Origin of the sequence: Candidatus Electronema sp. JM (assembly GCF_048287415.1) — a bacterium.
GTDB lineage: Bacteria > Desulfobacterota > Desulfobulbia > Desulfobulbales > Desulfobulbaceae > Electronema.
Map to the genome: position 1 here is coordinate 55248 of NZ_JBLWEN010000027.1, position 57671 is coordinate 112918.

Here is a 57671-nt window from a genome sequence, read left to right on the forward strand (position 1 = left end):
TTCTAAGAACCTTTAGTTTTATCACTCATAATTCACCATCACCAACGGGCTGTGTCCAAATCTGAGTTGAATTGAACAGCTCCGGCAGTATTGAGTTTGACAACCCGGACGATGTTGCTGCGATAAGTATTCAAAGGAGGATAAGTGACAGTTAGCTGGCTTGCTTCATTCACGCCGACTGCATAGTAGCGGTTGCCGGAAGCATCACTCGCCAAACCCATGATCCGGTCTAACATGGGGATGTTTGTGGCCGCTTGCGTGACCTTATAGCCGCTAACAGTCGGAGCAACATGCAGCAGTACGGCATTCCAAGCAGTTGCCGTGTCATAATCCTGCGCCAGCACATCCAACTCCATGCCATTTGAGACAGCGATGATCTCTGGCGTTTTCCCATACTTTGCAGAATGGCTTAACGGACCTGACAAATCGCTAATATTGGCATCAAATGGCTTTAGTACGGATGCGACAGGAATTTCAGGGGTGACAGGCGGCGGCTCGCTGCTTTGTCCTCCCAGCAGCAGCATGAGCCACGGCATTTGCGCTGTTTGAGCCGAGGCGGTGGAGGAAATAAGGAAAGTGGTGAAAGCGGCAAAGGAAAGCAGGCATTTTTTTATGGCAATGGCTCACTTGAAAGATAAACTTCTGCTGCGATCTTTCTTCGTTATATCAAAAAAATGCCGTTCAAGCAACTATCAGCTCTTCAGATTTTCGTTTTGATATTGAGCCACTGAATATTTTTTCGCATTAAGGACAACCTTATGCCGAGCCGCAGCCAGCAGGTCAATGTCCAGCCTGTCGGCCATGCGGACCAAGTAAATCAGCACGTCCGCCATTTCCAAGGCCACAGCCTCCCGCTGCGTTTCATCCAGCTCTAAACTCTGCCGCTCGGTCAGCCATTGAAAATGCTCTGTCAATTCGGCTGCCTCAACACTGAGGGCCATCGCCAGATTTTTCGGACTGTGAAACGGCTCCCAGCCGCGCTCGGCGGCAAAATTGCGGAGAAAAACAGCCAGCTCTTCAAGGGTATTGAATGACATGGGGAGGCGCAAAAAAATGGAAAAAGAAAGGGGCAGGCATCGGCCTGCCCCTGTGAGATCATGCAGGAAACCCGCGTTTATTCCTCGTACTTCAGCACCACATATCTGCTGAACTCACCTGCCCGCACCCGCAGCAACACCTGTTTGGAGCCGCCGCTTGTCTTCAGAGCATCTTTCAGTTCCGCCAAGGTGCGCACCCGGATTTTGTTCACCTCTTCAATGAGCTGGCCCGGCTCGATGCCGACGTTGTCCGCCGGGCTGCCCGCCTCCACTTCGCTGACAATCACGCCCTGCCCTTTGCTGTAGCCAAACTGAGCGGCCAGATCAGGCGTGAGTTCCTGCAAGGTCAGGCCGAGCTTGTCCAGCACTGAACCGCTTTGCAGCTTCATTTTCGCCTTCGCATTTTCACTGAAATCCGAAGGCTGCTCGGCGATCACCACGCTGACCTGCTGCCGGACACCGTCCCGGATGATGCTCAAGGCAACCGGCGTGCCGGGTGGAATCATTGCCACCCGGTTGCGCAGATCGCTCACGTCAGTCATCGTCGCGCCGTTGAGAGACAGGACGATATCGCCCTGTTTGAGGCCAGCTTTTTCCGCTGGCGAACCGGCAGTCACCTCAGAAACTAAAATGCCTTCCGCCTTGCTCAGGCCAAAGGACTGGGCAAGATTTTCATCAATATCCTGAATGATCAGCCCCAGCCAGCCGCGCACCACCTTGCCGTGGCTGCGGAGCTGCTCCTCCACCGATTTCGCCATATTGATCGGAATGGCGAAACCGATGCCCATTGAGCCGCCGCTGCGCGAAAAAATCGCGGTGTTAATGCCGACAGCCTGCCCTTTGATGTTCAGCAGCGGTCCGCCGGAGTTGCCGGGGTTGATGGCCGCGTCGGTCTGAATGAAGTTTTCGTAGTCATTGATGCCGATGCGGTTGCGGCCCATGGCCGAGACCACGCCCACGGTCACGCTCTGGCTCAGTTCAAAGGGGCTGCCGATAGCGATTACCCATTCGCCGACTTCAAGCTGGTTGGAGTCGCCAAGCGGCAGGGTGGGCAGATTCGTCGCCTCAATGCGGATCAGGGCTACGTCAGACTGCGGGTCCGTGCCCACAACTTTGGCGATGAACTCGCGCTTGTCCGCCAGCTTGACCGTGATCTTGTCCGCGTCCTCAACCACATGATTGTTGGTGAGAATCAGGCCGTCCGGGGCAATAATGAAGCCTGAACCTGCGCCCTCCTGTTTGGGCTGCCGCCGTTGCCGCTGCGGCTGCTGCTGCTCAAATTGGTCGCCAAAAAAACGCCGCAGGAATGGATTGTCAAATAATTCCTCCATCTGCCTGCCGCTCGATCCTTTCAGCGTCTTCTCAACACTGACATACACTACCGCAGGCCCGGCCTTTTTGACCACCGAGCTAAAGGCTTTGCCGGAACGCTCCAGCATGGCGATGTCGTTGTCCTGCGCGGCAGCGGGGATTGCCGACAGAACAAAACAGAACAAACAGGCGGCGATCGCTTGCAGCCGCGCCAACTTATGCTTCTGTCGCATCATTTTTTGCAGCTCCACGAAATAATAGATTAGTATTGCAGGGAATATGCACATTCCCTTTTCTGTCCTGCGGACAAGCTATACTCTTATACGCGCCGCTGGAATCGTCAAGCGGTATTGCGTCGGCCCGCGCCATTTTCTGGCAGGCTGCTTCAGCGACATTATTGTAGCCAATGCTTTTGAAAAATACATTTATGTTAAAAAAAGCGGGAGAGCTTGTTGAGTAGTTTTATTAATTATCCATTCAAACAAACAAGTTATTCGCGCAGAACCAAAACGGGCACATTCTTTGCATAAACGACGGCAAGAGCGGCAGACAATTTTCCCCTCGACAAGATGCTGCTTGTGGGCTGTCAGCAGTCTTGGTATGATGACAGCTTTTTCCGTTGCAATTCTGTAAATTCAGGCAAAGGCACGATGAGAGGCATCCTCTTCAGCGCAGCGCGGAGGCAGGCTGATGTCCGCTGACCTGCTTAAACGGCAGGAAATCTGCGGCAGCCTCTGGCAGGACGGTCTCAGCGGCAGCGAGCTGCTGGCCCGGCAGACTGATCTGGTGGACGCTTTTGTCATCGAACGCTTTCAAGCCTCGGAAGCGGTGCGGGCGGCGGGCGGCGGCATCGCCCTGATTGCGCTGGGCGGCTATGGCCGCCGCGAGCTGCATCCCTATTCCGACATTGACCTGCTCCTGCTGCACGACCGGGCGGCGGAAAAGAAGATGCGCGAGGCGGCGGAATCTATTCTTTATCCGCTTTGGGACGCGGGCTTTGAGGTTGGCCACAGCGTGCGCGGAGTAAAGGACGCAGTCAAATTCGCCGCTGAGGATTATCTGTTTCAGGTCGCGCTGCTCGACGCGCGGCTGCTGATCGGCTCTGAGAGCTTGTTTCAGGAGCTGATGGCACTGCACCGCAAGAAGAACATTGAAGGCCGCCGGGACAAGTTTGTCCGCACCATGCTGAACTTGCGGAATGAGCGCAGGCAGAAGCACGGCAGCCACGCCTATCTGCTGGAGCCGCAGATCAAGGAGGGCAGAGGCGGCCTGCGCGACATGCAGGCCATGCTCTGGACGACCAAAGCTGTTTTCGGCCTGAACGGGCTGGTGGACTTGGAAGATGCCGGGATATTCAGCCCGGACGAGCGGCTGGCTCTCGCCGCCGCGCAGGACATGCTCGTCCGCGTCCGCGTCCGTCTGCACTGCCTCAGCCGCCGCAAGAACGACCGTCTCTTTTTTGAATATCAGGAGGAGATGGCGGCGGATTTCGGCTGTCAGGACGGGGAGGGAATGCGGGCGGTCGAGCGTTTCATGCGCCAGATTTACAGCTCCCTGCATACCGTGGCCGCGACCACTGATCTTTTTTTCGAGCAGGCGCAGGAGAATCTCGGCCTGAGCAGCAGAGACAGCCGTGAACAGGAGCTGGAGCAGGGCATTGTGGCGCGGGCGGGCAGCCTCCGTCTCGCTGTGACCGATGCCGCGCTGGCCAAGCAGCCGCAGCTGCTCATGCGCCTTTTTTATCAGGCCGGGCGGACAGGCCTGCCGGCGCATCACCGGACACGGCAGCTGGTCAGCCGCAGCCTGCATTTGGTTGATGACGCATTCCGCAGCTCGAAACGCGCCGCCAAGAGCTTCATCGGCCTCCTGCTGACGGAGAATCCGCTGCCCGCGCTGGAGACCATGCTGGAGACCGGCCTGCTCACCGCCTGCATCCCGGAGTTTTTCACCGTCGAGTCGCTGGCCCAGCACGATCTGTATCACATCTACACCGTGGACCGCCATCAGCTCCAGACCGTGGCGGAATTAGCCAGGCTGCGCCGCACAGAGCCAGAGCTGACCGTGGCCGCGCCGCAGCTGCTCTGTCTCGCCGCCTTGCTGCATGACATCGGCAAGGGCCAGCATACCGATCATTCGCAGCGCGGCGCGGAACTCGTCAGCGGCATCGGCCAGCGCATGGGATTGAACAGCGCGGAGTGCCAGCGGTTGGCCTTCCTTGTCCGCTGGCATCTCTATCTGCCAGAGAACGCCCTGCGCCGCGACCTGAGCGACCACGCTTTCATCCGCGAGGCGGCCCGGCTGATCGGCGACACCGACATGCTGACCATGCTCTATCTGCTTTCCATCGCTGACTCCAAGGCCACCGGCCCTTCGGCGTGGTCGGATTGGAAAGCGGACTTGCTGGCCAAGCTCTTCCTCAAGGTGCGGGCCTGCTTGGATGCGGGCTGCACGGCGGCGGATGCGCTGTGCAGCAAAAAGAGCGAGGCCGAAGGCGCGGCATGGCTGCGGGAACAGATTGCCGCCCTGCTCAAGCCGGGCGAAGAGATCAGGATGCCGCTGGCCGAGCTGCCTGCCGATTATTTGACCAGCTTCAGCCCGGAGGAAGTGGCCCGGCACCTGCGCCTGCACCGCGATCAGGCCGCCTTGCTCCAGCAGAAAGTGTTGCTTTTCCCGGAAGAGCAGTCCGGCTCGTGGCCGCTGCTCATCCTCTGCCGCGACCGGCACGGCCTGCTGGCAAAGATCTGCGGCGTGCTGGCCCTGCACAACCTCTCCGTGCTGGCCGCGAGAATTTTTACCTGGCCGGACGGCACAGTGGCGGATGCGCTGCATGTCAAGCCGACAGCCCAAGTTGCCTTTGCCGAGCAGAACTGGCGGGCCGTGGAGGACGACCTCAACCGGGCGGTGAATTACCGCTTAGATGTAGGCCTTCAGCTCCACAGCAAGCTGGAGAGCCTGAGCCGCAAGCCCGCCATTCAGCGGTTGCGCACTGATGTGATTATTGATAACGCCGCTTCGGATCAATACACGGTGATTGAGGTTTATGGCGGCGATCATCTCGGCGCATTGTATCAGCTCACGCAGACTTTGTCCGATTTCCGCTTGAGCATCCATCACGCCAGAATCGCCACTGCGGTGGAACAGCTCATTGATGTGTTTTATGTGAGCAGCGAAGACCGCCGTAAGATTGAGGATGCGGCCTTGCTGGCGGAAATCCGCCATGCGCTGCTGCATATTTTGGGCAATTCGTAGGGGCGGTTCGCGAACCGCCCCTACATGAACGACGTTATTTCATCCGGCCCGCCGGATTTCATTCATCACGCATCAAGGAGACATCAGAGATGACCCGCGAAGAGATCATGCAAATTATCGAGGAGCAGAATGTCCACTTCTTCCGCCTCCAGTTCGTTGACATTCTCGGCTTCATGAAGAATGTCGCCGTGCCCCGGAGCCAGATTGAAAAGGCATTGGACGGCAAGATGATGTTCGACGGCTCCTCAATTGATGGTTTTGTCCGCATCAACGAGTCCGACATGTACCTGAAGCCGGACTACAACACCTTCACCATTCTGCCGTGGCGCAACCAGAACGGCACCAACGCCGCCCGCATCATCTGCGACGTGTACAACCCGGACGGCACCCCGTTTGTCGGCTGCCCGCGCAACAACCTGAAGCGCGTGCTGGCCGAGGCCAAGGCGATGGGCTACACCATGAACGTGGGCACCGAGGCTGAGTTCTTCTTGTTCGAGAAGGACGAGAATGGCCGCGCCACCACCAACACCAGCGACGTGGCAGGCTATTTCGATGTTGAGCCGGATGACTGCGGCATCAACTGCCGCCGCGAGATCATCGAGACCCTGGAGGCTATGGGCTTCGAGATCGAGGCTTCCCATCATGAGGTTGCCGAGGGCCAGCACGAGGTCAACTTCAAATACTCCGACGCGCTGACCGCAGCCGACAACACCATCACCTTCAAGTGGGTGGTCCGCTCCATCGCTGCTGAGTACGGCCTGCACGCCACCTTCATGCCGAAACCGGTCTTCGGCATCAACGGCTCCGGTATGCACACCAACCAGTCGCTGTTCAACGCTGACGGCACCAACGCCTTCTTTGACCCGAACGGCCCGCTGCAACTGTCTGAAGTCGCCTACAAGTACATCGCAGGCATCTGCAAGAACGCCTACGGCTTTGCGGCAGTGACCAACCCGCTGGTGAACTCCTACAAGCGGCTGGTGCCGGGCTACGAGGCTCCGGTGTATGTGGCATGGTCTGCATCCAACCGCTCGGCGATGATCCGCATTCCGGCTTCACGCGGCCTCGGCACCCGGACTGAGGTGCGCTGCCCGGATCCCGCCTGCAACCCGTACTTGGCCTTCGCCATGATGCTGACAGCAGGTCTGGACGGCGTGAAGAACAACCTCCAGGCACCGGCTGAGGTCAAGCACGACATCTTCGAGATGACCGCGCAGGAGAAGGCTGCTGCTGGCATCAAGAGCCTGCCCGCCAGCCTGAAGGAGGCCATCGAGGCCCTGAAGGTCAACCCGCTGGCCCGTCCGTCCCTCGGCGACCACATCTTCGACCGCTACATCGAGAACAAGGAGCAGGAGTGGGATGAGTACCGCCTCGCCATCACCGACTGGGAGCTGAAGAAGTATCTGAGCAACTATTAAGCAGTTCTCAGCAGCAGCAAGGGGCGGAAAATCTTTCGCCCCTATGCCCCCACCTTTACCACCAGCACATCTGCCAGCCTGCCGGAATCGCCTGTTATCTGCACTGCCAAATTTTTTTCAGTCGCCAATGCCCTTGATAGCGTTCAAGATCAATATGGAGGCAGTGAATGCGCAGATCATGTCCTCCTAGATTGAACGTGTCCTTGTCAGTCGGAAATACTGTAATTTGCCTCTCTTCGAGAAAAGCATGTTCCAAGGTTTCTGACTGCTCCACTTCGCAGAGTGCTTTGAAGGAGGATGCCTGACAGTAATCTCCTGTCTTAGTCTCTGAAAATTCAGAGCAGGCGGCATGGAGCTTCACCGGATTGTTCTCGTTGATACACTGCCGAATGAAGGACAGCACTTGCATTGGCGTGTCAAACAATGGTGCAGTCATCTCACGCCACCTTCATCACCAGCACATCTGCCAGCCTGCCGGAGTAATTCTCCCTGATCATCTTCACCAGATCGGCAAAGTTGTTCACAGTGAGATTCAAGCTGCTCAATGCGGAACCCGTGAAGCCCGCTAATGTGATCGGCCCGTTGCCTGTCACTTTCACCGCTGCGCCTGCCTTGCCGCCTTCCGTCATATCAAGCAAATTCAGCGACAAGCTGCCTTCATGCAGATCAAGCACCGCCTGAATGCGCACGGTCTCGTCCGCGCTCAATGCGCCTCCGGTGACAGTGACGTAGGCTGCGGCCGCATTGCCAGTAAGGATGCCGACATCAGGCGGATTGGGATGGCCGAAATTAGTCAGCGTCAATGGCGTGCGCAGCCTGCGCTCGTAGATACCGGTGCGCAGCGTGCCGTTCTCGGTGTACTGGGTGGTGACGGAGAGGATGTACTCGTTGTTCCAAGGGTCTTGCTGGGCGGGAATGTCCGGCAGGAGGGTGATTTCTGAATTGAAGACCGCAGTGCAGCGGGTCTGCCTCTGCCTGCCGCCGCGCGTTCCTTCGAGCACGCAGCCGCAGTTCCCGTTCTCCCTCTCAAAGAGGAGGGCATTGCCGCTCAGATGCAGCGCGCCGTTCGGATTGAGCACATCGTTCAGCTTCAGCACCATATCTTCAGCAGAGGTGATCACAGGCAGCTTCTTTGACACAGGCAGCCGCTCCAGCTGCGCCAGCCGCTGCACCTCCGACTGAAAGGCTTTGGCGATAATGACCCGTATATTCAGAATGTTATCTATAGGCGGCAGCGGATCGTCCGGCTCATCCAGACGGGCGTTCAAAGAAACGCGGAAAGTGAACGCATCCTCCAGCGCAGCCTGATTGCCGTTGATCAGATCCAGCTTGATTTCCTCCACCAAGGCCTTCAGCGTGGTCTTGACTATCTCCTCGTCCAGCGCGGAATGTTTCTGCGCGATCCTGGCGGCCAAGTCATTGCAGCCGCTTGTGCTGCGCGGCAGATGCAGGGGCCGCCAAGACTGAGGCGTGGTCAGGGGGTTAATTTCGGGCCGCCATTGCACGGTTGCCATAACTGTCCTCCAATTCAGTTAATTGCTCCGCATGAACATGAAAGTGTATGAACAGGTATGGTAAAGATCGTGGACTTTTCTGTCAACAGGAGAACATCATGCAGGCATGATTGCGAGCAGTATGAACTCATGGGTATGACAAATAGAAGATCACGAGCATGATATCGAGAAGATCATGAACGTGATAAACTGAACATTGTGAGCGTGAGTTCCAAGCAGTCATAATTATAATTGTATGAAACTCATAAGCTATAGGATTTATTACAGACAAATGAATTTTTCCATTGATTGAATGTTAATGCGTTGGTAAATTGCTGCTTATTGATCGTATCATGAATGATTCCGAAAGAAAAGAATAAGAATTATTCTCAGGACAGTTTTATCTTTTGCGCCATGACCACACACAATGACACTGCGGACATCCTTCCAGGCCTGAAGGAACTCTGGGCCGAAACTCTCGGCAGCCCGGAAGTTGTCGTTGCGGTGCTTGACGGCCCGGCAGACCTGTCTCATCCCTGCTTTGCCGGAGCGGCGTTGCGCAGCTTCAGCGCGGAAGACAGCAGCGCAGCGGGCGGCGGCACGGCGGCCCAGCACGGCACCCATGTCGCCAGCATCATCTTCGGCCAGCAGCAGAGCGAGGTGAAGGGCATTGCGCCCAAGTGCCGTGGGCTTCTGGTGCCGGTTTTCGCGGACGAGCCGAATGGGGGCTTGACTCCCTGTTCTCAGATTGACTTGGCGCGGGCAATCACACAGGCGGTTGAAGCCGGAGCGCATATCATCAACATCAGCGGCGGTCAGCTGGCTCCTTCTGGAGAAGCTGACCGGCTGCTGATGAACGCCATCCGCCTTTGTCAAGAACGTGATGTGCTGCTGGTTGCTGCGGCGGGCAATGACGGCTGCGACTGTCTGCATGTGCCAGCAGCCTTGAAGTCCGTGCTGGCAGTCGGGGCTATGGACAGCAATGGGCAGCCGGTTGCGATCAGCAATTGGGGCAAAGCGTATCAGTCGCAAGGCATTCTTGCGCCCGGAGAAAATATTCTCGGCGCATTGCCCGGCGGCGGAACAGTGCGCAGAAGCGGCACCAGCTTTGCCGCGCCGATAGTCACAGGAATTGCCGCCTTGCTGTTGAGCCTTCTGCGGCAGCAGGGCAGGCAGGCATCCCCTCATGCAGTCCGCGAGGTGCTTCTGCAAAATGTCTTGCCGTGCAATCTGCTCCAAGGGACGGAGCAGCAGCGGTGTTTGATGGGAAGGCTGAATGTTTCAGGCAGTTACAGTTCATTAACTAAGTCAGCACAAGGAGGAAGTGTTATGTCAGAAAACGAAGTGATGGTCACGCCGTCAGCTTGCGGCTGCGGCGGAGCCAAGGAAGAAGTGATTGAATTGGAAGAAAACGTTCAGCCGAGCATGGCAGCTTTCGCGAAGACAGCAGCGGCACCTATATCAGCATCATCGGTCAGACCCTCTGAGGGCTGCCCTTCATGCCCAGGAGGTGCGCAGTTAGTTTTTGCATTAGGTCAGCTTGATATTGATTATGGCAGCGAAGCGAGGAAGGATGCCATAAATCAAGAAACGTCAATGTATCGAAACAGAGTTGACGGCGAGAAATACAAAGATATAGCCAGTGAGGAAAAAAAGTTCTTGCTGGCCTATCTTGATGAAGCACCTTGGGCTGCTCAATCTTTAGTCTGGACTCTGAATCTGGATGCGACTCCGATTTATGCCATAGTGCCGCAAGGTCCCTATGCTGCGGAGATTTACAAAAGATTGGTTGAGTTCTTGCATGAAAGTGTCGCTCGTCTAAAAAAGACACGAGAGGGCATGAAAATAGAGCCAGGTGTCGAACGCATCTCTGTGCCTGGCTATATAGGGGGAACCATCAGGCTCATGTCAGGCCATACAGTACCGGTGATTGTCCCAGATATACGCCAAATGTATAGCTGGACTATTTCTGCATTGACTGACAAAGTCATGGACGAGCTAGTCATGCCTGTTCTGACCATACCTGACAATGCGACTGGACGGCCCGATAAGGAGCAGATAAGGGAATCCATTAAAAACTACCTGTATCGGGTTTATTACGAATACAGGAATCTTGGGATGACTTCACAGGAACGTGCATTGAATTTTTCAGCAACCAAGATGGTTAATTTGGTGCAGGCCTTTTTGTACAACTTGGAGGAAGCCGAAGAGGGGTCACCTCAAAAGGTGCTGAAAAGGGTTCTTGATCAAATTACGGTGAAAAAGAGTCCCGTTTGTCGTCCCGGCTCTGATTGTCAGGATGTTGAACTCAGCTTCTTTGACCCAGAGAATGCCCAGCGGGCCTGCTTGGTTGCCACGTTTACAGTGGATGTAAGCGAAGTGCTGCCGGTTGAAATTGGCCATGTCCGCACATGGCTGCGCCGCTGCAACTAAAAAATCTGCACACTAATAGGGGGAAATAATGCCAAATCTGCCATCTGCACTCACATTGAGCCGAACAGCTCTGAATGCAGTTTTGTCGTCAGAACATCCTGTTGAAAGAGCTGCAATGATTCGTGAAATGGAATCTGACAGCCTTGTGATCAGCTTTGGTTCTAATGAGATTAGATATAGTGCCAGAATGATCATGCCAAGTACAGCAGCAAGATCATTTATGCCAAGTACGGCTATGGACTGCGAGATATGCTGTCAAATGCAGAGACAAGGAAGTCCCGTTGACTGCGGAAAACTTGTTCGCGGGTGTATCTGTTGACTTTATTGCGAGGAATTGTGCTCGCAATATTTAATGCCTACTAAAGGCGAAATTATTAATCAGGAGGAATACCATGAGAATCCCAAATCAAGCGCAACCAGCTATGCGGAACACTGTAAAAGCAGCAATGGAAAGCAGCAATAGTGTTAATCCATCCTGGAGCTTCGGCAGTATCATTAATGACATTGGAAACGCGATAGGTGGCGTGATAAAACATGTCGATCCGATATGTGCGGTAGAATGCGCCGGTGCTCTTGCTTCGTGCGGTTTCTCGCCGACCTGCCTAATCCAGAATGGCATGAGTAAGTGTGTAAAATGTATCAAATGATTTATACCTACCAGTAAAAGATAATGTGTATGAGTGGTAGCATCTCTCATACTGCCTATGATTTTTTATTGGTAATATGACGGTTAGATAACTCAAGTTGAGTTTCAATGAAATCAACTTGAGTTATTTTTATTGCAAATAATACAGATTCTTCTGTGGAAGAAGAATGCTTGATCTCCTGTAATGGAAAACAAAAAATGAATAAAAAAATGGATTCTGCAATCTGGATAAAAAATTTCATGCTGCGGCCTGTTGCGCACTGCTCAACAGGCTGTTAGCTGCCCTGCGCAGCGCACATGCAAACCGCAATCTATCTCTCCTTCATCACCGCATCCATTTCCTTCACCGTCACTGAAACCAAGCTGTTCAAACGGCTGCGGGAATGGGTGAAGGAAAGGAACGCCTTCTTCGGCGAGCTGCTGCATTGCGGCTACTGCTTCGGCCATTGGGTTGCCTTTACATTGGTGGCTATCTACCAGCCAAAGGCCGTTTCCGCTTGGCCCCCGCTTGACTACTTCCTCACCGCCTTGCTCATCGCCTGGTTCAGCGGCATCCAGTGGGTGCTCATGTGCTGGGTGATGGCCAAGGCGGGGAAGTGAGCGATCGGCTATTTCGATGTTGAACCGGATGACTGCGGCATCAATTGCCGCCGCGAGATCATCGACTGGGAGCTGAAGAAGTACCTGAGCAACTATTAAGCAGATGTCGGCGTATCAGCCGACAATGAGAACAAAAGGCAGCTTTCAGAGAAGGAAGCTGCCTTTTGTTTTTTGCGGCGCACTTCGCGCATCGAAAAATTCTATAAAGCGGATATGTTCAGTGCAGGCAGTTCAGTCCAATCAGCGGGCAGTTCTTGCAGTCCTGCTTGGATTTTTTACAAAATTCTTTGCCGACGCGGATGATGAGGGCGTGGTATTCATTGAAAAGGGCCGCGTCCTCTTCCAGATGTGTCATGAACACGTCCTGCATCTGGAAATAGTCGCAATCCTCGCTTATCAGCCCGTGCCGGGAAAAAATACGGTGCGTGTAGGCATCAACGACAAAGACCGGTCGGCCTGCGGCATAAAGGACGATGGAGTCCGCTGTCTCCGGGCCGATGCCCTTCACCCCCAGCAGCAGCTCTCGCAGCGTCATAGTCGGCTGACTGAGCAGCGTCTCCACGCCGCCCTGCTCCTTAATCAGGGCCAGCAGGTTCTTCAGCCGGGCGGCTTTCAGGTTGTGATACCCGGCGGGGCGGATCAGCTCGGCCAGCTCTTCCGTCGGCAGAGCGGCAAGCTGCGCCGGATTGAGCCTGCCTGCCGCTTTCAGATTGGCGATTGCCTTTTCAACGTTCTGCCAGTTCGTGTTCTGCGTGAGCACAGCCCCGACCATGATTTCAAACGGGCTGTCGCCGGGCCACCAGTGCTGCGGCCCGAAATGCGCCAGCAGGCGGTCGTATATCTCGTTCAGGGCGACAGCAGAGTTCATTCTTTATCGCCAAGGCAGATGCCGATGGAGCGGGCGGTCAGCACCTTGTCGCTGGCCGGATCCACCTGCTTGCGGCGGCGGATCGCCTCTTCCAGCGGCACAGCGGACATGGTCGGCGGAGTCCATGCCACCATGTGGTCGAACTGGCCAGCCTCGGCCATACGCACCGCTGATGCCCCGAAGCGCAGGGCAAGGAGGCGGTCAAAAGTGGTCGGCGAGCCGCCGCGCTGCAAATGGCCGAGCACCAGCGAGCGGGTGTCCTTGCCGATCCGCTGCCGAATTTCCTCAGCCACCCATTCGCCGATGCCGCCGAGGACAGATTCAGCCCGCCCGGTCTCGCCCTTGCCCCGGCTGATCACCTGGCCGCCCTCAGCCTTGGCTCCTTCGGCGACCACGACGATGGAATAATGCTTGCCGTGCAGCTCGTTCTCCGTGATTTTACGGCAGACTGCCTCCATGTCAAAGGGGATTTCCGGCACCAAAATCACGTCCGCGCCGCCAGAAATGCCGGAGTAAAGCGCGATCCAGCCGGAGTCGCGGCCCATGACTTCAACCACCAGCACCCGGTCATGCGACTTGGCGGTGGAATGCAGCTTGTCCAAGGCTTCAGTGGCGGTGGCCACAGCGGTGTCAAAACCGAAGGTGCGGTCGGTGGCTTCCAAGTCGTTGTCGATGGTTTTCGGCACGCCGATCACCGGCATTCCTTTCAGGGCGAAACGATGGGCGATGTCCAAGCTGCCATCGCCGCCCACCGCGATATGGCAGTAAAAGCCCATCCGCTTGAAACAGGCCAGCACCCGCTCGGAGACATCAACAATCTGCACCTCCCCGGCCAGATTTGGCACTGGCATGGCAAAGGGATTGCCCTTGTTGGTGGTGCCGAGGATGGTGCCACCCATTGGAGTGATGCCCTCCACGTCCTCCGGGGTCAGGCGCACCAGCTCTTCGGGGTCAAGAAAACCCTTGTAGCCGTGCTTGCTGCCGTACACCTCCCAGCCAAGCCGCGTGGCTGACTTCACGACTGCGAAAATAACCGCGTTCAGGCCGGGCGCGTCGCCGCCGCCGGTGGAGATCACTATCTTGCGCATGGTTCGTCCTGTGGTCTTGCTGTTGAAAGAAGGTGCTGCCGCTTGCTGAAATAGTACGGGCAGCGCGGCGGTTTGGCAATATTTAGTACGGCAGGTTCGGGCAAAAAAATGCCCCGGACAGCGTCAGGCACTGTCCGGGGCGCAGCGGCATCCTTTTCTGCCGGAAGCCCGATGTGTCAGCTCACCTTCACCTCAATCTGCTTCGGCTTGGCCTTTTCTTGTTTGGGAATGGCCAAATTCAGGATGCCGTTTTTGTAGGCCGCCTCAACCTTCTCAATATCCACATCCTGCGGCAGGGTGAAGCTGCGGACAAAGGAGCCGTATGCGCATTCAACCCGATGGCGTTTGTCGTCCTTGCTCTCAATCTTTTTCTCGCCTTTGATGGTCAGCACGCCATTGTTGATATGCACCTTCACATCATCCTTCTCAACGCCAGGAAGTTCTGTTCTCACCACGAAACTGTGGTCATTTTCAAGAATGTCCACAGTCGGCATCCAGTCGCCAGCTTCCATTTCCCTGATCTCGCCAGAAGATCCAAGTTTTTTTGCCGATTTGCTGTATCTGTCCAGCAGTGCTTCCATCTCGCGGAACGGATCCCATACTGACAGGCTCATAATGTCCTCCTATCGCATTGTTGCAGAATTTGCTGCACTCAGCAGTGTCAGCAGCGTTCTTTCCTTTTGACTGAGACAGTAAACATCCTGCCGCTTCTGTCAAGCCCCTTCGACCGCATCTATCTATTTTTTGGTGATGGTGAATTATGAGTGATAAAGCTGAAGATTCTTAGAACGGCATTGAATTTATTAGGAGTTACGCAGTTGAATTTGCAACTCGTTGATTTTGTTCAACTGGCAGCTCGCGTAGCTGAAATGTAACTTACTGTAATTATTTAACTTCATATTTCAACTGCGTAACTCCTATTTATTATGAAAATAATTTAATATCTGAAAGGCTCAGTCTTGCTTTGATGTCCGGTGCCAGTTTTCCGCAAGGAGCGGATGCGGGCTGAAATCATTTTTATATTTTTTGAAATTATAGAAAAGAAAGCTGTTCAATGCCAAAAATGCCGCTCCTTGAATATTGTCAGAAACTTTTCCATGGCAAATGGAAAGAAGAAATTTTTATGCAAGGAACGCCCGCGTCAATTTGTTGAAAATCAAGAAAGAAGAAGAATTACTGATGCGGAATGGCTGACAGTTGACAGGCTTCTTCTTGAAAAATATCCATGGCAGGAATTGCAATAGCAGTCTCAATTTCAAAAAGATGGCTTCAGGAATATGTTGAAAAAACGCGATGAAGTCAAAAAGAAGACTTTTCATGTGTCAAGAGAAGGAAAAATATTCATAGAGGCCGACGAAATGTGGACGTTTGCCGGAAGCAGGGAGAACGGCACATGGATATGGCTTGCTACAGGGAGGAGAACAGGTCTTGCAGCCGGATGTCATGTCGGAAAAAGAGATGATGCGGGATCTGCCGCCCTGCGGGACTCCCTTTCTGAAGACTGCAAAAAGAACGGAATATTTTTTACGGACGGCCTGGCATCTTACGCAAAAGCATTTCCGGCTGACAGGCGCAGAATTGTCGGCAAAGGAAGCGGAAAAACAAGTCATGTCGAAAGGCTCAATTTAATATTCAGGCAACGATTGTCGGCATTATCCAGGAAGGAATTATCGTTCTCAAGAATCATGGAGAACTTAACTGCATCTATCTGGATATTTATTTGTAATCATAATGAGCGTATTTTATTTCATTGATCACTCACGGTTCACCATTACCCAAGATGGAGACTGCCATTTTTCAAACTATCTAAAAATTTAAATGCTATACGGGTCGAATTGATACCGAGTTACACATTAGGTAGCCAAAGCGATATTTTTGTCACCCCAGCACAGATTTTGCCGAATGATACCCCGACGGCGCGGTGGTGTTGGGCAGGAGCAGGCTGTCTGAGCCGAGCAGGGTGCCGGGGTTGGTGACGGAATTGCAGCCGGTTTGCACGCGGTCGCCGAGAATGGCCCCAAATTTGCGCAGGCCGCTGTCAATCGGGCCGTCCGGCGTTTTTATCTGCACGTTGCCGGGCAGAAAGCGGAGGTTGGCGAATTTGGTGCCTGCGCCGAGATTGGCCGCGCCGCCAAGGATGGAGTCGCCGAGATAAGCGAAATGCCCGGCCTTCGCGTCGTTGAAGAAAATCGAATGTTTGACCTCAGTGGCATGGCCGACCACGCAGCGGCTGCCGGTCAGACAGTAGCCGCGCACATAGGTGCCTTGCCGCACTTCGGTGCAGTCGCCGAAGACCGCTGGCTCCTTGATCAGCGCGCCGGATTCGATCAGCACGCCTTTGCCGAGCAGAATGCGGCTGCCCATGAACACCGCCCCAGCCATGAGCACCGAAGCTCCAGTCAGCTCCTGACCGGCGCGGCTGACCCGCAGCTTGCCCTTGTTGGTGTCGCCGTACACAATCTCGCAGCCTTCGGTGGTCTGCAATTTGCCCTCATGAAAAATCAGAGGGCAGGGCAGCGGCACGCCATCCTGAAGGCGTTCGTGGCGGAACTGGCTGTAGTTCAGCCCGTTCATGTAGCCTTTTAGCTGCTTCAGCGCGGCCCAGACCGGCTCATTTTCGGCAAACAGGGCGCGATGGGCGAAATCGCTCAGGTCAAAAAAAGAAGAGGCGGAAAACATGCGTCACATTGGGCTGAAAGGGACAGAAAAAAGCCATGCGGGGCACCGGATGCAGTTTTTTTGCGCCCGGAAGCGTCCCCCGCTTGACTTACTATAAGGTTATGTTTAAGTTCTTTCAACCATTGATGCGGCAGACCGCTGCGCTTCTGTTGGCCGCAGGCGGCAATTTGCCGACAAGTTCCTGATCTCAGGAGGAAAAATTGCAGAGCGACGATTCACTGTCCAGCAGCATGGACGATTTTGCGGACAGCGTTCAGGACACCGACATTCCCGAAGAGCTGCCGATGATGGCGGTGCGGGATGTGGTGGTCTTCAACTACATGATCCTGCCGCTCTTTGTCGGACGGCCCAGCTCCGTCTCAGCCGTGAACGAAGCCATGAGCGGCGGCAAACTGCTGATGCTCGTCACCCAGAAAGAGGTTTCCAGCGACAAGCCGGAGCCGGACGACCTCTACGAGGTGGGCATGGTGGTGCAGATCATGCGCACCCTCAAGCTGCCCGACGGCAGGCTGAAAGTGCTGGTGCAGGCTCTGTCCAAGGCCAAAATCACCGACTACAAGCAGAAGGAGCCGCATTTCCGCGTCGGCATCACCTTGGTTGAGGAGGATGAAGCCGACGGGACGGAGATCACGGTGGAGATTGAGGCCCTGATGCGCTTGGTGCGTGAGCAGACTGAGAAAATCATGTCGCTGCGCGGCGCGCTGTCTGCCGATTTGATGGGGGTCATCAACAGCATCGAGGAGCCGGGCCGTCTGGCTGATTTGGTTGGTTCCAATCTCCGCCTGAAGATCGCCGAGTCGCAGAAAATACTGGAGACGGTTGATCCGCTGGAGCGGCTGCGCCTGGTGGCCAATCTGCTCAATAAAGAGCTGGAAGTGGCGGCTGTGCAGGCCAAGATTCAGTCCGACGCGCGGGAGGAGATGTCGAAGTCGCAGCGGGAGTATTATCTGCGCGAGCAGATGCAGGCTCTGAAAAAAGAGCTGGGCGACGACGACTCCTACACCGAGGACATCGAGGAGCTGCAAAAGAAAATCTCCAAGAAAAAGCTGCCCAAGCACGCCCGCAAAGAGGCGTTGAAGGAGCTGAAACGCTTGGAGATGATGCACCCCGACGCTTCCGAGGCCAACATCATCCGCACCTACATCGAGTGGATTATTGATCTGCCGTGGAAGAAGTCTTCGACCGATCTGCTCGACTTGATCAAGGCAGCCAAAGTGCTGGATGAAGACCACTTCGGCTTGGAGAAAGTCAAGGAGCGCATTCTTGAGTTCCTCGCTGTGCGCAAGCTGAACACCGAGACCAAAGGACCGATCCTCTGCTTTGTCGGCCCGCCGGGCGTGGGCAAGACCTCTTTGGGCAAGGCTGTGGCGCGGGCGATGGGCCGCAAGTTCTACCGGCTTTCGCTCGGTGGAATGCGCGACGAGGCTGAAATTCGCGGCCACCGCCGCACCTACATCGGCGCAATGCCGGGCCGCATCTTGCAAGGACTGAAGAGCGCGGGCACCTGCAATCCAGTCTTCATGATGGACGAGATCGACAAGATCGGCTCCGACTACCGGGGCGATCCCTCCTCGGCCCTGCTCGAAGTCCTCGACCCGGAGCAGAACAACACGTTCTCCGATCATTACATGAACATGCCCTTTGATCTCTCCAAGGTCATGTTCATCACCACGGCCAACCGCACCGACACCATCCCCGGCCCGCTGATGGACCGGATGGAAGTGATTGAAATCGCGGGCTACACGCAGGAAGAGAAAAAGGCCATCGCCCGCACCTACCTCCTGCCGCGTCAGGCCAAGGAGAACGGCATCAAGCTCAGTCAGGTCAAGATGGACGACAGCATCATTGACCTGATCATCAGCAGCTACACCGAGGAAGCCGGTGTCCGCAATCTGGAGCGCGAGCTGGGACGCATCTGCCGCAAGCTGGCCCGCAAGATCGCTGAGGGCGGCAAAGGGCCGTACTCCATCTCCAAAAACACGGTGGAGAAGTATCTCGGCCCGCCGAAGTATCTGCCCGACGCGGAACTGGACACCTTGGCCCAGCCGGGCTTGGCGGTCGGCCTAGCTTGGACTTCCGTAGGCGGCGCGCTGCTGCACATTGAGACTTCGATTGTGCCGGGCAAGGGCGGTTTGATGCTCACCGGCAAACTGGGCGATGTGATGAAGGAGTCGGCACAGGCGGCCCTGACCTACTGCCGCAGCCGCAGCGGCGAGCTGGGCGTGGAGAAAGGCTACTTCGAGTCGCGGGACATCCACATTCACGTCCCTGCCGGAGCCATTCCCAAGGACGGGCCGTCCGCAGGCATCACCATGACCGTGGCCCTCTGTTCAGCCATCACCGAAAAGAAGGTGAGCAAGGGCATCGCCATGACCGGCGAAGTGACTCTGCGTGGCCGCGTCCTGCCCATCGGCGGGCTAAAGGAAAAAGCACTTGCCGCGCTGCGGGCGGGCATCACCAAGGTGATCATCCCCAAGGACAACGAGAAGGACTTGGTGGAAATCCCGGAGGAAATGCGGAGCAAGCTCACCTTCTACCCGGTCAGCCACATGGACGAGGTGCTTCAGCTCACCCTGGGCAGCGGCTTCAAAATGCCGGAGAAGAAGGAAGCATAAGAAGTTTTTCTGCTCACTGCCCCTCGTCCTTTCCCATTTGCAGGAAAGGGCGGGGTTTGTTTTTTATGGCCTGCCGCGCCGCTCCAGCAGCTCTTTGGCCAAGGCAAGGGCTTGGGTGGTGGGGCAGTCGCCGCCGAGCATTCTGGCCAGCTCCGCTTCACGCTCCGGCCACGAGAGGCTGCGGATGGCGGTGCGTGTGCGGCTGCTGGCAACTGTTTTCTCGACAAAAAAATGCGCGTCCCCGCAGGCGGCGATCTGCGGCAGATGGGTGATGCAGAACACCTGATGATGCCCGGCCAGCTCGCTGATTTTGCGGGCCACCGCGCTCGCCGCCTCGCCGCCGATGCCTGCGTCAATTTCATCCAAAATAACAGTCTCGACCTGGTCTTGACGAGCGAACAGGCATTTCATCGCCAGCATCAGGCGCGACAATTCACCGCCGGAAACCACCTCGGTCAGCGGTTTGAGCGGCTCGCCCGGATTGGCTGAAAATAAAAATTCCACTTTATCCCAGCCAGTTGCGGCAAGATGATTTTCGTCCGCTGTCACTGCCGCTTCAAAAAAAGCCTGCTTGAAACTAAGCGAGGCCAGCTCGTCGCGCATGGCCTGAGACAATTTTGCGCCAGTCTCTTTGCGCACTGCTGACAACGCCGCTGCCTGCTGCCGCAAGTCCTGCTCCACGCCGCGCAGCCCGTTTTCCAAGTCCGCAATTTTTTGCTCCAAATGGTCAAGCGCGTGCAGTTCACTGGCAATTTTTTCGGCAAAGTCGAGCACTTCGGCAATGCTTGTCCCGTATTTGCGCTGGAGCTGGCGGATCAGAGCCAGCCGCGCCGCAATTTCGTCCAGCCTCCCTTGATCACGCGGCATGGACTCCAAATAAGCCGCCAGTCCGCCTTCTAAATCTTCGGTTTCAAAACAGGCTGCGCTGATCCGTTCCGTCAGCTCCTTGAGCTGCGGGTCGAGCGCGGCGGCCTGCTCCATGTTTTTTCTGATTACGGTCAGCAGCTCGCGGACTTTGTCTTGCAGCAGGTGATGGCTTTTGCCGACCAGCTCCACCAGCGCGGCGGATGATTTGAGCAGGTCGCGCTCGTGAATCAGCCGCTCATCTTCGTCCGCTGCCAATCCGGCTTGACGGATTTCTTTAAGCTGAAAACTGAGAAAGGCCCGCCGCTGCTCTTTATCCTGCTCTTGGCTGCGCAATGCGCCAATTTGCTGAAGGAGTTTTTGCCGTTGGGCGAAAAGCTGGCTGTATTGCGTCCGCTGTTCAAGCAGTTCGCCGTAACCGTCAAGAAAATCAATATGGCTGCTGCTGCGGAGGAGCTGCTGCTGATCGTGCTGTCCGGCGATATTGACCAGCATTGCGCCGAGAGTGCTGGCAAGGCGGGCCGTGGCGAGGCGGTCGTTGACAAAAAAGCGGCTGCGGCCTTGCTCGCTGACCACGCGGCGGAGGATGCAATCATCGCCGCTGTCGAAACCGTGCGCACGCAGCAGGCTGACAATTTCCGGCTGGCGGCTGATGTCGAAGGCAGCCTCGACCGCCGCTTGGGCGCAGCCGCTGCGCACCAAGGCCGCTGAAGCCCTGCCGCCGGTGAGCAGCTGCACCGCTTGCAAAATAATGGACTTGCCCGCGCCGGTTTCGCCGGTGAAGACGATCAGTCCGGCAGGAACAGCGGAAAAATCCAGTTCCAAGCCGCTGATCAGGGCCAGATCGTTGATGCGCAGTTCCAGCAGCATGATGGATCAGCGCAGCCCGGAGCAGAAATTAGGGATGGATTCGCAAAGGATGGGCATGAGAGTTCTCCTGTCGGCATATCTTACCTTGCTTCTGGGAGAACTTCAAAGAACTTCAATTTAGAGAATGGGCTGCTGCGGATTTCATCCAGCCAGCGGCATGGTCAAGACAAACCTGCTGCCGCCGCCCGGCTGCGCCTCGGCTCTGATGCCGCCGCCATGCGCCTGCATCACCGCTTTGGCGATGCTCAGGCCCAGGCCGGTTCCTTCCGTGCCGGTTCTCGCAGTTGCGGAGCGGTAAAAACGGTCGAAAATGCGCTGCCGGTCTTCTTCGCGGATGCCCATGCCGGTGTCGCTGACCGCGATTTCCACCTCGCCGTCCCGCCGGTTCAGCTCGACCGCGACAAAGCCGCCGGGATGATTGTATTTCACGGCATTTTCAACCAAATTCAGCAGGGCCTCAGTCAGGGTGTCCTTGTCGCCCCACACGGATGCCTCCTCATGCAGATTGGCGCTGAGCAGCACATTTTTTTTCTTGGCCAGCGGGTCGGCCAGACGCATTGCATCGCTGACGCAGCTATTCAAGGAAACAGGCTGAAATACTGACGCATCCAGCATTCCTGAGTCCAATCGGGCCAACGTCAGCAGCCCGTTGACCTGCTCCAGCATCGTCCCGGACACGGAGCGGATTTCCCGCAGACTTTCAGCATATTCCTCCGCAGCCCGCGTCCGCTGCAACGCAATGTCGCATTCAGTCCGAATCACAGCCAGCGGCGTTTTCAGCTCATGGGCGGCATCGCCGAGAAGATTTTTTTCCGCCTCAAAGGCCTGCTGGAGCCGTTGCATCAATGAATTAAATTTTTCCGCCAGTTTGCGCAGCTCCTTCGCCTGCCCGTTCTCTTGCAGCCGCTCCTCCAGATTTTTATGGCTGATGGTCTCCAAGGCTTGGGAAAATTTCTGCAACGGGCGCAGGGAAATTTCCGCAATGATCAGGCTGGTCAGGGCGATCAGGAAAACCATCACCGGCATGACGATGAAAAAATATTTCGTCAGCCGGTCAACCATTTGCAAATTCGCCTTCATGTCCTCAGCGACAACAAGGGTGATCAGCTTGCCTAAAAACATATATTCATGCCGGAGCACCCGGAGCGGCTCGCTGTCCGGGCCAGTTGTGACATACACCCATTCTCTGAGCTTGGTGTTGTGGGCAATTGGCTGTCCGGGGGTAAGGTCAAAGTTGCTGTCCACCAGCGAATGCGATGCTGTATTGAGTTTTCCGTCAACAAAGACCTTGTAATAATGGCCGGAATCTGGCTGTGTATAATCGCCCTTGATGAATTCCTCGGCCTCACATAAGATAGTGACGCTGTCATGCGAATGCACTAATCCTTTGACAAATTGCATATTGGCATGGAGCGTTTTATCGAGCGAGTCATCTACGATATAATGCAGCTTATGATGCAGGGCGTAGCCAAAACCAGTAAACAGGATGGCGACAGAGCCGAATGTCCAGAACAGCAATCTTCCTTTGATCGAACGGAGCACTTAGTTCTCCTTCTCGATAATATATCCTTCGCCCCGGCGGGTCTGAATCAGCGGTTTTTCGCTGTCCTTGTCTATTTTTTTCCGCAGCCGGTTGATATAGACATCAATGATGTTGCTGTCGAGATCAAAATTCATGTCATAGACATGCTCGGAAAATTCCGTTCTGCTGATCACCCGGCCCGCATTCAAGGCAAGATATTCCAGAATGGTGTATTCCTTGGCCGAGAGCTGAATGGGAATACCTTGCCGGGAGACGCTTTTGGCGTTCAAATCAATGCTCAAGTCGGCAATGCAGAGCTGCGAGGCGGGCTGGCCCTTGCTGCGCCGCACCACTGCGGTCAGACGGGCGAGCAGTTCTCCAAAATCAAAGGGCTTGGCAAGGTAGTCGTCCGCGCCGGTGTTCAGCCCTTTGACCCTGCTTTCCACCTCGCCTCGGGCCGTAAGCATGATGACCGGAGTCTGAATTTCGCGCTCCCGCAGCTTGCGCAGCACGGTGAAGCCGTCCATTTTCGGCATCATCACATCTAAGATGATCGCATCATAGGGAGAAATTTCCGCCTGATACAGTCCGTCTTCGCCGTCATGACTGAGATCAACGACAAAGGAATGCTCTTCCAGCCCTTTTTTGAGGAGATTGGCCAGCCGTTTCTCATCTTCAACAATCAGAACTCGCATCAGCCCGGCTCCTGCTTATTCAGCCCCGCTCTTTTTCAAAAAAAACATCTCCTTCCAAACATGATGGCCGCTCACAGTGTGGGCGATGACCGCGCCGACATGGAGGGCGAGATAAACCCAGATCAAGGCGGTGCCGACTTCATGCGCCTCTTTGATGGCGTGCATGGGGCCATGCGCCTTGGCTCCCCGCTCCATGAAGACATACATCAGCGTGCCAGTGGCCGCCAGCCAAGAAAAGACCATCAGGCCGAAGAATTCCACCAGCCCGGCCAAACCTTGCCGCCGCTTGTGTTCTGGCAGCTTGAAGCGGAGCAAACCGGCGATATCTCTGCCAGTCTGCTTGAGGCGGCTGGGTGTGAGCGGAAACCAAGTGGTCAGGCGCGAGCCTCGCGGGCCGAGCAGACCGTACAGGAAATAACAGCAAAGAGCGGCGAACACGGTCAGGCCGACCTTGCCATGCAGCAGAAAACCTGCATGTTCGATTTTTTTGTAATCATCCGCGCCATCGCCGGTGGCTAAGGCGGCGACAGCCAAGGCGATCATAGTCAGATGCCAAAGCCGGACCGGCGTGCCCAATGGGGCTGTGTTCTCGGTGCTCATTTTTTGTCCTCCTCCTTTGTTTTTTGGGGACTGCCAGTTGTAACTGCAATCGCAACCGCCATAAAATCAATGCCTCGGAGCAGACCTCGAACTTCAACCACAGCCCCGGCAGCAATTTTGCCCTTTTCCTCATTGATCGTTGTCATCGGCGTGACCAGAACTAATCGCTGGTCAATAACCCATGTGCCAGACGTGCCGCCTTCAGGCAGCTTGCTGATCGTGCCGGTGAATTTGTATTCCGGCTCCTGCTCGTAGCCTGAGCCAGGCTGATAAAAATGCGGACGAGGCTTGCTCTCCTCTTCAGCCCGCGCATTCCCGGCGGTAAAAACAAGGACGGCTGCCAGCAGGAGGAAGATGGTGCGTGTCGGGGTGCTCATGAGAAACTGCTCCGGGATGTCCTGCCGGAGCATTCCTGCCCCGGCAGTTTTGCGGGAAACAATCAGCGGATGGCGCGGGCTTTGACTTCAATCTCGTGGGCGATGAAAGGAATGCCGCCGCTGCCTTTCACCTCAACCTGCGCACCAAGAGCTAACTGGCCGTTCTGCTGTTTGATGATTGTGCGGTCGGTGATGACGACATCTTTGCCGCCGATTTTCCACATGCCGAACAGGAGGCTGCCCTGCGGCATCGCCTCAACTGACCCGCTGAACGGAATCAGCGCGGCTCCAGGCATTGCCGATGCTGGAGGCGACATTGGCGGATTTGCCGGGACCCCACCGCCGATTACGGGTGGCGGCATTGGCCGAGAGAAACCTGCCGGAGGCGGCCCCATCATAGCTCTGCCGCTGCCTTTCACCTCAACTTCATAGGCCATGAAGGGGTTGCCGCCGCCTTTCACCTCAACCTGCGCGCCGATGCCAAGTCTGCCGTACTCTTCTTTAATGAAGGTGCGTTCCGTGACAACGACCTCTCTGCCGTTGACGCGCCATGTCCCAAACACACCACCGGCTGGCATAGCCTCAACCACGCCATACAATTTGCCTTCGTAATAGCCGCCGCCGTATCCGCCGCCATAGTACCCTCTGCCGCCATATTCGCCGCGCTCGTAATATTCATCCCCGCTGGCTTGAGCACTGGCGGCTAAGAATGAACCAGACAAAAGAACTGCCAAAGCAAAAACTGCGCGTTTCATGATGATCTCCTTTTTTTAGAGCATCTGATTTGAATGCTGCTCATCTATTTTTTTTATTATGCCAAAGGCGAGATGAACAGAAAATGAAAACTGCTTCTTTTTGCAAAGACCTCAGCGGCGACGACCTTTCACTTCAATCTCTTGCGCATCAAAGTTGTTTCCAGATGGATATCCTTCTACTTTGACATAGGCACCAACTTCAATCCTGCCGCGTTTTTCTTTGATCTCTGTGCGATTTGAAACAACAATCTGTCGTCCATTCACTCGCCAGATGCCGTCAAGGCTGTTCTGCGGCAGAGCATCAATCACGCCGTAGAATTCTGCGTTGCCATATTCATAGCGTTCATCGTCATCACTTGCTGATGCTGCTCCAGCGGCGAGAATTATTCCACATGCCGCCATGAGAAATACGAGCCTTTTCACGTCCTCCTCCTTTGGAGTGTAATAAACATTGTTCAGGCGGCTTGATTCTTCATGTCCCCAAAACCCGACAATGTAGCACAAGTTCATATACAAAAAAAATCAGCCAAGGGCAAGAGAAATCTTAGCTGTTTTGTGCCGGCCCGCAGCGTCAAGATCAGGGGAAACTGCGGGCGGTCTGCTCCACATCAACGATGTCCCCAGTATCCCCCGCGATACTCGTAGCTGTCGTCACCATAACCGTATCGGCCAGAATATTCATAGGCTTCACGGCCATAGTAGGGCACAGGGGCACCATAGGACACATTGGCGGGCGGATAAACAGTCGCCGGAGCTGTCGGCACCACATTGCCATAGACCGGCGGGGGCACGATCATTCGGGCGCGGCCATATTCATATGCGTCATCGTTGTACATGTAACCGCCGCCATAGCCGTAGCCGCCATGCTCATACGCTTCATCACCACCGCTGGCGAATGCTGAACCAGAAATCATCAAACCGAAAACTACGCCGCCGATCAGTCCTGCCAGAGTCCGTTTCATCATTATCTCCTTGTGCTGTTGTTCTTTCTGCTGCCTGAGCACCATGCTCGCGTTCCTTATATTCTCATAATACCAAGCGCAGTATGAACGAAAGATGAAAGGCGATATTTTTTTTGGGCGGCTGTATTTTTTGCTTGGACGGGCAAAAAAAGAAAAAGGACGGAACCGGCGAGGTTCCGTCCTTTGCTGAGGACATATCAGAGTTGCAGCAGAAGTGAGGATGCGTGACTCTCCGTATCAATGGTCTAAGTATCCTCTGTGATTCTTCATAGATTATCAGTCATCATGCCGCCCATGATGGCCCCTTACATAACGTTCGTGCCGTTCATGGCTCTTATAGTACGGACGAGTACGATAGCTGCTTGAATACGGAGACGTGGCGTGCCGTTCCCTGTGGCTGCTAAAAGGGACAATCACACGCCGTTCATAACGATGATGACTGTGATTGGAGTGCCTTAACACACTGCTTCTTGGATGAACATTGCGGTATTCGTGCCGCTCATGCCGATAGCTGCTTGCGTTCGCCAAACCGGAAACCATCAAGCCGAAGACCATGCCGCCGATCAATCCTGCAACAGCCAATTTCATTATTATCTCCTTGTTCTATTGTTCTCTTAACCACCCCAAGCATCACAACCCCTTTTTTTACACCTTTATAATACCAAACGCAAGATGAACGAAAAATGACAGGTGCTTTTTTTGAGCCAGCCTTTCCCGAAGACAGCAGCTTCATTTTACTTTGAATCCTCTCCATCCGTCTCAAATCCGCCTGCCCACGAAATCAAGAGCGCGGCCAAGGCGAAATCATCCAGCACGCCGATGACCGGCAGCCATTCGGGAATGATGTCCCACGGCGAGATGATGTAGAGCAGCCCGATGCCAAGGATCAGCTTGACATGGCGCGGCGTGTTTTTCGCCCGGAACACCGCCCAAGCGTGTTTTGCCATCAAAATGGCGCGAGTGAAAGGATTCAGCTGCTTCGTCGCCATCAGCGCACCGCTTTAGCAATAATTTCTTTGTCGAAATAATTGAAGCTCATGCCTGCGTCCACGACGATGGTCTGGCCGTTGATGCCGGATGAGCGCGGCGAAAGCAGAAAAGCGGCTGCGTCGGCGACTTCTTCTGTGCGCAAAGCCTGCTTTCTCGGAATGACCTGCTCGGCGAAGATATAGGAATCCACATAGCCGGGAATACCTGCTGAAGCCGATGTCTTGAGCAAACTGGCCCCGACCGCATTGAAGCGCACCCGCGAGAAAGCGGAGAAGGATTTGGCGAGAAAACAGAGCGAGGAATCCAAGGCCGCCTTGACCGGAGCCATGTAGCCGTAATTTTCCGAAGCCATGCGGGTGGTGGAGATGGAAATCGTCACCATCGCGCCGTCCGGGTCGAGCAGCTCTTTGAAATGCTTGGCAATGGCGATGAAGGAAAAGCAGGAGATGTCAACGGCCTGAAGGAAATCCTTTTTCACCGTGGCGTGAAAAGGCTGCATTCCTTCGGAATAATTGGCAAAGGCGATGGCGTGAACAATGCCCGCGATTGGCCCGCCAATCTTCGCGGCGATTTCATCCCGTACCCGGACAATGTTCGCCTCATCCTCCACATCGCAGCAGAACACCGGGCTGGCCGGAAAGAGCTTGCGGCAGGCAGCGGCCCGCTCTTCGCTGCGCACCACGTGAATCACTTCCGCCCCGGCTTCGAGCAGCACCTTGCCGATGGCGCAGGCCACGGATTTCTTGTTCGCCAAGCCGAAGATGACGACTTTTTTACCTGCCAGCTTGAGAAAATCCATCACGCCTCCTTTTTCAAAGCGCAGGCGAATTCCACCTGCACCGCTGTCTTGCCGCCCACTTGCACGCTGCCTTTGAGAAACCAAGCCGGGCCAACCTGCTCCTGCAAGCTGGCGGCAATTTCAATGGTGTCGCCTGGCCGCACCTCGCGTTTGAACTTCGCGCCGAGAATGCGGGTCAGCACCGGCACGCCGTTTATTTCCTCCCTGCCGCGCATGGTCTCGGCGATCAGCAATGCGCCAGCCTGAAAGACCGCCTCGCAGAGCAGCACGCCGGGCATGATCGGATAGGCAGGGTAATGCCCCTTGAAGATGTCCAGTTCAGCGGGAACGGTGGTTTCCGCCCGGATTGCGCTGTCGGTCAGCTCCAGCACCCGGTCCAGCCACAGGAAGGGCGGGCGGTGCGGAATCCGCTCCATGATGAAATTGCGGTCCATTTGCAGTTATTAAATATTTTTCAAAATAAAAAGACCGGGGCATTGGCGCAGCTCCCGGTCTTGTCCGTCTGATTCGTCGTCCCTGCTTTCAGCCCCTGCTTTTCATCTCCTTGAGGATCACCATGCCGACTTTAAAATTCGGCTCCTCCTCTTTTTTCACCCTGCTGTAGAAATCGCAATTCTGGCAGTCGCTGCAAAATTTCTGCATGTACGAACCTTGCTGCACATCCGGCCCTTTGCACTGGGTTCCAGCAATGACCCAGCAGCAGCGGCCTCCGTTTTTGCCGCCATGAATGCCGTCCGCACGGTTCTCCGCCGCAGCGGCGCAGATGCCGCCTTCATGGATTTTAGCCCCGCCCGGCCCGCGCTCGCATTGTTTCGCATCCCAGCAATTCTGCTTTTCCATCGATCTCCCCGCTTTTTTTGATAGGCAAAAAAATAGACCTCTTGCATAACTGCCCCCTGTGTAGAGATGCAGCAGGGGCGAAAAATTTTTCGCCCCTGCCGCAAGCTGCGGTTTATGCAAAAAATATCTAATAAAACAGGCGCAGAGCAGCCGCCGAGGCCGTCCTGCGCCTGCACAGCTTCTGGTTACTTCTTCTCAGCTTCGGCTTTGGCCAGCTTGTCCACATAGACAAACTTGACCGTTTCGCCGCTTTTTTCCACTTTGGTCAGATACACTGCGTCCATGCCCCGGCGGTCGTCCGGCCCGAAAGAGACTTTGATGCCGCCCGCGTCATAGTCTGTCATGCCTTCCAAAGCCGTCTTGATGCTTTCCGAAGTCACCTCGCCCTTGACCGACTTCACCGCCTGATGCAGCACGCTGGCGGCAAGATACGATTCAAAGTTGAGAAAATCTATTTTGCCGTCACCCATGTCGTCTTGATATTGTTTGACTATAGGCAGTTTGGCATTCCACGGATCAGGCACAATTTGACTGATATAGACATGCTCGCTGTCATGCAGCCGCGTGGCAAGAGAAGTTGAGCCAACAAAGGAAATATTGAGCATTGGCACACTGTAGCCCATTTTGTGCCACTGATTGATGGCCAACGAGGCGGGCCGGGAGGTGGCGACTAAAATCACCGCCTCCGCGCCGCTGCCTCTGACCTGGCGGACTGCGCTGCCGACAGCCACGGTGTTGCGCTTGTAGTTCGGCACTTCTTTCCAGAACTTGTTCCAATCATCCACGGTGGCATCCGCGCCGGGGATGGGCGGCAGGGCAGGCACGATTTCAACGCCCTTGACCGCGTCAACCGCTTTCACCGCCGCCACCACGCCAGCCAGACCAAAGTCGTCGTGCTGGACAAACAGCGCGATTTTCTTGATGCCCAAATCGTCTTTCAGATGGCGCACCATGTTCTCAACTTCCGTATCATAGCTTGCCCGGAGAACAAAGGAGTAGGGATTTGCTTTAACGTCGCTGAGAAATACGGCACCAGTGCCTGCGCCGAAGAACAGCGTCTTGCTGTCATTCGCCAACGGAAGCGCGGCCTTGGCCGTCGGAGTGCCAAGATAACCGAACAGCACCTGCGTGCCGTTTTTAATGTATTCTTCGGTGTTGGCTCTGGCGCGGTCCGGCTCATAGCCGTCATCTTTGGTGGTCAGAGCAAATTCATTAGCGGCGCGTTTCTCCACATAGAGTTTTACTCCTTTGGCCATTTCCGGGCCAAGCTCGTTGAGCGAGCCGGTCAAGGCGCAGGACTGGCCGAGCTTGACCTGCGCCTGACCTTGAGTCGGCAGCAGCAGACAGCAGGCCGAGAACATGATCAGCAGCTTCTGGTTCATAGTGGTCTCCTCGTCTCGGTTACGCCTTCTTGTCTATCTTGAAGGCGGCGACGGCCTGAAGCATGTCGTCGCCCATTGTCGCCATCTCCTGCATGGAGATGGACGCGCCCATCGTCTCTTGCGCGGTTTCCACGCTGATCTCGCCGATTTTTTTCATTTTGCCTGCAAGCTGGGCGGTGGTTTCGGCCTGCTCCTTGGAGACGTTGGCCACGCCCTCAATCAGGGCGGCCACCTCGTTCGAGCGGCTGGTGATCTCCTCCAGCTTGGCCAGCGCGTTCTGCGACAGCTTGGTGCCTTGCACAACCTCCTGGATGCTCGCGTCCATACTGACACCGGCCTCGGTGATCTCGCCGAGAATGTTGCGGATCAGGGTTTCGATCTGGCGGGTGGAGACGGCGGCCCGCTCGGCGAGCCGCTGGATTTCCTCGGCAACGACCGCGAAGCCGCGTCCTTCCTCACCGGCGGCAGCAGCCTGAATCGAGGCGTTCAGGGCCAGAATTGAGGTCCGGTCAGAAATCTCGTTGATGGTGCGGGCGAAGTCGCTGATCTCCTGCGAGCTTTCGCCGAGCCGCTTGATCGCGCGGGCGGTGTTCTGCACGTTGCTGCGGATGGCCTCCATCGCGTGGCTGGTCTCACGCACCGCCGCCGCGCCGTCCTCGGCCACGTGGCTCGACTCTTTCGAGCTGCCTGCCGACTGCACCGCATGTTCCGCCGCTTTCCTGATTTCCTCGGTCAGGCTGGCGATTTTTTCAACCGCTTGGTTGATCATCTTGGCCTGGCTGTCGTTCTGATCCGCCAGCTCTCCAGTCGAGGAGCTGAGAACTTTCGCGGTGGAACCAACCTGCAAGGCCGAGTCTTTAATCCTGCGGAAAGCGCGGCCCAGGTTTTCGAGCATCAGGTTGAGCGAGTCAGCCAGCGTTCCGATCACGTCGTCGGTCACAGTGGCCCGCATGGTCAGGTCGCCGTCAGCAAGAACCGTGATCTCCTCCAGCAGACGGATGATCGAGCTGTTCAGCTTGTCGTGCTCCTCTTGGCGGGTCTGGATCAGGTTCTGAATGGTGCCGGTCATGGTGTTGAAGTCGCCAGCCAGCCGCCCCAGCTCGTCATGGCTGGTGATTTGCACCCGGTCGCTGTAATCGCCCTGCTCAACTTTACCCATGACTTTGACGATTTCGCCGACCTGCCGCGTCATGCCCCGTGCAACCAGCAAGCTGACGACCACGATCAAGGCCATCGCGACGAGCACGGTCACGCCGATAACCCGGAGCAGGTTGGTGACAGGCTTATGCACCTCGTCATAGCTCACTTCACTGACGAGCGCCCAGCTCAGGTCGTTGTATTTGAACGGCGCCCACGAGGCCAGCACTTTTTCGCCCAAGCTGTTGACGGTGATATCCGTGCCGTCGTGGCCCGCCAAGGCTTCATTCACCGCCTTGCTGTCAGCTTTGGCCTTGAGCAGGACCTTGTCCACGCCGTATTTCTTTGCGTCAACCGATTCCGACCGCAAGAGCTTGTCCGGGCCGACCAAGTACGTGTCTGCCGCCAGGATGCCGCTTGCGAACTGATGCTGCGATTTTTTTTCGAACTGACTGCGGATGCTCATCAGCTTGTTGATCTGCTCAATCGGCACCTGAAGGGCAACGATCAGACTGACCTCGCCGTTTTTGTTCAAAACCGGAGCGGCCATGAAGGCGGCGGCTTTGCCGTCAATGGGCGCATAGAAGCCGTAGTCGCTGACCTTCAGGGCTTTTTTCTCCAACACGCCGCGCACGGCATCGTTGAATTTGGAGCTGGAGTACGGACCATTCAGGATGTTGGTGAAATGATCCTTTCTTTCTTGGGCGGAGTAGAAAATATAGCCGTCCGGGTTGAGCAGGTACAGGTCAGGAAAGCCGTTTTGTTCAGCCAATTGTTTCAGATGATCAACCTGCGTCTGCTGCTCCAGATGCTTGGGGGCCATCGTCTCCTTCTGATCGGTCTCAACCATGAGCGCCCATTTCACGCCGTACATCTCAATCAAGGTGTAGGTGGACAGCACATAGTCGCCGCGATAGTTGATCGTGGCTTCTTCGCCGTTTTCGCCGGCCAGCGCATAGAGCACACTTTCGCTGTCCACGATGTAGGCCGGGTTGGCAATAGTTGATTCCTCAAAATAAACAGAGTTGGAGCGGAACATGCCGTCCGCGCCGACGAGGTACGATTCGCCGGATTCGCCGAGACCCGGAGTCTGCTTCATGATCCAGTCCAACGAGTTGTCATCCAGCTGGAACAGAAACACACCGGCGGACTGGCCGCCCACTTTGAAAGGCGTGGAGAAATAGCAGACGAGTTTGTCGGTTAAAAACGACGACCGCCCGTAGTCAATAAACGAGGTCTCCTGTTTTCCTTTCTCGAAGGCTTCCTGCTCCGGGCTTTTTTCCTGCACTGCCATGCCGGGCTTGACCGCCTCATCCGTAGAGAACAGCACCTTGCCGTCAGGACTGAGCAGGGTCAGCGAGTGAAAATCGCGCTGCTTCAGCCAGTCTTTCAGATAGGCGGCGAAATCGCTGTCTAATGCCGCCGTCCCTTTGGCAAAAACGGCAAAGTTGGCCACCTGCTCTGGGTTGCTGCCGAAGGCATGGACGTTGTTGTAACGCGTCTCAAGATATTTGGTGATCTCTTCCTTCAGCAGGTCGCGCACTGCCGCCAGCTTGACGAAGGACTCCTGCTGCAACAGGTTGATGGTGTCGGTGAGGTTGATCAGGGTTTTTTCCTGACTCGAAAAATATTCTTGCAGGGCCTCATGCTCAAACGCCAACGTCGCCTCAAGGGTTTCAAAGGACTGGTTGTTGAGGGCCGATGCGGAGTACCGGTAGCTGAACAAGGCGATGACCGCCAGCGGCACCAGAGAGATGAGCAGCAGCCAGACCAGCAGCTTGCTTCTGATGCTCCGCCGCCAGCCGCTGAACAGCCCTTTCAGGTCTGCGGCCTTCAGCCCCTTCACGCGGCTGAGAATTCTTTCCGCCGGTTTTTCTTTCGACGCATTTGCCATGTTGTCTCCTTCTTACACAGGAAAGTTGCTTGCAACGAATTTGCGCACGGTCAGACCGCAGGCGGTTCAAACAGTTGATCAGCCGCCGGACAGAGCGCGGGCAGCAGGTCGGGCACGATCAGCAGGCTGTCCTCATGCGTGAAAACGCCTCGGACTAAGGCCGGAGCAAGACCGTTTTCTTCAGCCGAGGCAGGAACGCACTGGGCGGGCAGCTCGCGGGCGGCGATTTGGCCGGGCACCCGGAGCAGGCAGCGCAGAAGCTGTCTGCCGCCGTCTTCCGCTGCGACTGCCGCCCGCAGCACCAGATACAGATGCCGTCCAAAGACGTGATCGAAGCCATAGAGATTAGCCGCGTCAAAGACCGGCAGGGCCTGCTGCCGCCAGACCGAAAGGCCGAGCAGCCAATGCGGGGCAAAAGGCAGCGGCTGCACGGTCACTTCCGCTTCCAGCAGCACCTCTTCAGCCTGCCGGGCCGCAAAAAGCAGGGTCGGCTCCTTGCCGAAGGCTCCGGCCATGCGCACGGCCACTGCTTTCCGGTCCGCCCGTTTTTTTTCTTTCTCACCCAGCATGTCTGTCACCCGGCAGGCGGCGGCCTGAGCTTTTTCCGCTTTCTTTGCAGCGAAGGACGATCTGATCAATTAAATATTGAATGATATTCTTGCTCAGTCCCTGCTCAACCACCATATCTGCCAATTCAGGCGGCAGCTCCTCAATGCCGAAGCGCAGCTCTTCGCCGCCGCTGCGGCTCTGCTTGAAACGGGCGACTGTCCAGCTCATCACCTGCTTGAAGATTTCCTCATCAATAGTTGAGGATTTTTTCTTGCCGGAGTCGGCTGCGGCCAGCAATTCTTGATCTTGAGCATTTCCGCCGCAAGCCGCCGCAGGTCCTTCCGCACGTGAGGCAACCGGCCCTTCTTCTTCCGGCTCATCCAGCTCTTCTTCGGCAATCGGTGCCGCAGCCGTTTGCTGTTCTGCCGGGAAGAACGGATCGTCTTCCTCAATGTTCATTTCAGGCTCAGATGGCGCCGCCGTTTCTTCTGGCTCTTCCGCCAGCAGGCCGATGCCCTTGCCTAATGCCTCAGCGACTGGGATAATTTGCGCCGGATTCAGCAGCAGCACCGGCGTGTCGCCCCAAAGCGTCACCTGCGGACAAAGCCGGGCGGCCAAGCGCGGACAGGCTGGCGGCAGCGGGCCAGGCGGATTGATGACCTCGGCTTCGTCCACAATCCGGTCAACCAGCAGGCAGAACGGCTCGTGCTGGCCGCGTAGCTCCAAGCAAATTGTGTCCGGTGGCACTGCGCCGCCCGGCTGCCGCGACAGCAGCGCGCCAAGCTGAAAAATCTTCTCTCCGGCCTTGCGCCGCTGCGCCGCCTCAGCCCAAGCAGAGCGGGCAAGCACCGCCTCAGCATTGATGCCGAGCAGGAACTTGCCCCCTTGCACCACACAGATCATGTTCATTGTTCGGAGCCAGATAAGCGGTTCATTCGTGCAGCTCCGCCAGCATCTGCCCGGAGGTCATGCTGCGAATCAGTTCAATGGCCTCATCTTCCTTGAACGGCTTGGTCATGAAACCGCGTGCGCCAAGCTGGGAAGCCTTCTCGCGGTATTTGTCCGCGCTGCGCGAGGTGAGCATGACCACCGGAATGTCGTGCAATTCGGGCTGGCTTTGCAGGGCCTGGAGCACCTCGAAGCCGTTCATGCGCGGCATCTCCACATCCAGCAGCACCAAGTCGGGCTTCTCCTCGCGGATGCGCTCCAAGGCCTCAATGCCGTTGCGGGCGACGGTCGGCTGCCAGCCCTGCTGAAGCAGGAAGTTGGAGACCACCTTGCGCACGCTGATTGAGTCGTCCACCACCAGCACTTGCAGCGGTTTTTCCACAACTTGCTCGGCAAGGGCCTCTTCAATTGCCGGCGCAGCCAGCTCGGCCCATTTTTGCAGCAAATCGTCGGTCTGGATGATCGGCACCAAGCTGCCGTCGCCCATAATCGTCACGCCTGCAATGCAGGGCACGGTGTGCAGATGGCTGCCCAAGTCCTTGAAAACAATGTCGCGCTGGCCGATGATCTGCTCGCAGAGCAAGGCGGCCTGCCTGCTGCCCGCATGAATGATCAACACCGCCAGCTCGCTTTCCGGCGGAGTCTCGCCAACCGCGCCAAGATGAAAGCCGGGAATAGCCGCCGGATTGAGCAGGGGCATCCGTCCGCCGCTGGCGGTCTCGTACTCGCTGCTGACAAGCTCCTCTGGCCGCACCCGCGCCGCGCTGCTGATGTCGTGCATCGGCACTGCGTAAATTTGCCCGGCCAGCCGGACTAAAACCGCATGCAGCTGGGCCACGGCAACTGGCAGGCGGATGAGCAGCTCCAGCCCTCCCTGCCCCCGCGCCGAGGCAATTTCTATCGAGCCGTTGAGCAGCTCGACCGCGTCGCGCACCACGTCCATGCCCACGCCGCGTCCGGCGATATTGCTGATCGAACCCGCGCTGGAGAAGCCGTGCCGGAAAATCAGCGCGGCCAGCTTCTCGTCGTTCATGCTGCCGACGCGCTCCAGCGGATAGAGCTTCATGCCTTTGGCGCGGATCGCTTCGTAGTCAAGACCCTTGCCGTCGTCCTTGATCCGCAGCGAGAACTGGCCGCCGCGCCGCTCGGCTTTGATCTGCACGGTGAGCTGCCGATCCGGGCTGCCGCCGTGCGCCACCGAGTTGCGGAGGATGTGCATCAGCGCGTCAGCCATGGTGTCCCAGACGCGGGTGTCCATCATGATCGACTCGCCTTCCAAAACGAGCTGGGCCGGATGGCCGGTGCTGCGCTCGGCCTCGCGCACGGTGCGGTGCATCCGGGCGGAAAGCACCGAAAGCGGGGTCATGCGCAGGCCGATCATTTTATTCTGAATGTCTTTCAGAACCCGCGCCTGCCGCTCAACCGTCTTCTGCCAGGCGACGTTTTCCAGCGCGCTCTGGGCCATGATTGAGTCGAGGTCGCTGACCGCCTCGCTCAAGGAGCGGATGAGGATGTTCAGCTCGGAGTAGCGGTCCATCTCCAGTGGATCAAAGTCCTCGGTCAGACCGCCGCCCGCCTCGCCCGCGCCGCGCAGATACGGAATGGTGGCCAGCTCGTAGCCCGCCTCCAAGCTGTGGTTGATGCTCTTCAGGCGCTGAAGGATCATGCCCAGCTCGTTGAGGGTGCCGCCCATCGCCGCCATTGAGGCTTCAAAGCTGCTCAGGTTGATGACCATGTCGCCGCTGAGGCCGACCACCTGGTCAATCTTGCCGATCTCTACGCGCAAGGTGTTGACCCGCCGCACCCCGCTTGGCTGCTGCGGCTCATTGGCCGGAACCGGCGGCGCAGGTGCCGCTTCGGCTGCGGTTTCTTTCTGCGCTGGCGGAGCTTCAGAAACAATTTCCGGCTCTGGCAGCCTCTCAGCAGGCGCAGGAGGCAATTCAACGGCCTCTCCCGCCATGACGCTGCGGAAGCGGGCTGCGACCGCCGCCTTTTTCTCGACAAGCTCTTGGGCCGGATGTTCGGTGATTTTCACCAGCAGGTCTGCGCCGTCTTGCATGGCCGCGACTGCCTGCGGCCCCAGTGTTGGCGATTCGTCGTGCAGCCAGTCGAGGAAATCCTCGAACTCGTGCCCCCACGCCGCCACTGGTTCAATGCCGATCACCGCCGCCGCGCCTTTCAAGGTATGCACCGAGCGGCGCAGCGAGTGCAGCTTGTCGCGCAGCGGCTCAGACAGGGCTGTCCCGCCGTCGGTTGTTTGCGCCGCCAGCAGCCTGAGCTGCTGGTCAATATTTTCGAGATGCTCGGCAGCCTCCTCGGTGAAGCAGGCCATCAGCTCTGGATCAACCGCCTCTGTCCCGCTTGCCTCAGTTTTGGGAGAAGCGGCTGCTGGTTCCGGGAGGAAAATTTCTTCGGCAGGCGCAGCGGCAGCCGGAAACAGCTCATCAAGCAGCGGCTCGTCCGGCGGCGGTTCTTCAGCAAAAAAAACGTCCGCCTCTGCGGCGGAAGGCAGGTCAGCCGTCTCCGGCTGCGCAGCAGAGGCGGACACAGCGGGTGCCACTTCCGCGACAGGCGAAGGCGGCGCAGTCATGATGTGCTGGAAACGGGCGGCAAGCTCCTGCTGCCGGGCAGCGACTGGGGTGTTGGGCTGCTCGGAAATCCGGGCGAGCAGGTCCGCGCCGTCCTGCATGGCGGCCACCGCATTCGCCCCTATCGTCGGCGATTCGTCGTGCAGCCAATCGAGGAAATCCTCGAATTGATGGCCCCACGCTGCCACCGGCTTGATGCCGATCACCGCCGCCGCGCCCTTCAGCGTGTGCACCGAGCGGCGCAGCGAGTGCAAATTTTCGCGCAACGGCTCAGAAAGCTCGGTCTCCTTGCTGGCAACTGCGGCGATGTGCTTGAGCTGAAGATCAATGTTCTCCAGATGCTCGGCGGTTTCTTCCGCAAAGCATTCCAGCAGTTCTGGATCAATGGCCGCCAGTGTGTCAGCAACAGGCTCTTCCGCCGCAGGAGAAGCAGACGGCGGCGCGGCAGCAAACAAACTTTCGTCCGCAGACGTTGCGGGCGGAAAAAGGCTGTCGTCGCTGGCTTCAGTCTCGTTCGGTGCAACCGCAGAAAAAAGTTCCTCGAACAGAGGTTCCTCTGGCGGCTGCCCGGCGAAGAGGTCTTCTTCCGCAGGAACGGCCTGCTCCGACGCGGCAGCCTCCGCAAAAAACAAGTCGCTGGCCGCTTCAGGCTCTTCTTCAGCCTCTGCAAACAGCTCCTCAAAAAGCGGCGGGGCAGCACTGGGTTTTTCCGCGAAAAAGTCATCCTCTGCGGCGGACAGCTCTTCCGTCGGCGGCGTGTCTGCCGCGTCTTCAGCCGGAACAGCACAGCCTGCGGCTCTAATCTGGGCAAACTGCTCCGCCGCCGCCCGCTGCTCCTCGGCAGGAGCGCAGGCTGGGTCTTCAGCCAGCACGGCCAGCAGATCGCAGCCATCTTGCGCAGCGGCCACCGCCTGCGGCGACAAAGCCTGGGCCTCGTCGTGCAGCCAGTCGAGGAAATCTTCAACCACACGGCCCCACGCGGCCACGGACTCAATGCCGATCACCGCCGCCGCCCCTTTCAGGGTATGCACCGAGCGGCGCAGCAGATGCAGGCTTTCGCGCAGCTCGTCTGAAAGCGGAGTTTCGCCCTGCACTGCGGTCCGCAGCCGCTTCAGCTGAAGGCGGATATTTTCCAGATGCTCGTCGGTCTCTTCAGCAAAGCATTCCAGCAGCTCTGGATCAACAGCATAACTTGGCGCGACTGGCTGTTCCTCGTGTTCTTCACAGGTTTCACTGAGAAACAACTCATCAGCCGCCGTCGCCGCAGATGCGCTGTCCGTCACCGAGAGCAGCTGATCAAGGATGCCAGCGATTGAATCGTCTGTTCCTTCGCTTTCGCTGTCCGGCTGCGGTGTTCTTTCAAGCTGCCTTTCCTCCTCTGGCGGCGCGGGCAGGCGGCCTTTGGCGGCAAACGCGGCCCGTGTCTCTTGATGCAGACTGTCGCTGCCCTCCTCGCCCACGCTGCGCAGGGTGCAGAAGGCATCAATCCGCTGCGCGGTGTCGCTGAACAGGCTGATCAGCACCTCATCCATGCGCAGGCCAGACTCCAGCACCTGCTCCATGATTTGTTCAAGCAAGGCACCGGTTTTGCTCAAATCATCAAAACCGACCATCGCCGCCGCGCCCTTGATGGTGTGGACAATGCGGTGCAGCTCCTCTGCCGCCGTCCGGTCGCCCGAATCATTCTTCAGGGCATGGAGACAGCCGCGCAGCTCCGGCAAATAGCCTTCCACCTCGCTCAGGAATTCAGCCGCGATGCTTTCGTCCATCTGCCTGCTCCGTGGTTGAGGGAGTTCATTGCAGCCTGAGAGCGGCGAGCAGCTTGCCGCTGTTGAACAAATCCAGTCCGTTCTCGCCGTTTTCAGCCATAAACAGGGCGGGGCCGGCAAGAAAATCAGCCGGAACAGCCGCCGCCGCGCTGACGGCCAGCCCCTCCTTTCTGTACAGCAGACGGGTGCCGGTGATTTTATCCACCACCGCTGCTGTTTTCATGCCACCCTCGTGCAGGATGACGGCTGTCCGGCTTTTTTTGGCACTTTTTCCAGCAAGCTGAAAAAAGACTGCAAGATTGGTGACTGAAACAATCTCGCCGCGAATATTCGTCACCCCTTCCGTCCAATCCGGGAGAAAGGGCAGCGGGCGCACGGTCTCCAGCTCGCCGACTTCCAGAACTTGAGAGAGCGGCACGGCCAGATGCTGCCCGGCCAGCGTGAAACAGAGATGCCTGCCGATCTCCTCCGCTGTTTGCGCCGCGCTGGAAATACCGGATTGGAGCTGCTCATCACGCAGCTCTGCGGCGATCTCCTGATCAATGGCGGAGAGCAGGGCGGCCAGATCGGACTGGACGGAAGCCATCTGGCTCAGGCGAGCAGGCCGGTGACGGCGTTGAGCAGCTCCGCCGCGTCAAAGGGCTTGGTCAGGTAAACATTTGCACCCTGCTTCTTGCCCCAGAACTCGTCGGATTTTTGGTTCTTGCTGGTCAGCATGATGATCGGAATTCCTTCGGTCGCAGGCTCGGATTTGATCGTCCGGCAGGCCTGGAAGCCGTTCATCTTCGGCATGACCACATCAAGAATAATCAAATCCGGCTTCTCCGACTTCGCCTTGGCCACGCCTTCCTCGCCGTCAACCCCTGTGACAATGGCATAGTCCTTGCCGTTGAACACATCGGTGATCAGCTTCAGTTCGGTGGGGCTGTCGTCAACGATCAGCAGTTTTTTTGCCATAATTCTTCCTTTTTTTTGACATTAAGAGGTGACTGGGGGCCGCCTTTCAGCCCTGCGCCGATTCTGACGACGCATTTTTATCCAAAATGGAACTGACCACGCTGATCAGCTCCGCCGGCTTGAAAGGCTTGGTCAGGTAGGCACTGGCGGCAGAGAGATGGCCTTTGACCTTGTCTATAATTCCGTTCTTGCTGGTCAGCATGACCACAGGAATATCTTTGGTCTCGCCATTTTTTTTGAGAATGGAGAGAATTTTGTAGCCGTCAATTTTCGGCAGCATGATGTCCAGCAGCACCATGTCGGGCCGGTCGTCATTGAGCTTGCTCAGAGCCTCCACGCCGTCCACCGCCTCAATGACCCGGAAGCCGCCGCTTTGCAGCGTCATCTTGACCACCTTGCGAGTGGTGGGGCTGTCCTCGACAACCAGAATTGTCCGCTTGTTGGCCTGGTTGTCAATGATCTGCTTTTCTTTTTTGACCTCAGGCCGCTGGCCGCGCTCCTCCATCTTCTGGCTGGCGGCGATGTGCTCGACAATCTGCGAAACTTGATTGGCCACCTTCTGATGGCGGCTGTCCACCTGAATGATCGGCATCAGCAGATCAAAGTAGGTCAGAGCCTTGTCGAAATCGTTCAGATTCAGATAGGCCGCCCCAGCGTAGAAAAGAATTTTCGGATTGACTTCAGCGGCCAGCACCCGTTCAAAACGCATGACCGCCTGGCGGATCAGCCGCTGTTCAACAGCGCAGATATCGAGCTTGGCCAAAGAAGACGACTCGGTCAGCAGGCTGGCCTTGCAGAAGGCGCAGCCCGTCGCTTGCGGCTCCAGCGGGGCGTAGCAGAACGGACAGCGGCTGACTTTCAGGTCCGCTGTCGCGCCCGCGCTGCCGAGCAGCCGGGCTTTCTCCACATCTTCAAGCACATCCGCGTCTTCCGGCTCCAAGCGGTAGGCTTCAGCCAAAGCGGCTTTGATTTTCTTCGGCTCCGTCACCGCCCGCGAGAGCCAGAGCCAGCCTTGCGCATTCTGGCGATTATCTTTAACAAAGGCCATCAGCGACTTCTGAGCCTGAGCGAATTCCAGCCGCTCGCAAAGCCGGATGCCCTCGTCAAGCAGCTTCTGCTGCTGCGGCTCTTGGTCTTCCTCCTCGCCGCACTGATGATCTTTTTGTATCATCGCGTTGATGAGCAGATTCTGGTTGCTCTTATGCACCCGCCGGACAAGATTTTTGCTGTCCAGGAGGCTGCTGCTGACCTGCACGCCCTCCATGCTCAGGAGTTTGAGAGCGGCCTCCTCACCAACCAGCTTGCCGCAGACCGCATCATGAATCGTGCCCTGCACCAGATACAGGCAGCCCCGGTATTCCTTGCAGTTCCGCTCGATGCACTGGTTGATGTCGCGGTGATCGCTTGACTTGTGGACATCAAGGCGGCAGGTGGTGCCTTCGGTCTCCATGAGCTGAACGATGCCGACCACTGAAAATTCGCCGAGACCGCCTTTTTTCGGCTGGGTTTTCAGGCCGCGCAAAATCGCCTCAGCCAGCTCCTGCGCCATGACCGGCTTTTTAAAAATCTGCAAGGCCTTGCCTTCCAGCCGCTCCTGCAGCTCCGGCAGCTCGTAGGAGGTCATGACGATGCAGGGGATGTCCCCATGCTTGTCATGAATCTGGGCAAGGAGCTGGAAGCCGTCGCCGCCCGGCATGACCAGATCGGTAATGATCAGGGATATTTCTTCGCGCTCTAAAACCGCGACCGCGCCTTTGACATCGTAAGCATGGACCAGCTCAAAAATGCCGCTGTATTTGCTCAGCGTGGTGTTGATCAGCTCGTGAACTACCTCGTCGTCGTCAACCAGCAATACTTTTTTCATGAGCATTCCTTGCACGTTGCCCGCAGATGCCGCACGGCCTGAACAGTAAGAGGCTGCGCTTCTCTCCCCCGGGAGATTTCCGGCCAAGAAATTCATCCATCTTAATTAGAGCGGGGCTGTTTTGTCAAAAGATATTTCGTCCGGGGTGCTGATAAAAATGCTGTTTGCAAAACAAAATGAGAATGATTCTCAACAAGGCTTGTTTTCTGCCTGCAACATTGCGCACCGCCTTTGTTCCGGCAGTTTTCCTGCCTTTGCTTGGAAAAAAGATGATTTTTGCGAAAAAACATGCTAAAGGAGTAAGCACCTATCCGACACAGCAGCTTCATCCACGACGATATGGCTCAGGCGCCCTCACAAAAGAAACGTAGTCTCGGTGTGCTGATCGGCGGCTCCGGCCTGATCGGCGGCACCCTCGCATATTATTTCAAGACCCAAGCTCCGGATGATTTCGACATCCGCGCCCCCAGTTCAAAGAAGCTGTCCGTCCGCAACGCGCAGGACATCATCACCTATCTCAAGCGGGCTAAACCGGATTTTGTCATCAACGCGGCAATGGCCTCGCTGGACTCAGACGCGCAGCTCGCTTTTGAGGTCAACTACCTTGGCAGCGTCAATCTGGCGCGGGCCTGCTGCGCCTTGAACATCCCGTACATTCATTTCAGCTCCGCCGCCGTCCTGCCGCACGGCGAGAACTTAGCCGAAGGAGATCAGCTGCCGCTGACCTCCAATCTGAGCAACTACGCCAAATCCAAGCTGATGGCCGAGCTGACTTTGGAGCACATGATGCGGCATCATGGGCTGGACTGCACCATCATCCGCGTTTCCATCGTGTACGGCGAGCACGATCACAAAATTCAAGGTTTCCACCGCCTGCTCTTCGCCATCGCCGACGAGGCTGTGCCATTCCTCTTCACCAAGCGCGGGGTGAAGCACTCCTACACCAACGCGGCGAAGATTCCGCATTTTGTCCACCACGTCCTCCTGAACCGCAAGGAGTTCTCCGGCCAGACGTACCATTTCGCCGACCCAGAGCCAGTAGCCTTGGACGATTTGATTCTGACCATCCGGGCTTATTTGGAGGTCAAGCTGCCGCGTGAAATTTATGTGCCCTATCCCTTGGTCATCACTGGAAAATTCTTCTTGGAGCGGGTGGCTGGCGTGCTGAACTGGTTCGGCATCACCGCCCGCCTGCCGCCGGAGTACATGTTTCTTAAAAATGTCTATCAGTCCCAGACTGTTGCGACCGAGAAGCTGCGCCGCTCCAGCTACGTTGATCCAGCCCCGGACGAGGACATTTATACCCGCCTGCCGAAATTGGTTATCTACTACCTGACCCGCTGGGCGCATCTCAACCTGATCACCCGCTTCCGCGACCAGTTCGTCGGCAACGAGCTGGCCAACGATTTCATCCGGCATCCTGACGAGCTGCTCGGCAGCATTCATGCCGATTCCCTCACGCCGTGGTACTCCCTGCTGCAAACGGACGAGCTGACGGCGGAAGCAAGCTCCGAGCCTGCCGATGACGATTCCTGAACGTGACCTCATGTCTCTACTGCAATTTTTGCGCGGCCTTCTGGCCCTGCTCACTATTCCGCCGTTGACCGCCGTCGTCTGTCTTGGCGCGATAGCTGACGTGCGCTGGTTCCGCAAATCCAAGGCCAAGGCGCAGTTTTTTCCGCGCACTTGGGGGCGGCTGCTCTGCCGGATCGCCAATATCCGGGTGCGGGTCGAGGGCGGCGACGATTTAGATCCGGCCAAACCCTACATTTTCATCGGCAACCATTGCAGCATGGCCGATATCATGGCCTTTTCCGGCTACATCCGGCATGACTACCGCTGGATCGCCAAGAAGGAGCTGTTCAAAATACCTGTTTTCGGCGCGGCAATGCGGGCGGTGGATTACATTCCCATTGACCGCTCGCACGGCAGGGAGGCGGTGCGGAGCCTCAATGACGCGGCCCAGCGCATCGCCGAAGGCAGCTCGGTCATTCTCTTCCCGGAAGGCACGCGCAGCTTGGACGGACGCTTGCAGCCGTTCAAAACCGGCGCGGTGATGCTGGCGGTCAAGGCCGGGGTGGAATTGGTGCCGGTGGGCTTCAACGGCACGCATCAGGCGCTGCCCAAGGGGAAGCTGCTCTCACGGGGCGGCGAAGTGGTGCTGCGCATCGGCCAGCCGCTGCCGACAGCAGGCTTCAAAGCCAAGGACAAGCAGGAACTGGCCGCGCTTCTTCATCAGCGGGTGGCCGAGCTGCTGGATGCCTGTCATCTGCCGCTGGCGGAGTAAGCGTTGTTTACGGAACAACGCCGAATTCTGTCAAGGGAAACTTCCTGCCCACAGGCCGGAAAACCCTTGCGCTTTCACCGGGCGGCGGGTAGATAGATGCCATCCATCAAAACAATGCCACGACACCAACGAACATTCCTCATGATCCGAACACGACTGAAAAACCTTCTTGACCACTGCTTCGAGCAGGGCGTGGAGCAGCAGCTCTGGTCTGCCGCCGCTGCCGGTTGCTACAATTTGGAAACGCCCAAGCACGAGGGCCAGGGCGATTTCGCCACCAATTTCGCCATGATCGTCGCGGGCAAGGAGCGGCACAAGCCCCGTGAGGTCGCCGAGCAGATAGCCACGCTGCTCCGGCAGGAAGCCGCCCTGCTTGACAAGGTGGAAATCGCCGGGCCGGGCTTTGTCAACCTCTTCCTCAACCCGGCGGTCTGGAGTTCCGCGCTCGCGCCGATTGCGGAGCAGGGCGAGCAATTCGGCCTCAGCACTGCGGGCAAGGGCATGAAGGTGATGGTGGAGTTTGTCAGCGCCAACCCCACCGGCCCGCTCACGGTCGGGCATGGCCGCAACGCGGTGCTCGGCGACAGCCTTGCCCGCCTGCTGGCCGCGATTGGCGGCGATGTAACCCGCGAATATTACTTCAACGACGCGGGGCGGCAGATGCGCGTCCTCGGCGCGTCGCTCAAAGCGCGTTATCTCGAAAAGCTCGGCCTGCCGAATGAATTCCCGGAAGACGGCTATCAGGGCGGCTACATGTACGACATCGCCCAGACGATGATTGACGAGGCGGGCGACGGTTTCAAGGACGCGGAGCTGGACATCTTCCGCAAGCGGGCGCAGGAGGCGATTTTTGCTGACATTGACGCGACCCTGAAGCGCATCGGCATCGTCTTCGATTCCTACTATAACGAGCACAGCCTCTACGAAAACGGCCTGATTGAGGACGTGGTGGCCGAGCTGCGGGCGAAAGGGCTGGTCTATGAGCAGGAGGGCGCGACCTGGTTCAAGACCAGCGCGTTCGGCCAGGCGCAGGACCGGGTGATCATCAAGAACACCGGCGAGCCGACCTACCGCCTGCCGGACATCGCCTATCACCGCGAGAAGTTCCGGCGCGGCTTTGAGAAAATGGTCAATGTGTTCGGCTCAGACCACATCGCCACCGTGCCGGATGTGCTGGCCGGAGTTGAGGCGCTCGGCTACGACAAATCCAAGGTGCAGGTGGTCATGCACCAGTTTGTCACCCTGATGCGCGGCGGCAAGCAGGTGAAAATGTCCACCCGCAAGGCTTCCTTCATTACGGTGGACGAGCTGGTGGACGAGGTGGGCACCGACGCGCTGCGCTTCTTCTTCCTGATGCGCAAGGCCGATGCCCAATTAGAGTTTGATCTGGAGCTGGCCAAGGCGCAGAGCCAGGAAAATCCGGTCTATTATGTGCAATACGCCCACGCCCGGCTTTGCTCCATCGAGCGGCTGGCGGAAGAGCGCGGCATTGCCCTGCCAGAGCCTGTCAGCACGGACTTGAGCCTGCTCAAGGAGGCGGAGGAATATCAGCTCCTCAAGACCTTAGCCGCTTATCCGGGCTTGGTCGTGGACGCGGCCAACGATCTGGCCCCGCACCGGGTCATCTTCTTCCTGATGGAGCTGGCCGGTCAGTTCCATTCCTTCTACAACAAGCACAAGGTGATGACCGACGATCCGCAGCTCACAGCAGCGCGGCTATGCCTCTGCCGAGGCATCAAGACGGTGCTGGGGAATGGGCTGCGGTTAGTTGGGGTGAGTGCGCCGGAGAGAATGTGAACGCAGACGGGCGAGGCAGACAACTACGCTGCCTCGCCCGCCGTCGAAATTTAGCGGTTTCTAACCCCGCAGCAGCTTCGCCATGTCTTTGGCGAAATACGTCAGGATGATGTCCGCGCCGGCCCGCCTGATCGAAAGCAGCGTTTCGGCCATGACCCGCTGCTCGTCAATCCAGCCTTTGGCCGCCGCAGCCTTGATCATCGCGTATTCCCCGCTGACGTGATAAGCCGCGATAGGTAGGTCGAATTCGTCATGCAGGCGGCTGATGATGTCCAAATACGCCACCGCCGGTTTGACCATCAGAATGTCCGCGCCCTCGTCCACATCTAATGTAGCCTCGCGCAGTGCCTCGCGGCTGTTGGCCGGGTCCATCTGATAGCTGCGGCGGTCGCCGAACTGCGGTGCGCAATCAGCGGCATCGCGGAAGGGGCCGTAGAAGGCTGAGGCGTATTTCACCGCGTAGGACATTATCGGCACGTTGTGGTAATCATTCTCGTCCAGCGTGCTGCGGATTTCGCTCACCCGCCCGTCCATCATATCTGACGGTGCGACCATGTCCGCCCCGGCTTGGGCATGAGAAAGCGCGGTCTTGGCGAGAATCTCCAAGGTTGCGTCGTTGTCCACCTCCTTGCCAACCAAGCAGCCGCAGTGGCCGTGGTCGGTGTATTCGCAGAGACAAACATCCGTGATGACGGTGATATCCGGCGCGGTGTTCTTCAGCTCCTTGATCGCCTGCTGAACGATGCCGTTCTTGGCATGTGCGCCGGAGCCGACCGCGTCCTTTTTCTCCGGCAGGCCAAAAAGAATCACCGACCGCACACCGGCATCCAAGCAGTCCTTGGCCTCTTTCTTGAGCTGATCCACAGTCTGGCGGAACACGCCGGGCATGGAGGAGACCTCCTCCTTTTTGCCTTTGCCGGGCATGACAAAGAGCGGATAAACAAGCTGCTCCGGGGCCAGCCGGGTTTCGCGGATCATGGCGCGGAAGTTCTCATTCTGCCGCATCCGGCGGGGACGGTATTCGGGAAAGACCATGTTGATGCGCTCCAAGCAGTGGGTTGCGGAAAAGAAGCCTGCGGCCAAGCGCAGGAGGACGGTGTCAAAATAAAACCGGCCCGCAGGCCGGTCGTGCTCAAGCGGGATGAAGGCTGCGCTCAGTCGCGGCTGCCGCCGAAGAAGCGGAGGAGCATCAGGAAGAGGTTGATGAAGTCCAAGTACAGGGCCAGTGCGCCGATGACCGCGCCTTTCTGCACCGCCTCTCCGCCTTGGTTCATGATGCCCTGCCCGCCCATCTCTTTGATCTTCTGCACATCGTAGGCGGTGAGGCCGACGAAGACCAGCACGCCGATCAGGGAAATCATCCAGTGGATCATTGGGCTGGCCAAGAAGATATTGACGATGGAGGCAATGATGATGCCGATCAGGCCCATGAACATGAATGCGCCCAGCCCGGCGAGGTCGCGTTTTGTCACCAAGCCATAGACCGACATGGCCAAGAACATCGCGGCGGTGATCACGAAGGTGCCAGCGATGGACGCGCCGCTGTAAACGAGGAAAATTACCGACAGCGTCAGGCCGTTAAGGAAGGCGTAGCCGAAAAACAGGAAGGCGGCGGTGGAGGCCTTGATTTTTTCAATCCGGGCGGAGAGGTAGAAAACTAATCCCAGCTCAACCAAGACCAAGGGCAGGAATAGCGGGCGGAGTGTGTAGAACAAGCCCGTGCTCGCGGTCAGCCAGGCGACTATGCCGGTCAGGCCCAAACCTGCGGCCATCCAGTTGAAGACCTTGGCCAAAAAGACGGTTGAGGCTTCCTGCCGCGCTTTGGCGGCAGGCAGTGCGCCAGTTGCGTAGTTGTATTTTGTTTCCATGTACAGCCCTCCTTGTGAAAATGGGTTGCGGATGATGCGCTTCCGTGTTTTTATCTCAGAATAATAGTAACCACTCTGCTGAGGCAGGGCAAGGGAATCAGGAGGGACGACAGTGAAAATCGCAGTGAGCGGCAAAGGCGGGGTGGGCAAGACCACCATCATGGCCCTGCTGGCCGGAGAGCTGAGACGGCAGGGGCGCGAGGTTTTGGTGATTGACGCGGATCCCAGCCCGCACATGGCCCAGACTTTGGGCATAGCCGGGTCGGGAGATGTTCGGCCCATTGCCGAGATGGGCAAGCTGCTGGCCGAACGGGCGGGCAAAAGCGCAGGCTCGCCCTTCTACAATCTCAACCCGGAAGTGAACGATCTGCTGCGCGATTTCATGCTGGAGCAGGACGGCCTGCGCCTGATGATCCTCGGCGCGGTGCAGACAGCGGAAGGCGGCTGCGCCTGCCCGGAAAACCATGTCCTGCGCAAAATGCTGAAAAAAATGCTCCTCACAGCCAAGGAAGTTGTGCTGGTGGACATGGAGGCCGGAGTTGAGCATCTGGGGCGCGGCACGGTGGCCGGGGCCGACTGTCTGCTGATCGTGGTCATTCCCTCAAAATCCGGGGTGCGCACCGCCTTAAAAATCAAGCAGATGGCAAAGGATGTCGGGATTCCCCGCATCTTCTTTGTCGGCAATTTGGTGCAGTCCGAGGCGGACCGCGCTTTCCTCTGCGCCGAGCTGGGCGAGGAGCCTGCCGCTTTTTTCCCGGATTCCGCTGTGCTGCGCCAGACCGAGCGGGCGGGCCAGCCGGTGCTGGCTGTCCGCGAAGGGCTGGAGGATGCACCCCGGCTGTTGCTGGAAAAAATCTTGGCCGCAGCCTGAGCGTCAGAATGCTGCAAAAATGCAAAGCGCATCCTTTTTTTGTCAGCAAGCTGACATTCTTTTCCGCCGCCCCTGCCGCGCGCAGATATTCAATTGCCTGAAAAATCAGGATTAGCGGCGAAGCTGCTCCTTGGCACAAGGGTTGCAACACCCATTGTGCCAATCTTTTTTCAAGGAGCCATCATGAGCAAGCCGCATCCCGACTACATCTCGACCACCAACGCCTGCAAGCTGTGCAGGCCGCTGGGAGCCTGTTTAGCCTTCAAGGGCATTGAGGGCGCGGTGCCGTATCTGCACGGCTCGCAGGGCTGCGCCACCTACATGCGCCGCTACATCATCAGCCATTACAACGAGCCAATAGACATCGCCTCGTCCTCGCTGTCGGAGAAGAACGCCATCTATGGCGGCGGGCCGAACCTCAAGCTGGGCCTGACCAACGTGGCCGCGAAATACCGGCCTGCGCTGATCGGCATCGCCACCACCTGTCTGACCGAAACCATCGGCGACGACGTGGTCCGCTATCTTCTCGAATACGCCAAGGACACCGAAGGCTCGGAAGGGCTGCCGGAGTTCGTCCATGTCGCCACGCCGAGCTACGCGGGCACACATATGGAGGGCTTTCACGGCGCGGTGCGGGCGGTGATCGAGCAGCGGGCCAAGGGCGGGCCGCGCAGCGAGACGGTCAATCTGCTGCCCGGCTTTGTCTCCTCGGCGGATTACCGCCTGCTCAAGGAGATCATGGAGGATTTCGGCCTCAACTGCACCATGCTGCCTGATCTCTCCGAGACCATGGACGGCCCTGCCCTGCTTGAATATGAAAAGATCGCCAAAGGCGGCACACCCTTGGCGGCCATTGACGCGATGGGCCGCAGCCGGGCGACCATCGAGTTTGGCCGCACCCTGAACGACAAACTGAGCGGCGGCCTGGCCTTGAAGGAGAAATTCAGCGGCAGCCATTACCGGCTTGGTCTGCCTGTCGGCATCGGCGAGACCGACCGCTTTTTCGAGCTGCTTTTCAGCCTGAGCGACCTGCCCATTCCTGATAAATACCGCAAGGAGCGTGGCCGCTTGGTGGATGCCTACGTGGACGGCCACAAGTATGTCTTCGGCAAGAAGGCCGTCATCTACGGCGAAGAGGATTTGGTTGTCGGCCTGACCGCCTTCTTGGCGGAAATCGGCATCGTGCCGGTGCTCTGCGCCTCCGGCGGCACATCAGGCAAGCTGGCCGCAGCGATTGCCGAAGTCACGGGCGACATCCTCGCCTCGCCGCCGCAGGTGCATGAGGGCGCGGACTTCTTTGATATTGCAGAAATTGCCGAAAGCCTTGCGCCGGATTTGATTGTCGGCCACTCGAAAGGCTATCCGCTGGCCCGCAAGCTGAACATTCCGCTCATCCGGGTCGGTTTCCCGATTCACGACCGCGTCGGCGGCCAGCGTATTCTCCATCTCGGCTACAGCGGCGCACAGCAGCTTTTTGACACCGTCACCAACGCGCTGATCGCCAAAAAACAGGACGATTCCCCAGTCGGCTACTCATACATGTAATTTTGGGCGGCAGAAATTTAACTTCTGCCGTCACTTGAAGTTACCCGTGAATGCTTCCGAATTATTCAGATATAGCCAAGCAACCTAATGTGCAACCCTTTATGGAGTAACCAGTCTATAAAGAGCAAAAGGAGCACGGTTACAGGTCAACTTAAGGAAATTAAGAATATTTTTTCATCTTGGCTTACCGCCATTGATGGCGAAAAAGAAAAAGGGAGTTAGAATATTTCTATTCTAACTCCCTGATCTTCCTGGCGGGGCCGACCGGGCTCGAACCGGCGACCTCCGGCGTGACAGGCCGGCATTCTAACCGACTGAACTACGACCCCGGAAATTTGGTGGGCGAAACAGGGATCGAACCTGTGACCCTCGGCTTGTAAGGCCGATGCTCTCCCAGCTGAGCTATTCGCCCGCACCAAATGGTGCACACTATTTACCAGAATCCGCGCCGCCCGTCAATTAAAAAAAAACAAAGACGGCAAAAAACGCGCTCAAGCGTGCTGCGCCGGAACTGCGGCAGGCACGGTGATGAGTGCAGGCGGCACTGTCATGTTCAAGGGCGTATCGTGGAACAGCTCCTCGCCTTCGCGCAGGAGCAGGGCGCGGCTGAGGACTTCATCCACGTGCTCGGCCAAGGTGATGTCCAAGCTGCCGCGCACTTTTTCCGGCACCTCCTCCAGATCGCGCTTGTTCTCCTTGGGGATGATCACGCGGACGATGCCGCCCCGGCGGGCCGCGAGCAGCTTCTCGGTCAGGCCGCCGATGGGCAGCACCCGGCCCCGCAGGGTGATTTCCCCGGTCATGGCAAGCTGGCGGTCAACCGGCACTTTGAGCAAAGCAGAAACCAGCGAAGTGGCGATAGTGATGCCTGCGGACGGCCCGTCTTTAGGAATCGCCCCTTCCGGCACGTGCACGTGAATATCCAATTTCTGATAAAAACCGGGATCAAGACCCAGCCGCACGGCCCGCGAGCGCACGTAAGCCAAGGCGGCCTGCGCCGATTCCTGCATCACCTCGCCCAGTTTGCCGGTGATGGTCAGCTTGCCGGTGCCGGGCATGAGGGCGGTTTCAATTTGCAGCAGCTCGCCGCCGACCTCCGTCCAGGCCAGGCCGGTCACCATGCCGATTTCATCCTCTTTTTCCGCCAGACCGTAGCGGTGCTTGGGCGCGCCAAGATATTCAGCCACCGACGCGGCAGTGAGCTGATATTGCCGCTCCGGTTCCTTCTTTTTTAGGCGGTCGCGGGCCACTTTGCGGCAGACCGAGGCTACTGTCCGCTCCAGATCGCGCACCCCAGCCTCGCGGGTGTAGCGGCGGATGATTTCCATTGCCGCCTCTTGGGTGAAGTCAATGTCGCCGGGCGCAAAGCCGTTGCGCTCCATCTGCTTGGGCGCGAGATACTCCTGGGCGATGCGCAACTTCTCCTCCTCGGTGTAGCCGCTCAGGCGGATGATCTCCATCCGGTCCTGCAAGGGCAGCGGAATGGCGTGGAGATTGTTGGCTGTGGCGATGAAGAAAACCTCGGAGAGATCGTAATCCAGATCTAAATAATGGTCGTTGAACGCGCTGTTCTGCTCCGGGTCAAGCACCTCCAGCAGGGCGGCGGAAGGATCGCCCCGAAAATCCATGCTCATCTTGTCCACCTCGTCAAGACAGAAGACCGGATTGATCACCTCGGCCCGCTGCATGGCGTGGATGATCTTGCCCGGCATGGCCCCGATGTAGGTGCGGCGATGACCGCGAATCTCCGCCTCGTCGCGCACCCCGCCGAGCGAAAGGCGGACAAATTTTCGGTTCATCGCTCTGGCGATGGACTTGCAGATTGAGGTCTTGCCCACGCCGGGCGGGCCGACAAGGCAGATGATCGGCCCGCGTATCTTCTCCACCTGCGCCTGCACGGCCAAATATTCGAGGATGCGCTCTTTGGCCTTTTTCAAGCCGTGATGATCCTCATCCAAGATGCGCTCGGCCTCCTCAATGTCAATCTTGGCCTCGCTTTTCTCGTGCCACGGCAGATTGATGATCACATCCAAATAATTGCGCACCACCGTGCTTTCAGCGGACATCGGCGGCATGGCCTTGAGCTTGTTCAGCTCCTTCATCGCCTTTTCCCGCGCCGCCTCCGGCAGGTCTTTTTTTTCTAAAGCCTCCTGCAACTCGCTGTGATCGTCGGGGACATGCCCCATCTCCTGCTGGATTTCCTTGACCTTCTCGCCGAGATAGTAGTTGCGCTGATTGTCGGCCAGCCGCTTGCGCACCTTGGTCTCGATGGATTTCTCCAGCTCGTCCAGCTCAAGTTCCCGGCACAGCAGCTCAATCAGGCGGCGCAGGCGGTCCGGCAGAGACAGGCTTTCCAGCAGCTCCTGCTTGTCCGCCGCCGGAAGCTGAACATGGGCGCAGAGCAGGTCGGCCAGCCGGGCTGGGTTTTCCATCACTGCCGCAACCTTGACAATCTCCGCCGGAATTTTCTGGCGGCCCGCCTTGACGTACTGGTCAAAGGTGCGGCGCAGTTCGCGGCTGTAGGCGGGCAGCTCCGCATTGTCGGCATCGGTGTCAGGCCGTTCGGCCAGATCGGCGCGGAGAAAGTCGCTCAACTCGATGTAGGCGGCGGCGGCGGCCCGGCGTTTGCCTTCCACCAATGCCTTGATGGTGCCATCCGGCAGACGAAGAAGCTGAATGACCGTCGCCAGCACGCCGAAGCGGTGGAGGTCAGCAGCCTGCGGCTCATCGACACCCGCGTCTTTCTGCGCGACGATGAAAATCAGCGAACGCTGCTCCATCGCGTGCTCCAAGGCGCGGATGGAATGCTTGCGGCCAACAACCAGCGGGGCGATCATGCCGGGAAAGAGGACGATGTCCCGCAGCGGCATGACCGGATAACGAACGAGATTAAATTCAGACATAAAACTATATCAAGATAAGTTGGAATAATCTTGTTGAGTTTGCACTGTAAAATTCAACACAACAGGCGGAAACAGTGACTTGCGAATTATCAATGATAATAAAATGCAATCATGGATATTTGCTATTGAACCGCATTTGAAAATATTTAAAATCCGTATTTTTTCTTGCAAGCCCGAAACTGCTGCCTAAGGCTGCACTTCGCCACAACGCTACGCCTCCGGCAACGGCTTGTATTCTCGGAAATAGATTTCGGTCAAGGTGAGAAAGGCGGTGACGATCAGCGGGCCGTAGATGATGCCCAGCACGCCAAAGACTGACATGCCTCCAAGGATGGCCAGCAGCACCAGCAAGGTGTGCATTTTGATTTGACTGCCCACAAAGTTGGTTTTAAAAAGATATTCAACCAAGAAGAAGATGATGGCGTAAAAGATGCAGACGGCGACGGCCTTGCCCGGCGAGCCGTTCAGAAAGAGCAATGCGGCGGCAGGCAGCAGCACTGCGCCGACTCCGACTATGGGTAAAAACGCCAAGATAGCCATGACCCCGCCCCAGAGAATCGGTGAGCTGATGCCGAGCAGCGCAAAAAAAATGCCGCCTGCCACGCCCTGAATCGCGCCGCTGATGCCGTTGCCAACCAGAATCACTCCGGCGATTTCTTGGAATTTATTCAGCAGCAACGTGTTCTGCTCATCGGTGAGCGGCGAGAGGCGGATCAGGAAGCGGATCAGCCCGTCTATTTCGATCAGCAGAAAATAAATGATCAGGATCAGGAAAGCGAACTGGGCGACAAAGCTCATGATGTTAGCCGCCCACGATGAGGCCTTGCCATAGACGAAGAGGCCAGCGTTTTTACTCAGATCGGCTAGCAGATTGGTCAAATCTGCTGGCTGGAAGTTGATATGCAGCTCTTTCAGCAGATTCTGCGTCTGCGCCACCCACTTGCTGTCTTGAATGGCCTGCTGAATTTTCAAGAGCAAGTTGCTGTCACGCCCTATTTGATATATATTCAAAGCTTCTGAGGACAGGGCGGTGAGACAGAAGGTCAGCGGGACAAAGATGATCAACGCGACCAAGACGCAGGTCAAGCAGGAAGCCATCCACGGCGAGACCCAGCGGCACAGCCAGCAATACACTGGCCGGAAGATGCCGGAGAGCAAAAAAGCGAGAATGAGCAGCTGCCAGAAGGGCGCCAGCACCAAGCCCAGCAGCAGAATGGAAATAAGGAAGGCGGCGGCGAAATATTTGGACTGGCTGCTGCGGTCTGCGCTGTCGGTTGGCATGGTGATCTTAGAAAGGGGAAAAACAGTGTCGCTGCGGAAAGATTCTGCCAGATTTGCGCGGTGTCGGCAAGCATGAAAACCGCCGCCGTCATCGTAACCCACAACTCGCAGGCCGTGCTGGGCCGCTGTCTTGCCGCTTTGGCCGCGCAGACCGCGCCGCCGGTACTGACTGCGCTGATTGACTCCGGCTCAGAGGACAGCAGTTATGTGCGGGTGCACTGCCAACAACCCGGTTTTGTCGTCCACTTTGCCGAGAACATCGGTTTCAGCCGGGCCAACAACATCGGCTGGCAGGCGGTGCGGCAGGAGGCGGAGGCGGTGCTCTTTCTCAACCCGGACGCTTTTCCTGCCCCAAAGAGCTTGGAGCTGGCCTGCGCATTTCTTGCAGAAAATCCGACGGTCGGCTGTGTCGGCGGCAGACTGCTTGGCTTTGACGCAGCGACAGGCCAGCCAACCGGCCTGCTGGACTCCACCGGCGTGTTCAGGAACTGGCATGGCCGCTGGCACGACCGCGACCAAGGCCAGCCCGACTGCGGCCAGCGCAGCCAGCGCGAAGAGGTTCCGGCCGTCTGCGGCGCATTTCTGCTCGCCCGCCGCACTGCGCTGGAACAGACCGCCTTGTCCGGTGATGCAGTCTTTGATCCAGCTTTTTTTCTCTATAAAGAGGACATTGAGCTTTGCCTGCGGCTGCGGCGGGCAGGCTGGAAGACAGCCTATCTGCCTGAAGCTGCGGCCCATCACTGCCGAGGCTGGCAGCAAAACCGCAAAGCCATGCCCGCCTGGCTGCGCCTGACTGCGGCGCACAACGAAGTGCTGCTCTACCGCAGGCATCCCTCTCCGTACATCCTCTGGGCCTTGCTGAAATATGCGGCTGTCCGCTGGTTAAGAATATGAGTTACGCAGTTGCATAAAGATTAACTGTCGCAAGGGTATAAATTGGCTTTGCCAAATAAGCCCGGACAGCATTGCGGACAATTGAAATCTTTGCCTCATGATTGCGCCGCGCTCTTTCTGAACGCGCCTGACAACGCTCAACACCGCAAAATTGTTTGATGCCGCGATGAGCATGTCTCAATCACCAAGCTCAGTTCGGCATATTTGAGACGCATCATGTCATTCTCATATTTACCCAGCATTCAAAGTCACTAGCTGAAAGAATGGCTGAATTTGAGATTTGCACAACTTGCATGCCATGTGTCGAACAAGACACCACTCTGGCGTGAATCCTCGCTCCGCAGCTTTTTTCATGACTGCCGGAGAAGAAAGCGGCGGCAGTCAGAGCTGCGGTCATGACCTCAGCCATGCTCATCGCGCATTGCGGGTCATCGCGCCAGCCCTCAGAGATTAAAAAATCATCGCATAAACAGTGAAATGTTGTGATCTTGAGTCTCATGCTCTCCTCCGTGTGCGGTTATATTCGTGCTGGACAGCAGAAATATACCACATGCGGGGAAGCATGGATTTTTCAAGAGTTACAGGTCACAACTTGTTTTTTTAAGAATTGCACATTAGGTGCTCCCTGTCTATCCCCCTTTGACTTCGCTCAAAGGCCTTGGGCCTGGCCGCTGCAAGCTCCTTGAGCGGAGCCGCCCTCACGGTTCCTGATACTTCGGACAGCTTCTCTGCGGATCATAGTTCCTATACGCCGGATCGTCATAGCCCTTGTGGCAGGGCAGACAGAGACCGACCCGCAGGATGCGGCGCAGCTCCTCGGCGTTGAAGGGCCGCAGATCGGGCCGGGAGCCGTGCTGGAGCTGCTGGCCGTCTATGGTGACAAAGGCATCCAAGGGCACAGTGCGGCCTTGCAGGGTCTCCACGCCCTGATCCACCGGATAGAACGCCCACTTGCCGTCCTTCTTCGTCACCGTGCCTTGTCCTAAGCCGACGGTCTTGGTGGAGGCATGGCAGTCGGCGCAGGAGCGGCCTTCCCGCTGCGTGGTGTGCGGGTTGATCTTCGCCATGGTGAAACGGTTGAAGCCGCCCTCGACCTTGCCTTCTTTGTTGATCAGCGTCACCACGTCCTGACAGCCTGGTGTGACAATCACCACCTTGTCCTTCCACACCGCCAGCATGGGCTGCTCATAGCGGATGTAGGAGCGGCCCTCCTGCCACCAGCCCTGCGTCTCTTGCAGCTTCAGCTTGTCGAGGTCAGTCTCGCGCAGGTCGCGCTTGACGTGGCAGCCATAGCACTGCGGCACCCAGGTGGCGTGGCAGGATTCGCAGGAGAGCCGCTGATGGCCGGGATAGGCGCAGGCATCCTGCTTGGGCGGGCGCAGCGGGCGGACTTGGCCGTCATTGCGGCCCGTGAGGACGAATGCGCCGTCCTTGCCCTTGCTGATGTTGGTGACAGCGCGGCCCTTGCGGGTGAGGCCGGGCTTGTCCGTATGGCAGCCCTTGCAGCTGATCTCCAACTGCTCCTCGTAATGCACATATTGGGTGCCGTCGCCCATGATCTCGTCGCGGGTGTGGCAGTCTATGCAGGACATGCCTTTGCGGTGATGCACGTCATCGGCGATCTCCAAGTAGAAGCGACCGCCGGGCAGCTTCTTCGAGGAGGGCTGGCCTTTCTCGAAGGGCGTGCCGTAGCCTTCGCCCTCGAACAGGCCGGTGTAGGAGATGCCGATGCGGCCGGAGCGGTTGTGGCAGCGGATGCAGTTCTCGTCCGGCACCTTCTTGCTGATCTGCGGATGCGGCTTCTTGCCCTGCTCCTGCTTCTCCTCAAAGGAGGTGACCGTGGTGCGCACATCGCCCTTGGCCGGGATGTAGTGACAGGCCGAGCAGCCGCCACCTTTCTCGTTGAAGAACTTGGGTGCGCCGGGCAGATCGTTCTTCTGCTTCCAGAGATGGCAGGTGGCGCAGAGCTTGCGGAAGTAGTCCAAGGCCAGCGAGGTCTCGCCGCTTTGCAGGAGCTGCTCCACGGTGATGTCAGCGTGCTGGGTGTCGCGCTCGCCCCAGTAGTGCAGCAAGGTGGAGAGGATGCCCCGGTTGGTGGCCATCAGCGAGTTCTTCACCTTCTTCACGTCCGCCGGGTGACAGCCTTCCTTGCCGCAGCTTTGCTCGACCACGCGCAGGTCGCCGGGATTAAGCACCATGCCCTTGTGCGCCTTTGCCTTGTCGATGGCCTTCGCGTCGCCGAGATGGCAGGGCGAGCAGCCGATCATCGTGGCGGCATGAGCAGGATCGGGCTGCTCGTCCTTGTGGCAGGACAGGCACATCTCTAAGAATCCGGCGGTGGTGACTTCAATCTGCGCAGGCCGCTCGGCCTGCTGCTCCTGATAGACTAAATAGCCAACCAAGGCAAGCACAGCAAAGGCGGCGGC

49 protein-coding genes, 2 tRNA genes and 1 pseudogene (1 of these 52 only partly in view) are annotated in these 57671 nt (G+C 57.3%); 14 read left to right on the forward strand and 38 right to left on the reverse strand.

The window, feature by feature from the left end:
• Positions 1-38: 38 nt before the first annotated feature.
• From ACNKH6_RS05505 to ACNKH6_RS05515, 3 genes are all read right to left on the reverse strand, one after another.
• Positions 39-536 (reverse strand): hypothetical protein, encoded by a 498-nt coding sequence (locus ACNKH6_RS05505; RefSeq protein WP_417914546.1) that lies wholly within the window; start codon positions 534-536, stop codon positions 39-41.
• Positions 537-692: 156 nt separating this feature from the next.
• Positions 693-1037 (reverse strand): nucleotide pyrophosphohydrolase, encoded by a 345-nt coding sequence (locus ACNKH6_RS05510; protein ID WP_417914547.1) that lies wholly within the window; start codon positions 1035-1037, stop codon positions 693-695.
• A 77-nt stretch (positions 1038-1114) separates the two neighbouring features.
• Positions 1115-2584 carry a DegQ family serine endoprotease gene (locus ACNKH6_RS05515; RefSeq protein WP_417914548.1) on the reverse strand — a complete coding sequence of 490 codons (1470 nt, stop codon included), beginning with the start codon at positions 2582-2584 and terminating at the stop codon, positions 1115-1117.
• A gap of 454 nt (positions 2585-3038) precedes the next feature.
• On the opposite strand from ACNKH6_RS05515, the gene glnD reads away from it, so the two are divergent.
• Positions 3039-5597, forward strand: a complete 2559-nt coding sequence (gene glnD / locus ACNKH6_RS05520) for a [protein-PII] uridylyltransferase (protein ID WP_417914549.1) — start codon at positions 3039-3041, stop codon at positions 5595-5597.
• Positions 5598-5686: 89 nt separating this feature from the next.
• Entirely contained in the window at positions 5687-7015 is a 1329-nt protein-coding gene (gene glnA / locus ACNKH6_RS05525) for a type I glutamate--ammonia ligase (protein ID WP_417914550.1), read from the forward strand.
• Positions 7016-7109: 94 nt separating this feature from the next.
• Here glnA and ACNKH6_RS05530 read toward each other — a convergent pair whose 3' ends face one another.
• Both ACNKH6_RS05530 and ACNKH6_RS05535 read right to left on the reverse strand, forming a co-directional pair.
• Complete coding sequence (locus ACNKH6_RS05530; RefSeq protein WP_417914551.1) at positions 7110-7451, reverse strand: hypothetical protein; 342 nt, start codon at positions 7449-7451, stop codon at positions 7110-7112.
• A 1-nt stretch (position 7452) separates the two neighbouring features.
• Entirely contained in the window at positions 7453-8529 is a 1077-nt protein-coding gene (locus ACNKH6_RS05535) for a DUF4469 domain-containing protein (RefSeq protein WP_417914552.1), read from the reverse strand.
• Between the two features lie 393 nt (positions 8530-8922).
• Here ACNKH6_RS05535 and ACNKH6_RS05540 point away from each other — a divergent pair, with 393 nt between their 5' ends.
• Positions 8923-10941, forward strand: coding sequence for a S8 family serine peptidase (locus tag ACNKH6_RS05540; protein WP_417914553.1), 2019 nt, complete (start codon positions 8923-8925; stop codon positions 10939-10941).
• Between the two features lie 943 nt (positions 10942-11884).
• Positions 11885-12187: a DUF1360 domain-containing protein gene (locus ACNKH6_RS05545; protein WP_417914554.1), complete on the forward strand. Its 303-nt coding sequence runs from the start codon at positions 11885-11887 to the stop codon at positions 12185-12187.
• 217 nt (positions 12188-12404) lie between these two features.
• Here the strand turns inward: ACNKH6_RS05545 and ACNKH6_RS05550 are convergent, their stop codons facing one another.
• From ACNKH6_RS05550 to ACNKH6_RS05560, 3 genes are all read right to left on the reverse strand, one after another.
• The gene (locus tag ACNKH6_RS05550) at positions 12405-13055 is read right to left on the reverse strand and encodes an endonuclease III domain-containing protein (protein WP_417914555.1); all 651 of its coding nucleotides are present in this window, start codon (positions 13053-13055) and stop codon (positions 12405-12407) included.
• A complete protein-coding gene (locus tag ACNKH6_RS05555) occupies positions 13052-14143 on the reverse strand; it encodes a 6-phosphofructokinase (protein WP_417914556.1) in 1092 nt (363 codons plus the stop codon). Before ACNKH6_RS05555 ends, ACNKH6_RS05550 begins: the two co-directional genes overlap by 4 nt.
• Positions 14144-14319: 176 nt before the next feature.
• Entirely contained in the window at positions 14320-14757 is a 438-nt protein-coding gene (locus ACNKH6_RS05560; protein ID WP_417914557.1) for an Hsp20/alpha crystallin family protein, read from the reverse strand.
• Between the two features lie 384 nt (positions 14758-15141).
• On the opposite strand from ACNKH6_RS05560, the gene ACNKH6_RS05565 reads away from it, so the two are divergent.
• Both ACNKH6_RS05565 and ACNKH6_RS05570 read left to right on the forward strand, forming a co-directional pair.
• The gene (locus ACNKH6_RS05565; RefSeq protein WP_417914558.1) at positions 15142-15387 is read left to right on the forward strand and encodes a hypothetical protein; all 246 of its coding nucleotides are present in this window, start codon (positions 15142-15144) and stop codon (positions 15385-15387) included.
• 33 nt (positions 15388-15420) lie between these two features.
• Positions 15421-15897 (forward strand): IS1 family transposase, encoded by a 477-nt coding sequence (locus ACNKH6_RS05570; protein WP_417914559.1) that lies wholly within the window; start codon positions 15421-15423, stop codon positions 15895-15897.
• Positions 15898-16021: 124 nt separating this feature from the next.
• On the opposite strand, the gene ACNKH6_RS05575 is transcribed toward ACNKH6_RS05570, so the two are convergent.
• Positions 16022-16822, reverse strand: a complete 801-nt coding sequence (locus ACNKH6_RS05575) for a hypothetical protein (RefSeq protein ID WP_417914560.1) — start codon at positions 16820-16822, stop codon at positions 16022-16024.
• 230 nt (positions 16823-17052) lie between these two features.
• Between ACNKH6_RS05575 and lon (ACNKH6_RS05580) the strand changes: the two genes are divergently transcribed.
• Positions 17053-19437 (forward strand): endopeptidase La, encoded by a 2385-nt coding sequence (gene lon, locus ACNKH6_RS05580; protein WP_417914610.1) that lies wholly within the window; start codon positions 17053-17055, stop codon positions 19435-19437.
• Positions 19438-19500: 63 nt separating this feature from the next.
• Here lon (ACNKH6_RS05580) and recN read toward each other — a convergent pair whose 3' ends face one another.
• The 21 genes from recN to ACNKH6_RS05685 form a co-directional block, all read right to left on the reverse strand.
• Entirely contained in the window at positions 19501-21171 is a 1671-nt protein-coding gene (recN, locus tag ACNKH6_RS05585; RefSeq protein WP_417914561.1) for a DNA repair protein RecN, read from the reverse strand.
• A gap of 141 nt (positions 21172-21312) precedes the next feature.
• A complete protein-coding gene (locus tag ACNKH6_RS05590; protein WP_417914562.1) occupies positions 21313-22713 on the reverse strand; it encodes a sensor histidine kinase in 1401 nt (466 codons plus the stop codon).
• Positions 22714-23388 carry a response regulator transcription factor gene (locus ACNKH6_RS05595; RefSeq protein ID WP_417914563.1) on the reverse strand — a complete coding sequence of 225 codons (675 nt, stop codon included), beginning with the start codon at positions 23386-23388 and terminating at the stop codon, positions 22714-22716.
• Between the two features lie 15 nt (positions 23389-23403).
• Positions 23404-23988, reverse strand: coding sequence for a cytochrome b/b6 domain-containing protein (locus ACNKH6_RS05600; protein WP_417914564.1), 585 nt, complete (start codon positions 23986-23988; stop codon positions 23404-23406).
• Positions 23985-24365 (reverse strand): hypothetical protein, encoded by a 381-nt coding sequence (locus ACNKH6_RS05605; protein ID WP_417914565.1) that lies wholly within the window; start codon positions 24363-24365, stop codon positions 23985-23987. The genes ACNKH6_RS05600 and ACNKH6_RS05605 overlap by 4 nt, the downstream gene beginning before the upstream one ends.
• A 62-nt stretch (positions 24366-24427) precedes the next feature.
• Positions 24428-25120, reverse strand: coding sequence for a DUF5666 domain-containing protein (locus ACNKH6_RS05610; RefSeq protein WP_417914566.1), 693 nt, complete (start codon positions 25118-25120; stop codon positions 24428-24430).
• Between the two features lie 111 nt (positions 25121-25231).
• Positions 25232-25543: a DUF5666 domain-containing protein gene (locus tag ACNKH6_RS05615; RefSeq protein ID WP_417914567.1), complete on the reverse strand. Its 312-nt coding sequence runs from the start codon at positions 25541-25543 to the stop codon at positions 25232-25234.
• Positions 25544-25728: 185 nt separating this feature from the next.
• Positions 25729-26085 carry a hypothetical protein gene (locus ACNKH6_RS05620; RefSeq protein ID WP_417914568.1) on the reverse strand — a complete coding sequence of 119 codons (357 nt, stop codon included), beginning with the start codon at positions 26083-26085 and terminating at the stop codon, positions 25729-25731.
• Positions 26086-26581: 496 nt separating this feature from the next.
• Positions 26582-26815, reverse strand: coding sequence for a hypothetical protein (locus ACNKH6_RS05625; RefSeq protein WP_417914569.1), 234 nt, complete (start codon positions 26813-26815; stop codon positions 26582-26584).
• A 1-nt stretch (position 26816) separates the two neighbouring features.
• Positions 26817-27071: a YkvA family protein gene (locus ACNKH6_RS05630; protein ID WP_417914570.1), complete on the reverse strand. Its 255-nt coding sequence runs from the start codon at positions 27069-27071 to the stop codon at positions 26817-26819.
• Positions 27071-27871 (reverse strand): enoyl-ACP reductase FabI, encoded by an 801-nt coding sequence (locus tag ACNKH6_RS05635; RefSeq protein ID WP_417914571.1) that lies wholly within the window; start codon positions 27869-27871, stop codon positions 27071-27073. Before ACNKH6_RS05635 ends, ACNKH6_RS05630 begins: the two co-directional genes overlap by 1 nt.
• Positions 27871-28305 carry a 3-hydroxyacyl-ACP dehydratase FabZ family protein gene (locus ACNKH6_RS05640; RefSeq protein ID WP_417914572.1) on the reverse strand — a complete coding sequence of 145 codons (435 nt, stop codon included), beginning with the start codon at positions 28303-28305 and terminating at the stop codon, positions 27871-27873. Before ACNKH6_RS05640 ends, ACNKH6_RS05635 begins: the two co-directional genes overlap by 1 nt.
• A gap of 88 nt (positions 28306-28393) precedes the next feature.
• Entirely contained in the window at positions 28394-28711 is a 318-nt protein-coding gene (locus tag ACNKH6_RS05645; protein ID WP_417914573.1) for a two-CW domain-containing protein, read from the reverse strand.
• A gap of 185 nt (positions 28712-28896) precedes the next feature.
• Positions 28897-30093, reverse strand: a complete 1197-nt coding sequence (locus ACNKH6_RS05650) for an ABC transporter substrate-binding protein (protein WP_417914574.1) — start codon at positions 30091-30093, stop codon at positions 28897-28899.
• Between the two features lie 19 nt (positions 30094-30112).
• Positions 30113-33124, reverse strand: coding sequence for a methyl-accepting chemotaxis protein (locus ACNKH6_RS05655; RefSeq protein ID WP_417914575.1), 3012 nt, complete (start codon positions 33122-33124; stop codon positions 30113-30115).
• 50 nt (positions 33125-33174) lie between these two features.
• Positions 33175-33693, reverse strand: a complete 519-nt coding sequence (locus ACNKH6_RS05660; RefSeq protein WP_417914576.1) for a hypothetical protein — start codon at positions 33691-33693, stop codon at positions 33175-33177.
• On the reverse strand, positions 33683-34582 hold the full coding sequence (locus ACNKH6_RS05665; RefSeq protein WP_417914577.1) for a hypothetical protein: 900 nt from the start codon (positions 34580-34582) through the stop codon (positions 33683-33685). Before ACNKH6_RS05665 ends, ACNKH6_RS05660 begins: the two co-directional genes overlap by 11 nt.
• 22 nt (positions 34583-34604) lie before the next feature.
• Positions 34605-38978: an Hpt domain-containing protein gene (locus ACNKH6_RS05670; protein WP_417914578.1), complete on the reverse strand. Its 4374-nt coding sequence runs from the start codon at positions 38976-38978 to the stop codon at positions 34605-34607.
• Between the two features lie 25 nt (positions 38979-39003).
• Positions 39004-39564: a chemotaxis protein CheW gene (locus tag ACNKH6_RS05675; protein ID WP_417914579.1), complete on the reverse strand. Its 561-nt coding sequence runs from the start codon at positions 39562-39564 to the stop codon at positions 39004-39006.
• Between the two features lie 5 nt (positions 39565-39569).
• The gene (locus ACNKH6_RS05680) at positions 39570-39935 is read right to left on the reverse strand and encodes a response regulator (protein WP_417914580.1); all 366 of its coding nucleotides are present in this window, start codon (positions 39933-39935) and stop codon (positions 39570-39572) included.
• A 46-nt stretch (positions 39936-39981) separates the two neighbouring features.
• On the reverse strand, positions 39982-41799 hold the full coding sequence (locus ACNKH6_RS05685) for a response regulator (protein WP_417914581.1): 1818 nt from the start codon (positions 41797-41799) through the stop codon (positions 39982-39984).
• A gap of 176 nt (positions 41800-41975) precedes the next feature.
• Here ACNKH6_RS05685 and ACNKH6_RS05690 point away from each other — a divergent pair, with 176 nt between their 5' ends.
• The 4 genes from ACNKH6_RS05690 to argS all read left to right on the forward strand — a co-directional run bounded on the left by ACNKH6_RS05690 (position 41976) and on the right by argS (position 45883).
• A complete protein-coding gene (locus tag ACNKH6_RS05690) occupies positions 41976-42170 on the forward strand; it encodes a hypothetical protein (protein ID WP_417914582.1) in 195 nt (64 codons plus the stop codon).
• A complete protein-coding gene (locus ACNKH6_RS05695) occupies positions 42139-43335 on the forward strand; it encodes an NAD-dependent epimerase/dehydratase family protein (RefSeq protein ID WP_417914583.1) in 1197 nt (398 codons plus the stop codon). Before ACNKH6_RS05690 ends, ACNKH6_RS05695 begins: the two co-directional genes overlap by 32 nt.
• Positions 43322-44086 carry a lysophospholipid acyltransferase family protein gene (locus ACNKH6_RS05700; protein ID WP_417914584.1) on the forward strand — a complete coding sequence of 255 codons (765 nt, stop codon included), beginning with the start codon at positions 43322-43324 and terminating at the stop codon, positions 44084-44086. Before ACNKH6_RS05695 ends, ACNKH6_RS05700 begins: the two co-directional genes overlap by 14 nt.
• 141 nt (positions 44087-44227) lie before the next feature.
• Positions 44228-45883, forward strand: coding sequence for an arginine--tRNA ligase (argS, locus tag ACNKH6_RS05705; RefSeq protein WP_417914585.1), 1656 nt, complete (start codon positions 44228-44230; stop codon positions 45881-45883).
• Between the two features lie 60 nt (positions 45884-45943).
• On the opposite strand, the gene hemB is transcribed toward argS, so the two are convergent.
• Entirely contained in the window at positions 45944-46918 is a 975-nt protein-coding gene (hemB, locus tag ACNKH6_RS05710; protein WP_417914586.1) for a porphobilinogen synthase, read from the reverse strand.
• 119 nt (positions 46919-47037) lie between these two features.
• The gene (locus ACNKH6_RS05715; protein WP_417914587.1) at positions 47038-47751 is read right to left on the reverse strand and encodes a Bax inhibitor-1/YccA family protein; all 714 of its coding nucleotides are present in this window, start codon (positions 47749-47751) and stop codon (positions 47038-47040) included.
• A 103-nt stretch (positions 47752-47854) separates the two neighbouring features.
• Between ACNKH6_RS05715 and ACNKH6_RS05720 the strand changes: the two are divergent.
• Positions 47855-48622 (forward strand): annotated as a pseudogene (locus ACNKH6_RS05720) (P-loop NTPase); the annotation flags it as partial.
• Positions 48623-48805: 183 nt separating this feature from the next.
• Positions 48806-50167, forward strand: coding sequence for a nitrogenase component 1 (locus ACNKH6_RS05725; protein ID WP_417914588.1), 1362 nt, complete (start codon positions 48806-48808; stop codon positions 50165-50167).
• Positions 50168-50419: 252 nt separating this feature from the next.
• Here the strand turns inward: ACNKH6_RS05725 and ACNKH6_RS05730 are convergent.
• The 4 genes from ACNKH6_RS05730 to ACNKH6_RS05745 form a co-directional block, all read right to left on the reverse strand.
• A tRNA-Asp gene (locus tag ACNKH6_RS05730) sits at positions 50420-50496 on the reverse strand.
• A gap of 7 nt (positions 50497-50503) precedes the next feature.
• Positions 50504-50579 (reverse strand) — tRNA-Val (locus ACNKH6_RS05735).
• A gap of 79 nt (positions 50580-50658) precedes the next feature.
• Positions 50659-53070: an endopeptidase La gene (gene lon, locus ACNKH6_RS05740; protein WP_417914589.1), complete on the reverse strand. Its 2412-nt coding sequence runs from the start codon at positions 53068-53070 to the stop codon at positions 50659-50661.
• Between the two features lie 210 nt (positions 53071-53280).
• The gene (locus ACNKH6_RS05745) at positions 53281-54351 is read right to left on the reverse strand and encodes an AI-2E family transporter (protein WP_417914590.1); all 1071 of its coding nucleotides are present in this window, start codon (positions 54349-54351) and stop codon (positions 53281-53283) included.
• A gap of 72 nt (positions 54352-54423) precedes the next feature.
• On the opposite strand from ACNKH6_RS05745, the gene ACNKH6_RS05750 reads away from it, so the two are divergent.
• Entirely contained in the window at positions 54424-55245 is an 822-nt protein-coding gene (locus ACNKH6_RS05750; protein ID WP_417914591.1) for a glycosyltransferase family 2 protein, read from the forward strand.
• Between the two features lie 214 nt (positions 55246-55459).
• Here ACNKH6_RS05750 and ACNKH6_RS05755 read toward each other — a convergent pair whose 3' ends face one another.
• Together ACNKH6_RS05755 and ACNKH6_RS05760 are read right to left on the reverse strand one after the other, a co-directional pair.
• The gene (locus ACNKH6_RS05755) at positions 55460-55744 is read right to left on the reverse strand and encodes a hypothetical protein (RefSeq protein ID WP_417914592.1); all 285 of its coding nucleotides are present in this window, start codon (positions 55742-55744) and stop codon (positions 55460-55462) included.
• A gap of 199 nt (positions 55745-55943) precedes the next feature.
• A protein-coding gene (locus ACNKH6_RS05760; protein WP_417914593.1) for a hypothetical protein crosses the window boundary here: on the reverse strand, positions 55944-57671 show its 3' portion. It continues 33 nt past the right edge of the window; 1728 of the gene's 1761 nt are visible here — the last part of the coding sequence; its start codon lies beyond the right edge, outside the window; its stop codon occupies positions 55944-55946.

Coding starts and splice junctions, on each gene's coding strand:
- ACNKH6_RS05610 (WP_417914566.1), bottom strand. CDS start 25,120: ATGAAACGCGCAGTTTTTGCTTTGGCAGTTCTTTTGTCTGGTTCATTC.
- ACNKH6_RS05540 (WP_417914553.1), top strand. CDS start 8,923: ATGACCACACACAATGACACTGCGGACATCCTTCCAGGCCTGAAGGAA.
- ACNKH6_RS05655 (WP_417914575.1), bottom strand. CDS start 33,124: ATGGCAAATGCGTCGAAAGAAAAACCGGCGGAAAGAATTCTCAGCCGC.
- ACNKH6_RS05660 (WP_417914576.1), bottom strand. CDS start 33,693: ATGCTGGGTGAGAAAGAAAAAAAACGGGCGGACCGGAAAGCAGTGGCC.
- ACNKH6_RS05625 (WP_417914569.1), bottom strand. CDS start 26,815: ATGAAGCTGCTGTCTTCGGGAAAGGCTGGCTCAAAAAAAGCACCTGTC.
- ACNKH6_RS05755 (WP_417914592.1), bottom strand. CDS start 55,744: ATGAGACTCAAGATCACAACATTTCACTGTTTATGCGATGATTTTTTA.
- ACNKH6_RS05555 (WP_417914556.1), bottom strand. CDS start 14,143: ATGCGCAAGATAGTGATCTCCACCGGCGGCGGCGACGCGCCCGGCCTG.
- ACNKH6_RS05665 (WP_417914577.1), bottom strand. CDS start 34,582: ATGAACATGATCTGTGTGGTGCAAGGGGGCAAGTTCCTGCTCGGCATC.
- ACNKH6_RS05680 (WP_417914580.1), bottom strand. CDS start 39,935: ATGGCAAAAAAACTGCTGATCGTTGACGACAGCCCCACCGAACTGAAG.
- ACNKH6_RS05600 (WP_417914564.1), bottom strand. CDS start 23,988: ATGAGCACCGAGAACACAGCCCCATTGGGCACGCCGGTCCGGCTTTGG.
- ACNKH6_RS05510 (WP_417914547.1), bottom strand. CDS start 1,037: ATGTCATTCAATACCCTTGAAGAGCTGGCTGTTTTTCTCCGCAATTTT.
- ACNKH6_RS05505 (WP_417914546.1), bottom strand. CDS start 536: ATGCCGTGGCTCATGCTGCTGCTGGGAGGACAAAGCAGCGAGCCGCCG.
- lon (WP_417914610.1), top strand. CDS start 17,053: ATGGACGATTTTGCGGACAGCGTTCAGGACACCGACATTCCCGAAGAG.
- lon (WP_417914589.1), bottom strand. CDS start 53,070: ATGTCTGAATTTAATCTCGTTCGTTATCCGGTCATGCCGCTGCGGGAC.
- hemB (WP_417914586.1), bottom strand. CDS start 46,918: ATGGTCTTTCCCGAATACCGTCCCCGCCGGATGCGGCAGAATGAGAAC.
- ACNKH6_RS05535 (WP_417914552.1), bottom strand. CDS start 8,529: ATGGCAACCGTGCAATGGCGGCCCGAAATTAACCCCCTGACCACGCCT.
- ACNKH6_RS05685 (WP_417914581.1), bottom strand. CDS start 41,799: ATGAAAAAAGTATTGCTGGTTGACGACGACGAGGTAGTTCACGAGCTG.
- ACNKH6_RS05630 (WP_417914570.1), bottom strand. CDS start 27,071: ATGGCGACGAAGCAGCTGAATCCTTTCACTCGCGCCATTTTGATGGCA.
- ACNKH6_RS05650 (WP_417914574.1), bottom strand. CDS start 30,093: ATGAACCAGAAGCTGCTGATCATGTTCTCGGCCTGCTGTCTGCTGCTG.
- ACNKH6_RS05575 (WP_417914560.1), bottom strand. CDS start 16,822: ATGTTTTCCGCCTCTTCTTTTTTTGACCTGAGCGATTTCGCCCATCGC.
- ACNKH6_RS05640 (WP_417914572.1), bottom strand. CDS start 28,305: ATGGACCGCAATTTCATCATGGAGCGGATTCCGCACCGCCCGCCCTTC.
- glnD (WP_417914549.1), top strand. CDS start 3,039: ATGTCCGCTGACCTGCTTAAACGGCAGGAAATCTGCGGCAGCCTCTGG.
- ACNKH6_RS05620 (WP_417914568.1), bottom strand. CDS start 26,085: ATGATGAAACGGACTCTGGCAGGACTGATCGGCGGCGTAGTTTTCGGT.
- ACNKH6_RS05745 (WP_417914590.1), bottom strand. CDS start 54,351: ATGCCAACCGACAGCGCAGACCGCAGCAGCCAGTCCAAATATTTCGCC.
- ACNKH6_RS05715 (WP_417914587.1), bottom strand. CDS start 47,751: ATGGAAACAAAATACAACTACGCAACTGGCGCACTGCCTGCCGCCAAA.
- argS (WP_417914585.1), top strand. CDS start 44,228: ATGATCCGAACACGACTGAAAAACCTTCTTGACCACTGCTTCGAGCAG.
- ACNKH6_RS05635 (WP_417914571.1), bottom strand. CDS start 27,871: ATGGATTTTCTCAAGCTGGCAGGTAAAAAAGTCGTCATCTTCGGCTTG.
- ACNKH6_RS05515 (WP_417914548.1), bottom strand. CDS start 2,584: ATGATGCGACAGAAGCATAAGTTGGCGCGGCTGCAAGCGATCGCCGCC.
- ACNKH6_RS05565 (WP_417914558.1), top strand. CDS start 15,142: ATGCGGGCTGAAATCATTTTTATATTTTTTGAAATTATAGAAAAGAAA.
- ACNKH6_RS05545 (WP_417914554.1), top strand. CDS start 11,885: ATGCAAACCGCAATCTATCTCTCCTTCATCACCGCATCCATTTCCTTC.
- ACNKH6_RS05595 (WP_417914563.1), bottom strand. CDS start 23,388: ATGCGAGTTCTGATTGTTGAAGATGAGAAACGGCTGGCCAATCTCCTC.
- ACNKH6_RS05700 (WP_417914584.1), top strand. CDS start 43,322: ATGACGATTCCTGAACGTGACCTCATGTCTCTACTGCAATTTTTGCGC.
- ACNKH6_RS05560 (WP_417914557.1), bottom strand. CDS start 14,757: ATGAGCCTGTCAGTATGGGATCCGTTCCGCGAGATGGAAGCACTGCTG.
- ACNKH6_RS05695 (WP_417914583.1), top strand. CDS start 42,139: ATGGCTCAGGCGCCCTCACAAAAGAAACGTAGTCTCGGTGTGCTGATC.
- ACNKH6_RS05690 (WP_417914582.1), top strand. CDS start 41,976: ATGAGAATGATTCTCAACAAGGCTTGTTTTCTGCCTGCAACATTGCGC.
- ACNKH6_RS05645 (WP_417914573.1), bottom strand. CDS start 28,711: ATGGAAAAGCAGAATTGCTGGGATGCGAAACAATGCGAGCGCGGGCCG.
- ACNKH6_RS05550 (WP_417914555.1), bottom strand. CDS start 13,055: ATGAACTCTGCTGTCGCCCTGAACGAGATATACGACCGCCTGCTGGCG.
- ACNKH6_RS05725 (WP_417914588.1), top strand. CDS start 48,806: ATGAGCAAGCCGCATCCCGACTACATCTCGACCACCAACGCCTGCAAG.
- glnA (WP_417914550.1), top strand. CDS start 5,687: ATGACCCGCGAAGAGATCATGCAAATTATCGAGGAGCAGAATGTCCAC.
- ACNKH6_RS05670 (WP_417914578.1), bottom strand. CDS start 38,978: ATGGACGAAAGCATCGCGGCTGAATTCCTGAGCGAGGTGGAAGGCTAT.
- ACNKH6_RS05605 (WP_417914565.1), bottom strand. CDS start 24,365: ATGAGCACCCCGACACGCACCATCTTCCTCCTGCTGGCAGCCGTCCTT.
- ACNKH6_RS05675 (WP_417914579.1), bottom strand. CDS start 39,564: ATGGCTTCCGTCCAGTCCGATCTGGCCGCCCTGCTCTCCGCCATTGAT.
- recN (WP_417914561.1), bottom strand. CDS start 21,171: ATGCTGCTGGAACTGCGCATCAACGATCTGGCCCTGATCAGCGGCTTG.
- ACNKH6_RS05750 (WP_417914591.1), top strand. CDS start 54,424: ATGAAAACCGCCGCCGTCATCGTAACCCACAACTCGCAGGCCGTGCTG.
- ACNKH6_RS05570 (WP_417914559.1), top strand. CDS start 15,421: ATGTTGAAAAAACGCGATGAAGTCAAAAAGAAGACTTTTCATGTGTCA.
- ACNKH6_RS05530 (WP_417914551.1), bottom strand. CDS start 7,451: ATGACTGCACCATTGTTTGACACGCCAATGCAAGTGCTGTCCTTCATT.